Raw genomic sequence first — 56,482 nt, forward strand, 5'->3', positions numbered from 1 at the left:
GAGCCGATCGCGGAACTGGCGGCGCGGCTGGGCTTCTCGGAGGACACGGCCTTCCACCGGGCCTTCCGGCGGTGGACGGGCACGACTCCGGGGGCGTACCGGGTCAGCGGGGAGCCGCCGGGGGCGGGCGGTACGGGGGCGGGCGGCACGTAGGCGGGCCGGACGGGCCGGGGGCCGTGTGAGGCCGGGTCAGGAAAGCTGAGCTGCCCGGTCAACGACGTTCCTACCGGTCGGTCACTACGGTCTCCTCACCTGCCCCCACACCGGAACCACCGGGAGAGCCGCCCATGCGCATCCGCCGTTCCGCCCCGGCCGCCACCGCGACCGCTGCCCCCGCCACCGCGACCGCGGCCGCGGCCGCCCTCGCCGCCGCCCTGCTGCTCGCCGCGGGCGTTCCCGCCGCCGCCGCGGGCGCCGACGGGGCGCCCGTATCCGCCCCTGCCCCTGCCTCCGCCTCCGGATCCCCCGGCGAGCTGGTGTCGGCCGTCCCCTCCGCCTTCCGCCCGCTGCCGGGCCAGTGGACGAACACCCGCGCCTGGAAGATCCACTACCGCTCGACCACCGCGGACGGGGCCCCCAACACCGTCTCCGGAACCGTGATCGTCCCCCAGGACGGCCGCACCGGACCCCGCCCCCTGGTCACGTACGCCGTCGGCACGGTCGGGCTCGGCGACTCCTGCGCCCCCAGCAACAACCTGCCCCACGGCACGGCCATGGAGGCCAACCTGATCCAGCAGCTGACCCTGCGCGGCTGGGCCGTGGTCGTGACCGACTACGAGGGCCTCGGCACCCCCGGGGTGCACACCTACACCGTCGGCCCCTCGGCCGGGCACGCCGTGCTCGACGCCGCCCGCGCCGCCCAGCGGCTGCCGGAGGCCGGGCTGTCGGCCGCGGGCCCGGTGGGCATCATGGGCTACTCCCAGGGCGGCCAGGCGGCCGGCTGGGCCGCCGAACTGCACGGCTCGTACGCGCCGGAGCTGAACGTGAAGGGCACCGCGGCCGGCGGGGTCCCGGCCGACCTGCTGCGCGTCGCGGACTTCAACAACGGCTCGTACGGCTCCGGTCTGATCTTCATGGCGGCCGCCGGGCAGGACGCGGCCTTCCCCGAGCTGCGGCTCGACAGCTACCTCAACCCTGCCGGGAAGGCGCTGATCGGCTTCTTCAAGGAGAACTGCGTGGCCGTGGACGCCGTGGCGGGCTCCTTCAAGCGGATCTCCGACCTGACGACGTCCGACCCGCTCGCCCGGCCGGACTGGCAGGGCCGGCTCAACCAGTCGAAGCTCGGCCGGACGGCGCCCGCGGCGCCGGTGTACCAGTACCACGCGGTGGGGGACGAGTTGATTCCGTACGGCGTGGGGCGGCAGTTGCGCGCCGACTGGTGTGCGCGGGGGGCGCGGGTCGAGTGGGAGACGATCTGGGTGGGTGAGCACGTGAGCGGGGTCATCACGGAGTCGGTGGCCGCGGGGAACTGGCTCGCGAACCGCTTCGCCGACCGCCCGGCCCCGACCAACTGCTGACCCCGGGTCCCGCTGCGCGGGGCCTGCACCCCACCCCGCCCCTTCCCGAAACCGGGGGCAGGCCCCCGGCCCCCGTTCCGTGCGCTCCGCGCCCGGTGCGCTCAATCGCCGCGCGGGCTGGATTTTGCTGCGCAAAATCATCAGCCCTGCGCGGCGGCATCAGCCACATCCAGCCTCGCCGGCGTTTGAGGCGCGGGGTCTGGGGCGGAGCCCCAGTTCGGGAAGGGGCGGGTAGGGGAAACGGCCCCGCGCAGCGGAACCGGGTTGGGGGCGGGGCCCCGTTACTCGCCGGAGGGGCAGGAGCGGGTGCCGTGGGGGAGGTGGCCGTTCAGGAGGAAGGCGTTGACGCGGGAGCGGACGCACGCCGACGCCAGGTACGCACCGTGGCCCTCCCCCTTGTAGTCGAGGACGACCGCCGAGCCGAGCCGCTCCGCCGTCTCCTCCGTCCACCGGTACGGGGTCGCCGGGTCCCCCCGGGTCCCGACGAGCAGCATCCGCGGCGCACCGGGCCGGTCGATCTTCCGGATGAAGTCGGTCCCCGGGGGCCGCCCGTAGCAGGCCAGTACGGTCATCAGCTGGCGCGGCCCGAAGATCGGGGAGGCCTTCCTGAACTCCTCGGACAGTTCCTCGACCTCCCGTTCCACCGCCTCGGGGTCCTTGAGTTCGGAACCGCGGTCGGGGTCGTCGGCGCAGTTCACGGCCATGAGGGCGGCGTCCTGGTTGTCGGCGGGGACGAGCCCCGGGGGGACCGTGCCGGTGCCGGAGCCCTCCCCGGCGGGGGAGGATTCCGGCACCGGCTCCGGCTCCGGTACCGGCTCCCCGAAGCCGCCGCCCAGCTCCAGCAGCCCGGTCGGGTCCCCGTCCCGCTCCACGCGCGCGAGCCCGCGGGCCAGCGCCGGCCACATCGCCCGGCTGTAGAGCGCCAGCGAGACGGCGTCGGCCACGTCCTGTCCGGTGAAGGACATGCCGGCCCCGCCGCCCAGCGGGTGCTCGTCGAGGCGGGCGACCAGCGCGGCCGCCCTCTCCTTCGCCGTGCGGGTGTTGGTGCCGTACACGCAGTCGCGCTGGTGGGCGCACCAGACCAGGAAGTTGTCGAAGGCCTGCTGCTGCCCCTTCGCGGAGACCAGGGCCTGTTCGGCGAGCGGCTCGGTGAGGGTGTCGACCCCGTCGAGCACCATCCGGCCGGTCCGCCGGGGGAACTGGGCGGCGTACACCGCGCCGAGGCGCGTGCCGTACGAGAAGCCGAGGTAGTCGAGGCGGCGCTCGCCGAGGGCGGCGCGGATCACGTCCATGTCGCGCGAGACGTTGACCGTGCCGATGTGCGGCAGGACGGGGCCGGAGTTGCGGGTGCAGCGCTCCACCACCGCGCGCAGGGCGGCCAGTTGGGCGGCCGCGTCCGCGCCGGGCGGGGTGTCGGGGGCCAGGGAGCCCCCGCAGCTGACGGGTTCGCTGCCGCCGATGCCGCGCGGGTCGAAGGTGACCAGGTCGTACGACTCCCCGAGGTCCGCGAAGTCCTTGCGGCTCGCGGCGAGGGTGTCGATGCCGGGGGCGCCGGGGCCGCCGAAGTTCAGCAGGAGGGAGCCGAGTCGCTGGCGGCCGGTGGCCGGGATCCGGGCCAGGGCGAGCACGGCCGTGCCCTTCGCGGGGTGCGCGTAGTCCAGGGGGACGGTGAGGGAGGCGCACTGGAGGGGTCCGGCGGGGCGGCCCTCGCAGGGGCCCCAGCGGAGCTCCTGCCCGTGGAAGCGCGCGAGGGGGTCCGCGGCCGGCGGCTTGGGGGAGGGGGCGGAGGGGGCGGAGGGAGGGGGTGTGGGCGTGGGCGCTGCGGCCAGGGAGACGAGGGCGAGCAGGCCCGCGGTGCCGGCCAGCCAGGCGCGGAGGGCGGGGCGGGAGCCCGTACGGGCGGCGGTGCGGGCGTCCGCTGGGGGCTCCGTACCGGCGGGGGAACGGCGGCGGGCGGCGGTGCGGGGGCGAGAGCGGTGCACGGCACCCTCCTCGGGCTCGGCCTGCCCCCGGACCACCATAAGGTCCCGGTCCGGCACCCGCCCGCCGGGCCGTCACTGCCGGTACAGGTCCTCGATCTCCGCCTCGAAGTCCTGGAGGATCGCCGCGCGCCGGAGTTTCAGGGACGGGGTGAGGTGCCCGCGCGCCTCCGAGAAGTCGACGGGGAGCACGGTGAACGCGCGGATCGACTCGGCGCGCGAGACCTGCGCGTTGGCCTCGTCCACGGCCCGCTGGAGCTCGGCGCGCAGCTCCCCGTCCACGGCCAGTTCGGCGCGCCGCAGCGACTGCTTGCGGCGCATGGTGCGCCAGTGCTGGAGCCCGTCGGGGTCGAGGGTGATGAGGGCGGTGATGTACGGGCGGTTGTCCCCGAGGACGAGGCACTGGCCGACCAGGGGGTGGGCCCGCAGCCAGTCCTCCAGCGGGGCGGGGGCCACGTTCTTGCCGGCGGAGGTGATGAGGAGGTCCTTCTTGCGGCCGGTGATGGTCAGGTAGCCGTCGGCGTCGAGGGCGCCGATGTCCCCGGTCGGGAGCCACTGCGCGGCGTCGGTGGCCGGCACGATCACCCCGGCGGCGGAGTCCCAGTAGCCGCTGAAGACGTGCTGCCCGTACAGGAGGACCTCGCCGTCCTCGGCGATGCGGACGGCGGTGCCGGGCAGGGGGCGGCCGACGGTGCCGAGGCGGGGGGCGAGGGGCGGGGTGACGGTGGAGGCGCCGGTGGTCTCCGTGAGCCCGTAGCCCTCGTACACCTCGATGCCCGCGCCCGCGTAGAAGGCGGCGAGGCGCTCCCCGAGCGGGGACGCGCCGCTGATCACGTACTTGACCCTGCCGCCGAGCGCGGCCCGGATCCGGCGGTAGACGAGCAGGTCGTACAGGGCGTGCGCGGCCCGCAGGACGGGCCGGGGGCGCCGGCCGGCCACGCGCAGCACCCCGACCCGGCCGGCGATGCGGGCGGCGCGGTCGAAGGAGGAGGCGCGGCCCATGCGCTCGGCGGTGGCGCGGGCGGTGTTGTAGACCTTCTCCAGCACGTACGGGATGGCGAGCAGGAAGGTGGGGCGGAAGGAGGCGAGGTCGCGCAGCAGGTCGTCGCCCGCGATGCTGGGCGCGTGGCCGAGCCGGACCCGGGCGCGGAGGCAGCCGACGGCGACCATGCGGCCGAAGACGTGGGAGAGCGGCAGGAAGAGCAGGGTGGAGGGGGCCTCGTCGGTGGCCCCCTTGAAGGCCGGGTGCAGCAGCTCTACGGCGTTGTCGACCTCGGCGAAGAAGTTGGCGTGGGTGAGCACGCAGCCCTTGGGCACGCCGGTGGTGCCGGAGGTGTAGATGACGGTGGCGACGGACGGGGGCCCGGTCATGGCCCGCCGCTGCTCGACCTCGGCGTCGGGGACGTGCGCCCCGGCCCGCTTGAGCCGGTCGAGGGCGCCGGTGTCGAACTCCCACAGGTGGTGCAGCCCCGGCAGGTACGGGCGCTCCCCGCTGACCAGCCGGGCCTGGACGGTGTCCTCGACGGCGCAGGCCACGGCCCCGGAGTCCTGCATGATCCAGCGGACCTGGACGGCGGAGGAGGTGGGGTAGACGGGGACGGTGATCAGCCCGGCGGCCCAGGCGGCGAAGTCCAGCAGCGTCCACTCGTACGTCGTACGGGACATGATCGCGATCCGGTCCCCCCACTGGAGGCCCTCCGCGATCAGCCCCTTCGCCACGGCGAGCACCTCGGCGGCGAACTCGGCGGCGGTCAGGTCCTGCCAGCCGCCGTCGGCGGTGCGGCGGGCGATCACGGCGGCGGCGGGTTCCTCGGCGGCGTTCGTGAACGGGATGTCGCCGAGCGAGCCGTGCTCCGGCACGGAGGCGAGCGCGGGCACGGCCACCTCCCGCACGACCCCGCCTGCCCCACCTGCCACGTGCATCACCGGCTCGGACACGGATCCTCCTCACGTAGGGGGCGCGAGTTACCGTCGGTAATTAACTCACGGGTAACCCCGCCTGAGAACCCCTTGCACAGGACCGCCACACCCCGCACACGGCCGCAGCCCCCGCGGGGAGGCCCCGCGGGGGCTGCGGAGGCGGCGCGGGGCCGCCCGGCCCGGACCGTCCGGCCCGCGCAGTCCCCGCCCGCGTCAGTCCCCGCCCGCGTCAGTCCTCGCCCATGGAGAACTCGCAGGGGAACTCCCGCTCGTACTCGATCCCGCCGTGCCGGTAGGTCACCTCGCAGGTCCGGATGGCCGCGGGCGCCGCTCCGGTCAGGGTCAGGCGCGCCGCGTAGAAGACGTCGCCCTCCTGCCCCGGCGCCACCCGGACGGGCTTCCCGGAGAGGTCGGACAGCGCGTCCCCGTTCTCGGCCCGCAGGCTCAGCGGCACCCCGCCGGCCTCCTTCCGGCTGAACGCGGCGTACCGGTCGACCCTCAGCGCAGCGGACTTGCCGACCACCCGGACGCGCAGCACGTCCACGGGCCCGTCACTCACGTTCTCCAGCAGGGTCAGCACGGCCCAGTGGCTCTCCCCGGGTGCGGGCTCCGACACCCCTACGCCGCCCGAACCCAGCCCCGCCAGCGCGTTCCGGCCCTCGTACGTCACCGCCCAGGCGACCCCGCCGCCCGCGGCGAGCACCGCCGCGGCCACCGCCCCGACGGCCCGCGCCCGCCGCCCCGCACCGCTCTTCTTCTCCACCACGACTACCCCCCTGTACGTACCGTCCGGGCCGATCGCCCCCTGCGATGATCACAACCCGCCCCCACCCGGCCCCACCGATGTGAGCAGGTCCAGAGGTCCGGCGGCCCGAGCCGGGCAGGAGCCCCGGGGCGACCGGCCCCGCAGCACACCGCAGCCCCCGCCCGGACGGGGGCGGGGGCTGTGGTGGTCCCTGTGGGGGGGGTGTGCGGGGCTGCGGGGGTCAGGCCGCGGCCGGGGTGGGGGTCGCGAGGGGGTCGCGGTCGTCGATGGGGGAGGACGAGGCGGAGGCGTAGGCCTCGCGGTCGAGGATGCCCTCGCGGGCGGCGACGATGACCGGGACGAGGGCCTGGCCGGCCACGTTGGTGGCGGTGCGGATCATGTCCAGGATCGGGTCGATGGCCAGCAGCAGGCCGACGCCCTCCAGGGGGAGGCCCAGGGTGGACAGGGTGAGGGTGAGCATGACCGTGGCGCCCGTGAGGCCGGCGGTGGCGGCGGAGCCGACCACCGAGACGAAGGCGATCAGCAGGTAGTCGCCGATGCTCAGCGGGACGTCGAAGATCTGGGCGATGAAGATCGCGGCCAGCGCCGGGTAGATCGCGGCGCAGCCGTCCATCTTGGTGGTGGCGCCGAACGGGACGGCGAAGGAGGTGTACTCCTTCGGGACGCCGAGGCGCTCGGTGACCTTCTGGGTGACCGGCATGGTGCCGACCGAGGAGCGGGAGACGAAGGCCAGCTGGATGGCGGGCCAGGCGCCCTTGAAGAACTGGAGCGGGTTGACCTTGGCGACGGTGGCCAGGAGCAGCGGGTAGACGCCGAAGAGGACCAGGGCGCAGCCGATGTAGACGTCGGCGGTGAAGGTCGCGTACTTGCCGATCAGGTCCCAGCCGTAGTCGGCGATGGCGTAGCCGATGAGGCCGACGGTGCCGATCGGGGCGAGGCGGATGACCCACCACAGGGCCTTCTGGAGGAGCGCGAGGACCGACTCCGACAGGGCGAGGACCGGGGCGGCCTTCTCGCCGAGCTGGAGCGCGGCGATACCGGCGACGGCGGCCATGAAGACGATCTGGAGGACGTTCAGCTCGGTGAACGGGGTGATCACGTCCGAGGGCACGATGCCGGTCAGGAAGTCGATCCAGGAGCCGGTGTTCTCGGGGGCCTTGCCGTCCTTCGGGGTCAGGCCGGTGCCCGCGCCCGGGTCGGTGAGCAGGCCGAGCGTGATGCCGATGCCCACCGCGATCAGCGAGGTGATCATGAACCAGAGCAGGGTGCGGGAGGCCAGCCGGGCCGCGTTGTTGACCTTGCGGAGGTTGGTGATCGACACCAGGATCGCGAAGAAGACGAGCGGGGCGACGGCCAGCTTCAGCAGCTGGACGAAGATGTCGCCGACCTTCTCCAGGGTGGTGTAGAGCCAGCCGATGTCCTGGCTGCGGGCGAGCCAGCCGAGCAGGACGCCGAGCACGAGGCCGGCGACGATCTGGGCCCAGAAGGGGAAGCTGAACGAGGACTTCACGGGCGCCTTGGGCGCTGTGGTCTTCGGGTTCGCGGACACGGACACACTCCGGTAGTGGCGCACGGGGGTGGGGGGATGGTTCGGGTGGTGCGGTGCGGCAGCCGTAAGCGGGCCGGCCGGGACCGCTGCTGAGGTGCTTGCTGAATTCGTTTCAGCGGATCTGGCTGTGCGGAACGAGGACTTCAGCGACAGCAGCAGGCCGCGGACACGCGGCGGCAGAGATCGACGTGCAGGCGCGCCACGAGCAGGGTGCTCATGGCCGGGTGGGGCGCGGCTGCGGTCATCATGTTTCACACGCTAACACTTGCCCTTTGAGATTCTCAAAGTCTTACTTTGAGCCATACTTCCGCAGGAACGCCGAAACCCCGGCGCAGGAACGGAAAGTCCTGCACCGGGGCGGGCGGAGTGTGACGAACCTTACGAAAGGTCCAGACCGGTCACCCGGGGGGTAAACCGGTCACGAGGCGGCGCGGGCGGCGTCGTCGGCCTCGTCCTCCTGGCTGCGGTTGTCGGCCAGCCGGTCCTTCGCGCTCTCGACGCGGCCGCTGATCTGTACGGACATCTCGTCGCGCTGCTTGCGCAGCAGGACGAACGACAGCGGGGCGGAGAGCACCAGCGCGAGCAGGGCCACCCAGGCCAGGTTGGCGTCGCCGATGCCGGCGGGCAGCACCTTCAGCTGGACCAGGCCCGTCACCGCGAGGAAGCAGCCGGCGAAGATGCCCAGCCGCATCGCGGTGTAGCGGATCGTTGCGCTCGCCTTGGGAGCAGCCACGGCAGCCCTCTCTCATCCTCCGGAAGTTCTTCCCGCCCAGTGAAGCACGAGCGCGTTCGCTCGCGTGAAGCGCCCCGGGAACGGAGCGGGAGGGGTTCGGGAACCGCGGGAGGGAGTCTCCGTCCAGTCGAAGGCCTGCCGACCGGGCAGCCGAGGAGAGGGGTTCCCGTGGCAAAGATCGTTCTGGTGTCCGGCAGCGCGCGCCGGGAATCGGTGAACAGCGCCGTACTGGCGACCGTGGAGGGGATCCTCGCGGACCTGCCCGGGGCGCACGAGGCGGCGTGGCTCGACATCACCGCGCTCCCCCACTACGACTGGCTCCTGGAGCAGGCCGACGCCTCCGCCGGGGTCCGGGCCGCGAAGGAGCTGGTCTCCGGCGCCGACGCCCTCTTCTTCAGCACCCCGTCGTACAACGGCGAGATGCCGGGCGCCCTCAAGAACGCCCTCGACTGGCTGTCCCGGCCCGGCGGCGCCTCCCCGCTCAAGGACAAGCCCGCCGCCGTGGCCAGCGCCTCCCCGGGGGCCCGCGGGGCGGTCGACGCCCAGCCCGGCCTGACCGGGGTCCTCACCCGCTGCGGCGCCCGCGTGGTCGAGCACGGGCCGGTGGCCGTCGGCGGGGCCGGGAGCCTCCCGCGGGAGGACGGCCGCTACACCGACCCCGAGGTCGTCGCGCAGCTGACCGGCCTCACCCGGGCCCTGCTCGCCGCGGCCGACGCGGTGGACGAGCGGGTGGAGGTGCTCGTGTGATGCCGGCCGACCCGAACCGGCCCGCGGGCCCCGCCGACCCCGGCCCGGACCCCGCAGCCGCAGGGCTCACCGGCCTGATGCGCACGCTGAAGGAGGACCTGGACGTGGTCGTGGCCCGGGACCCCTCCATGCGCAACCGCCGTGAGGCCCTGCTGCACGCGGCCCTGCCGGCCCTGTGGGCCCACCGGGTCGCGCACCGGCTGCACCTGCGCGGACTGCGGCTGACCGCCCGCGCCGTCGCCTGGCTCGCCCGGCGCGGCACCGCGGTGGAGATCCACCCGGGCGCCCGGCTCGGCCGCCGCGTGTTCATCGACCACGGGGCCGCCGTCGTGATCGGCGAGACCGCGGTGGTCGGCGACGACGTGACGATCTACCACCAGGTCACCCTGGGCGCCGTCGGCTGGTGGAGCGACAACGCCCGCCCGGAGGGCGAGCGCCGCCACCCCGTGGTCGGCCACGACGTGGTCCTCGGGACGAACGCCACCGTGTTGGGGCCCGTCACCATCGGCGCGCACGCCGTCATCGGGGCGCAGGCCCTGGTGAACAAGGACGTGCCCCCGGGGGCCCGGGTGCTCGCCGCCACCGCCGTGGTCAAGGCGGTCGGCGCGCAGCCGCAGCCCATGGAGGACCTGTACGCCGTGACCGCCTCGGCCGGGTCCTGGTAGCCGCCGCCCCGGCCCGCCCCACCCCGCAGCGCCCCCTTTCCCCGCGGCCTCCCCCGCGGACGCCCCCGCGAACACTCCCTCGGCGTACGGCCCCCGTCCCGGCCCGCCGCCGCCCAGCCGTACGCCCCGACGTGTGAGGAACCGCCCCATGAGCACCGCCGACAGCACCCGTACCGCTTGCACGCCCCACACCACCCGCACCACCCGCCCCATCGCCGACAGCATCGAGGACCTCGTGGGCTCCACCCCCCTGATCCGGCTGCGCTTCGAGGACTCCGCCCCCGGCACCGAGGTGCTGGCCAAGCTGGAGTCCGCGAACCCGATGTCCAGCAGCAAGGACCGCGCCGCCCTGTACATGCTGCGCGCCGCCGAGCTGCGCGGGGAGCTCACCCCGGGCAGCGGCACCGTCATCGAGGCCACCTCCGGCAACACCGGCATCTCCCTGGCCGCGTTCTCCGCCGCCCGCGGCTACCGCTGCGTGATCGTGCTGCCCGACAGCGCCACCGCCGAGCGCGTGGCGCTGCTGAAGGCCCTCGGCGCGGAGGTGGTGCAGACCCCGCGCGAGGCCGGCTACCCGGGGGCCATCGCCAGGGCGCAGGAGCTGCACGCGGCCACCCCCGGCTCCTGGTTCCCCTGCCAGCACGAGAACCCCGCCAACGTGCAGGCCCACTACGAGACCACCGGCCCGGAGATCTGGACGGACACCGCGGGCCGCATCGACGTGCTGGTGTGCGGGGTCGGCACGGGCGGCACCCTCAGCGGGGCCGCGAAGTACCTCAAGGAGCAGGACCCGTCGATCCGCGTGGTCGCGGTCGAGCCCGAGAACTCGCCCGTCCTGTCCCGGGGCACCGGCGGCCTGCACCGCATCCCCGGGCTGAACGGCGGGTTCGTCGCGCCGACCACCGACGTGTCCCTGATCGACCGGGTCGTGACCGTCTCGGACGAGGACGCGATGTCCGCCGCCCGCACCCTCGCCCGCCGCCAGGGCATCTTCGCCGGGGTCTCCTCCGGCGCCGTGGCCCACGCCTGCGCCCGCCTGGCCGCCGAGCCCGATTTCATCGGCGCCTCGATCGTCGCCGTGCTGCCGGACACCGGCGAGCGCTACCTGAGCCTCTGGGACGAGCCCGGCGCCCCCGCCGACCGCCCCGCCACCGCGGCTGCGGCTCCCGCGCCCGCTCCCGCCTCCTGACCCCCGGCCCGCCGCCGCGGCCCCCGCTCCCCCACAGCCCACTCCCCCACAGCAAAGGAACCCGACATGCCGGTGATCACCGTCGACTGGTGGAAGGGCAACGACCGTGCCCAGCGCGCCGAGCTCGTCCACGAACTGACCCGGACCGTCGCCAGGGTCGCCCACTGCCCCGACGAGGCCGTGACCGTGATCGTGCGCGACGTGGAGCCCGGCCACTGGGGCAAGGGCGGCGTCCTCTCCGACACCCCGTGCGCCAGCGCCGCCGCCCCCGCCAGCACCGGCCCGGGCAGCGGCCCCGCGGACGACGGGGCGGCGCAGTGAACTTCCGCGAGCTGCACCCGAACATCAAGCTGCGGCTCGCCGTCGGGTTCGTCCAGCGGCTGCTCGGCATCATGCTGATGCCGCTGATGGTGATCCACCTCGCCGCCCTGTACGGGGCCGCGACCGCCGGCGTGCTGACCCTGGCCGTGGCCGCGGCGGGCATCGCCAGCAACTTCCTCGGCGGCCACCTGGCCGACGTGTACGGCCGCAAGCCCCTGATGGTCGCGGGCGAGCTCGGCGCGACGGCGACCTTCGCCCTCCTCGCGCTCGCCAACTCGCCCTGGTGGCAGTCGGGAGCGGCGACCTTCGCCCTCTTCCTGCTGAACACCTGCCTGGCCGGGGCGGCCACCCCCGCCGCCGACGCGATGATGATCGACGTCTCCACCCCGGAGAACCGGCAGCTCGTCTACACGGTCAACTACTGGTCCATCAACCTGGCCTTCACCGCGGGCGCCCTGATCGGCGGCTTCTTCTACGGGGAGCACTTCACCCTGCTCCTCGCCGCCTCCGCCGTCCTCTCGGCCCTGACCACCCTGGTCGTCTGGGCCAAGATCGCCGAGAGCGCCCCCGCGGGCTCCCGGGAGCAGGCCGCCGGCATCCCCGCCATGCTCCGCGGCTACCTCGCCGTCTCCCGCGACCGGGTCTTCCTGCGGCTGCTGGGCGCGGCGATCCTGACCCGCGCCGTCGAGGTGCAGATCGGCTACTACATCGCCGTACGCCTCTCCGAGGAGTTCCCCGCCCAGGCCCTGGCCGGGCTGGAGCGCTGGTTCCCGCAGGTGGACGGCGTGGCCATGCTGGGCATCCTGCGCGCGGTCAACACCGCGCTGGTGGTGGCCTTCGCCCTGTTCGCGGGCAGCATGTTCCGCCGGCTGTCGGACCGCGTACGGCTCTACGCGGGCACCGCCGTGTTCACCGCCGGGTACATGGTCCTCGCGGTCAGCAACAGCGGCTGGATCCTCATCGCGGCGGCCGTGCTGCTGACCGTCGGCGAGATCGCGAACGTCCCGGTCAAGCAGGCCGTCCTGGCCGACCTGATCGACCCGGCCGCCCGGACCAAGTACCTGGCCGCCTACGGGCTCAACGCCCGCATCGGGCTGCTGATCGGCTCCCTGTGCGTGACGCTGGGCGCCTTCGTGCCCCCCGTCGGCATGAGCCTGCTGTACGGGGCCTTCGGCCTCGCCGCCATCCTCGTCTACCGCTCCCTGCTGCCGCTGCGCGAAGCGCGCGCCGCCGCCCCGGAGCCGCAGGCCGCCGTCCCCCTCGAGAGCGGAGCGCCGTCGTGAACCACCCCCGCCACCCCGACCGCCTCCTGATGGTCATGCCGTACGAGCAGCTCGTCCGCAAGGCCGTGGAGGCCGGCTTCTCGGTCTGGTCGATCTGGGACCCGGCCCTGCGCTCCCCTGAGTACCTGGCCTCGGTCGCCGTGCACTCCGAGCGGCTGGAGCTCGTCGACTTCGCGGACGAGGCGGCCCTGCGCGCCCTGGTCCGGACCATGGCCGCCGAGCACGGCATCGGGCACGTCCTACACCTGGGCAGCGAGGCCAGCATGGCCCCGGTGCTCGCGGAGGCGCAGGCCCTCGGGCTGTCCCCGAACACCGCCGAGTCCGTCCGCCTCCTCAACGACAAGAACGCGATGCGCCGGCTGCTCAACCGGCACGGGGTCTCCGCGGTCCGGGCCCGGCAGGCCGGCACGGCCGGCGAAGTCGGGCCGCTGCTGGCCGGGTTCGGCTACCCGGCCGTGGTCAAGCCCGCCAACTCGGCGGGCAGCCGCGGGGTGGCCCTGGTCCGCAGCGGGGACGAGCTCGCCGAGTGGACCGCGCGGGTCGCGGCCGCCGGGCTCCAGGGACCCTTCGTGGTCGAGGAGTTCCTGGAGGGGCCCGAGTTCAGCGTGGAGACGCTCACCGTCGACGGGATGCACCGCGTGGTGGGGATCACCGCGAAGCAGACCGGAGGCCCGCCCGGGTTCGTCGAGACGGGGCACGTGCACCCGGCGCCCCTGTCCCCCGAGGACGCGGGGGCGGTCCGCTCGACCGTCACCGCCCTGCTGGACCTGGCCGGGTACGAGTTCGGGCCCGCGCACACCGAGGTGATCCTCACCCCGGCCGGACCGCGCATCGTGGAGTCCCAGGCCCGCCTCGGCGGGGACCGCATCCCGCTGCTCGTGGAGGTGGCGACGGGTTTCGACCTGGAAGCCGCCGTGTTCCGGGCGCTCGCCGGGGAGCCGGTCACCGTGCCCGACCCGGTCCGCTGGGCCTCGGTCGGCTTCTTCCAACTGCCCGCCGGACGCCTGGAGTCCGTCGCCGACCTCGCGGAACTGCGGGCGCCGGAGCACGTCCACGCCCTGCACTTCCCGTACCGGCCGGGGGACGAACTGCCCCCGACCACCGACTCCGCCACCCGCCACGGCTACGCCGTCGTGTCCGGGGCCACCCCCGGGGAGGCCGAGGCCCGCGCGGCGGCCGTCGGCGCGGGCCTGGACGCCCGTACCTCCCCGGTCCCCGCGTCTTCCCCGCCTCCCGCGGCCCCCGCTGCCCCCGCCCGGCGGACCGTGCTGCTCGTCGGCGCCACGGACCAGCACCTCGCGCGGGCGAAGGACCTCGGCGTACGCGTGGTGCTGCTCCAGCACCCCGACAAGGTCAACGCGTACCAGACCGGGCTGGCCGACGTCCTGCTGATGATCGACTACACGGACTGGGAGACCGTGCGGCCGCTGGCCGAGGCGGCCCGCCAGGCGTACGGCTTCGACACCGTGGTCTCCCTCACCGAGGGCGGGCTCGACACCGCCGCCCTCCTGAACGAGCACTTCGGCTTCCCGGGCACCCGCCCCGAGGTCAGCCGCCGGCTGCGCAACAAGCACCTGATGCGCCGGCACCTCAGCGAGCGGGGCGTGCCCACCGTCCACTGGGACCGGGTGTCCGACCGCGCCTCGCTGGAGGCCTTCGGCCGCCGGGCGGGCTACCCCTTCATCATCAAGCCGACGGACGCCACGGCGGGCTTCGGCCTGATGCGGGTGGCCGGGCCGGCGGAGCTGGACGCGGTGTGGGAGCGGATCGAGGAGCTGCGCGGGCGGCGCACCGACCGCGGCTCGACCCTGTTCACCGTCCGCGAGTTCCTGATGGAGTCGTACATCGACGGGCCCGAGTTCAGCGTGGAGGCCTTCAGCTTCGGCGGCCGGCACGTGGTGGTCGCCGTCACCGAGAAGCTGGTGGACGAGGCGCACTTCGCCGAGCTGGGGCACGCCCTGCCGGCCCGGCTGGCCCCGCGGGACCACGAGCGGATCACCGCCGCCGTCGTGCAGTTCCTCGACGCCATGGGCCTGGCCGACGGCCCCAGCCACACCGAGCTGCGGCTCGGCCCCCGCGGACCGGTGGTCATCGAGTCCCACAACCGGGTCGGCGGCGGGCACATCAACGAGCTGGTCGAGGCGGCCTACGGCATCGACCTGATCGGATACGGCATGGCCTGGCCCCTGGGCCTGGCCCCCGAACTGCCGGGGCCGCCGCCGGCCCGGGCCGGGGCCTGCACCCGCTTCGTGCTCCGCGACCCCGGCACGGTCACCGCCGTCTCGGGCGTGGCGGAGGCCGCGGCCCGCCCCGGGGTGCTGGCCGTGGAGGTCTCCGTACGGCCCGGGGACCGGGTCCGCCCGCTGCGCGACAACTGGGACCGGCTCGGCTTCGCCGCGGTCACGGCCGCGGACACGGACGCGGCGGTGGCCCTCTGCGAAGCGCTCACCCGGGAACTCCGCATCGACGTGACCCCGCCCGCACCCGCCGCACCCGTCCCTTCCCCCACTCCCTCCTCCCCCTCCCCCGACCTGGAGGTGGCGGCATGACCGCCCTCGTCCTGCACCGCTTCCCCCTCGGCCCCTTCCCCTACGACCGCTGGCTCGACGGGCTGGACGGCGGGGTGGTGATGATCGCCGCCCGCGACCGGATCGCGGCCGGGGGCGAGCAGCCGCCCGGCGGGCCCGGCGGCTACCGGCACCTGGAGCTGATCGACACCTTCGACGACGAGGCGCTCGTGGACGGGCTGGCCCTGCGCCTCGCCGACGAGTACGGCGTCACGCACGTCATCGCCCACCACGAGGCCGACCTGATCCGGGCCGCCCGGCTCCGCGAGGAGTTCGGGCTGCCCGGCCAGCTCCCGGAGGAGGTCATGCCCTTCCGCGACAAGGTCCTCATGAAGTCCCGGCTGGCCGCGGCGGGTATCGCGGTGGCCCCGCACACCGTGCCCGGTTCGGCCGCGGAGGTAAGGGAGTTCGCCGTAGCCCACGGGCTGCCGCTGGTCTTCAAGGCCCGGGACGGCTTCGGCTCGATCGGCCTGCGGATCGTACGGACCGCCGGGGAGCTGGACGCCGTACTGGCCGAGTCCTTCCCGGAGGCCTCCCCGGAGTCCGGTCCGCAGCCGGGCGCCGACCGGGATCCGGGCCCCGCGGCCGGCCTGCTGCTGGAGGCCTACGTGCCCGGGCGGATGTGCCACGTGGACGGGGTGGTGGCGGGCGGGCGCACGGTCATGGCCTGGCCCTCGCAGTACCAGTACGACCTGTCGTCCTTCCAGGCCGACGGCGAGGCCCGGGTGGACCTGACCCTGGCCCCCGGGGACCCCCTCACCCCCCGGCTGCTGGACCTCGCGGACCGGGCGCTGGCCGCGCTCGGCGGACCGGCGGACTGCGCCTTCCACGCCGAGGTGTTCCACACCCCGGACGACCGGCTCGTGGTCTGCGAGGTCGCGGCCCGGCCTGCGGGGGCGCGGATCCGGGACGTGCTGACGGCCGTGTTCGGGGTGCACCCGGTGGAGCTGGCCGCGCGGGCGGCGACGGGGCTGCCGGCGGCGGCTCTGGAGAACCGGTCCGGCGGCCGGGAGCGGCTGGAACCCGTCCGTATGGCGGGCCAGGTCCTGATGATGAAGCGGCCGGGAACGGTCCGCCGGATTCCGGCCACGCCGGAGGAGCCGTGGGTGGAGTTCTACGGGGTGTTCGCCGACCCGGGCGAGGTGCTCGGCGAGGCCGCCATCTCCTCGGACTTCCTGGCGGCCGCGGTCCTGTCGGCGCCGACCCGGGAGGAGTGCGAGCACCGGCTCCGCGCGCTGGGGGCCCGGTTCGAGTCCGAAATCGCGATCGACTGACCCGTTCCGGCCACCGCGGACGGGGTCGGCGGCCAGGTGGCGGACAGCACTGTCAACCGGCTTGTTCCCGCTGTACTGTCCGACGTCGGTAACGCGGCGGGAACCGTTGGGGAACGGCCGCCGCGAGTCTCCGTGGTGTCGCAAGCACCACGCACGACACCACGGAACCACAGGGGCGGGGAAAGAAATGCGCAGCAAGTTCGCCGGATTCGGCATCGCCGGAATGATCGCACTGGCCATCACGCTGGGGCTGGGCGCGGGCGTACCGGACCGGCAGGCGGAGGCCCACTACACGGCCGGCACGGACACCGGTCCGGGCGCCCCGGTGCCGGCCCCGCCGCGCCCCTGACCCGTCACGACGCGCACGCCGGACCCGGCACGCACCAGACGCGGAGACGGCCCGTCCCACGGGGGGACGGGCCGTCTCCGCGTTGTGCACGGCTCCCGGACCCTCAGGCGGCGGCCCGGCTCACAGGGGGCGGCGGGCGTGCGGCGGTACCCCCATCGCATCGAAGAGCCCGGCGGACCCGGCCCGGCTCTCGGCCGCCCGCGCCGCGTCGCCCAGCCCCTCCGCGGCCCGCCCGATGCCCGCCAGCGCGCGGGCCTCCTCGATGCGGTACTCGGCCGCCGCCGCACGGCGGTGCGCGCTCTCGAAGAACTCCAGGGCACGGGCGTCGTCGCCGCGCTCCAGCCACAGGCCGCCCAGCAGCCGTTCGACCACCACCTGCCGGGGCGGGGCCGTGCGCCGCTCCAGCAGCTCCAGCGCCTGCCGCTCGTAGCCGGCGGCCTCGTCGGCCCGGCCCAGGTGCTGTGCGAGGGCCGCCATCAGGGCCATCGTCACCGCGAAGCTCTCGGGATGGCGGGACTCGTCGAACAGCACGAGGGCCTGCTTGAGGCACTGCTCTGCCTCGGCGAAGCGGTCGACGTCCAGGTGCGCCGAGGCCAGGACGTTCAGCGCGGCAACCTCGCTGTCCGGATTGCCGAGCTCGCGCGCCAGTCCGGCGGCCCGCTCCCCCGCACCGACGGCATCCGGTGTGCGCCCCAGCCAGGCGTACGTGCTGCTGAGCGAACTCAGTACGTAGATCTCGGCGCGTACCGCACCCGTCTCCTGGTGGACCGCCACCGCCAGCTCCTGGTAGCGCAGGCCCTCCGCGAGCTCGCCGAGGCAGCTGTGCAGGAGGCCCAGGCTCTCCAGAGCGGCCCCCTCACCCAGGCGCTCCCCCTGTTCGCGCGCGAGCAGCAGCGCCTCCTCGGTGACCGCGATCCCCTCGCGGAACCGCCCGAGCTTCCACAGCACGGACATCTGGTTGGTCAGGCTGACCCGCAGCGCGCGCGGGTCCGCGAGCCGCCGGGCCGCCACGATCGCGACCTGGCCGACCCGCAGGTACTGCTCCAGGTACGTCCGCATGTTCAGGAAGAACACCAGGTTGCGGGCCACCCACACGGCGTGCCGTGACAGCCCCTCGGCCTCCGCCGCAGCCACGGCCGCGGCCAGCGCGTCGGCCTCCCGCTCGAACCACGCGGCGGCGAGCGAGTCGTCTCCGAGGGGCGGGAGCGCCGCCCCGCCCCCCGCCAGCCCCGTCTCGTAGCGGGTGCGGCCCGGGAAGAGGGTGGCGCACGCCGATTCTGTGGCGGCGTAGAAGTAGTCCAGGAGCCGTTCCAGGGCGGCCTCGTCGTCCGGGCGGGTCTCCTCGTTGCGCAGGCTCTGGGCGAAGCTGCGGACCAGGTCGTGGAAGGCGTAGTAGCCCAGCTCGTGCTGCTGTACGAGGTGCATGTCGAGGAGGTCCTCCAGCAGGTCCTCCGCGTCCCGCGGATCCGCGCCCAGCAGCGCCCCGGCCGAGTGCACGTCGATCTCCGCGCCCGGGTGCAGCCCCAGCAGCCGGAAGGCGGACCGGTGGTCCTCGCCCATGGCCTGGTACGACAGCCTCAGTGTGGCCGCCACGCTCCGCTCGCCCGAGCTCAGCTCGTCCAGCAGCCGGGTCTCGTCGCCGAGCCGGTCCACCAGGTGCTGGAGGGTCCAGCGGGAGCGGTTGCGCAGCCGGGCCGTCGCGATCCGCAGGGCCAGCGGCAGGTGCCCGCAGAGCGCGGCCAGCGCCGCCGCGGCCCCCGGCTCCCGCCCGGTGCGCCCGGCGCCCAGGGTCTCGGTGACCAGGGCCAGGCTGTCGGCGGGGGACATCACCCCGAGGGATATCCAGCGGGCCCCGTCCAGTTCGACGAGCCGCGCCCGGCTGGTGACCAGCACCAGGCAGCCGGGCGAGGCCGGCAGCAGCGGGCGGACCTGGGCGGCGTCGGAGGCGTTGTCGAAGAGCAGCAGCAGCCGGCGGCCGACCAGGGTGGCCCGCCACAGGGCGGCCTGCCCGCTGGGCTCCTCGGGGATCCGCTCCCCCGGCACCCCGAGGGTGCGCAGCAGGCTCGCGATCACCGAACCGGGCTGGAGCGGCTGCTCGCCGGGGGTGTAGCCGCGCAGGTCGATGTGCAGCTGCCCGTCGGGGAAGTGCTCGGCGAGGCGGTGTGCGGCGCGGACGGCGAGGGTGGTCTTGCCGGTGCCGCCCATGCCGTCGACGGCGACGATGGCGGTCCCGGTACCAGTCCCGGTCCCGTCGCCCCCGGCCTCCTGCCCGCTCCCGAATCCGGCGGCGGCCAGCAGGTCCTGGAGCTCGCGCTCGCGGCCGGTGAAGTCGGCGAGGTCGTACGGGAGGGTGCAGGGCGCGGCCCCGGAGCCCGTACCGGCAGCGGGACCGGTCCCGCTGCCGCCGGCCGGGTTCCCCTCCCCGGCCCCCGCGGCACCGGCCGGGGACGCCTCCCCGAGGCCGGACCCGGAGCCGGACCCGGCAGCCTCACCCCCGCCGGACCCCGCGGCCGCCCCCGGCGGAGCCACCGGCTCCGGTGCGGCCAGTTCGGGGCTGTCGCGCAGGATGCCCTCGTACAGCCTGGCCAGCCGCGGACCGGGGTCCACGCCCAGCTCCTCGACCAGCAGCTCCCGGACCCGGCCGAACTCCTCCAGGGCCTCCGCCTGCCGCCCCGACCGGTACAGGGCCAGCATCAGGTGGCCGCGCAGGGTCTCCCGCAGCGGGTGCGCCGCGACCAGTTCGCGCAGGTCGCCGACGAGTTCGGCGGTCTCCCCGCGGTCCAGCCGGAGCTGGAACAGCTGCTCGGCCGCGGCGAGCCGCCGCTCCTCCAGCGCCGTGGACGCGGAGGCGACGACGGGGCCGCCCGCGCCCGCGAGGACCGGGCCCCGCCACAGCTCCAGTCCGGCCCGCAGCTCCGACTCGGCCCCGGCCCGGCGGCCGGCCGCCAGCTCCTCGCGGGCCCGCCGGGCGTGCCGCAGGAACAGGCTCAGGTCGAGCTGCTCCTCCGCCAGCACCACCCGGTACCCCGGCCCGTCGGTGGCGATCACGGCGCTTCCCCCCGGAATGCGCCGGCGCAGATCGGCCACGGCCTTGCGGATCTGGTGCGAGGCGGTTGCGGGCGGTTCGTCCTCCCATGCGGCTTCCACGAGCCGCGCCACCGGCACCACGCGGCCCGGTTCCAGAAGCAAAGTCACCAGGACCCGTTCCTGGATCGGACCGCCCAGTCTCAGCCGTTCCCCCGCCGCCCAACCCTCCAGCGAGCCAAGGACGTTGAACCGCACCCCGACCTCGTTCCGCTCCGCCATGGCCCCCACCTGTCTTACGCGCAAAACCCCAGGTAGGAGCCCTGCTGTGAAAAGAGAGTAAAGGGTTCCCGGATCCGGCGGTACTGCCACGGGAGGTGATCGGGAACCCCGAAACCCAGGCTTCACGAGCCAGCAGGAGTGAGCACGGACGGAGCACCCATGAAGACTTTCGGCCACCTCGGCGACGCACGGATCATCAGCTCGCGGGAATTCGTCTTCGAATCCCACCAGGGCCCCGATGGCACCGACGGCACCGAGGTCGCGACCCCGGTGAGCCCCGCCGCGGGCGCGACCTGGGTCACGCTGCACGTCGTACGGGTCGCCCCCGGCGCGTCCTGGAGCCCCGGGAACACCTCGGGCGAGGAGAACACCGCCGTGGTCTTCGCGGGCTCCGGCACCCTCGCCGTCGGCACGGAGACCCGCCCCGCCGGGCCCGCCTCGGCCGCCTACGCCCCCACCGGCCGGGCCCTGACCCTGACCGCGGGCCCGGAGGGCATGACCGCGTACGTGTGGCGGACCCCGCTGCCCGCGGGCACCGCACCCGGCAGCGACCCGAAGCTCTTCTCGACCCTGTGGGACGACGAGACGCAGCTGCGCGGGTTCTCCGGCACCGGGCAGCTCGCCCCCGACGAGGCCCCCCGCGCCACCATGAACTTCCTGTTCTGGCCCGGCACCGGCAGCTGCCGGCTCTGCCTGCACTGCGGTATCCAGCAGCCCGGCGAGACCTTCAACGTCCACCTCCACGAGCACAGCGACGAGGCGTTCATCGCCTTCGAGGGCATCGGCCAGATGTACCTCGTCGACCGCTGGATCGACGTCGAGGCCGGAGACGTGCTCTACGCCGCCCCGGGCGTCCTCCACGGCGCCCGCAACCCCCACACGGGCCCGGCCGCCCGCCGCTTCGTGACCTGCGGCGGCCCGACCCCCTTCGACCCTGCCCTCTACGACGCCGCCGGCGTCTCCTCTCAGGTGGTCTGACCGACATGTGCCGTATCTACGGATCCTTCAATGCCGGTACGAGCGACCAGGAGCTGCGCACCGTCGCCGCCCTGCTGCGCCACGGCGGCCCCGATGCCCAGACCTTCACCGGAAGGGACGACTGGGCCCTGGGCAACAACCGGCTCTCGATCATGGACCCGGAGGGGGGCGTGCAGCCGTACCGCCTCGGGGCCGTCACCGTGGTCTTCAACGGCGAGCTGTACAACCACCGCGAGCTGGCATCCCGCCTCGAAGCCCGCGGCCACCGCATCCCGGACCGGTGCGACGGCTCCGTACTGCCCGCCCTGTACCTGGAGTACGGCGAGCGGTTCGCCGAGCAGCTCGACGGCATGTACTCCGTCGCCGTGATGGACCTGCGCGAGGAGCCCAAGCTCGTCATCGCCACCGACGAGTCCGGCATGAAGCCGCTGTACTACGCCTGGGACGAGCCCCGCGGCCGGTTCCGCTTCGCCTCCGAGATCCCCGCCCTGCTCGGCTTCGCCGACGTCGCCGCCGAGGAGGACGAGTTCGGGCTCGACGCCTACCTCGTCTCCAAGACCCCCTTCGGCGAGCGCACCATGTTCCGCGGGATCGGCGTGCTGCCCCCGGCCGCCACCGCCGTGGTCGGCCGCCGGGGCGGACTGCGGATCACCACCCGCCCGCTCGGCCACACCACCGCCGGCGCCGACGCCTCCCGCAGCCTGCACCGGGCCGGGGAGGAGCTGCGCGAGCTGCTCGGCCGCGAGGTCTCCCGCCTGCTGATCGCCGACGCGCCCGTCGCCGCGATCACCTCCGGCGGGCTCGACTCCAGCCTCGTCACCGCCCTCGCGGCCCGCAGCGCCCGCGAACTGCACACCTTCAACATCGCCTACACCGGCACCTGGCCCTCCGACGAGCGCGCCTACGCCGCCGAGGTGGCCCGCCGCGCCGGCACCGTCCACCACCAGGTCGAGATCGACCCGTCGACCTTCCCCGACCTGCTCGCCGACGTGGTCTGGCACCTGGGCCAGCCCAATGCCGACCCGATCACCCTGTCGACGTTCTCCCTCTTCCGCGCCGTCCGCGACGCCGGCTTCAAGGTCGCCCTCACCGGAGACGCCGCCGACGAACTCTTCGGCGGGTACGCCCGGATGACCCAGGCCGTGGCCGCCCCCGAGGGCTCCGGCTGGGTGCAGGACTACCTCGACCACCTGTCCGCGGTCCCCCGCAGCCTGCGCGAGGACCTCTACACCGACGCGTACGCCGAGGCCGTACGGGCCCACGGCCCGGCCCTGCCCGCCGAGTTGACGCAGACGCTGGAGAACGGCGCCGGCAGCCGGATGCGCCGGATCTGCGCGGTCGAGCAGCAGTACCGGCTGCCCTCCTACCACCTGAGGCGCGTCGACCACCTCTCGATGGCCAGCTCCGTCGAGGCCCGGCTGCCGTTCTGCCAGCCGCAGGTCGTCCGCTTCGCCACCTCCCTCACCGACGCGCAGAAGATCGACGCGTCGGCGGGCGGCGGGGTCAAGCGCGCCCTGTACGAGGCCGCCCGCGGACTCGTCCCCGACAGCGTCCTGAACCGGCCCAAGCAGCCCTTCACCCTGCCCGTCACGGCCATGCTCGCCCCCGGCCAGGCCCTGTGGGACGTGGCCCGCGACGCCCTGTCCGGGTCCGCGCTGCGCGCCGACGGCCGGATCCGGCCCGAGACCGTCGCCGCCCTCTTCGAGGAGCAGGCGGCGCGCCCCTCCGACCGCGCCTCCCTGGCCCTGTGGGCCCTGATGTCCCACCAGATGTGGCGCGGCCAGTTCTTCGGCCGCGGCGCCCTCGCGGCGACCGCCCCGGCCGCCGCGCAGGGGGTCCGGTGAGCGGCTACCTCGCCGCCGCGCACGGCGCGCCCTGCCCCACCCTGGTCCTCGACGGCCGCGGCCTGCCCGGTGAGACGGAGGAGCTGCTCGGCAGTCTCGCCGGGATCCGGGCCGACCTGGCCGCGGACGGCGCCGGGCACGTCCTGAAGAACGCGGTCGTGCAGCCCTCGGCGCATCCGCTGTTCGACCTGGACTACCGCTTCGTGCAGTCGCTGCCGCAGTCCCACGACTCCTTCGACCTGCGCGGCTCCTGCGGCCACTCCATCCTGGCGGCCGTCGAGGCGGCGGCCCGGTCCGGGATGATCGCGCCGCTGGCGGCCGGGGCCCGGGTGCGCGTGAACGTGCTCAACAACGGCGACAACGTGGTCTGCGAGGTGGAGGAGGCCGCCGAGGGCGGCACCCGCTTCACCGCGCACTTCCTCTGCACGCCGACCAAGCCCGTCGCCGAGCTCCTCATGACCGGCGAGCCCGTCACCGAGGTGCACGTGGACCGGACGGTCGTCCCCGTCTCGCTGGTCTCGATGGGCAACCCGTACGTGTTCGTGCCCGCCGCGCACCTCGGCCTGGAGACCCGAGAGCAGCTCTTCGGGGCGGGCCCGGACCTCTTCGAGCAGTTCCTGCGGATCCGCCTCGCGGTCTGCGAGCAGCAGGGCTGGGACCCCTCGGGGGCCTTCCCCAAGGTCGCGGCCGTGCTGGGGGAGCCGGGCGGCGCCCTGGCCGTCCGGGCGGTCTCGGTGCCGTCCTGGCACCCGACCCTGGCCCTGACCGGCGCCATCTGCCTGGGCACCGCCGTCGGCATCGAGGGCAGCGTGCCCTGGTCCCTCGCCCGGCAGGGCGGGCACCGCGGCGGACCGGTCCGGCTGGTCACGCCGGGCGGCGCCCTGAGCGTGTCCGCCTCGTCCGTGGTGACCGGCACCGGGCCGCGGCTGGCCTGGGTGTCCGTCGGCGGCAAGCAGGTCGACTACCAGGGCTGGGCGGGACTGCCCGCGAGCCGCTTCCGCTTCCCGCCGCGGCCCGCGGCCGGGGCCGGGCCGCGGGCAGCGGCCCCCGCCGGCCCCCCGGCACCCGCCGACGCCGTGCCCGTACCAGCCCACACCGCCACCCACGTCCACACCGCCGACCACAGCACCGCCCACCCCGCCGCCCACGCCCGCGCCGCCGCGGCCGCGGCGCCCGTCCCCTCCTCCCCGGCCCCGGCCCCGTCCCAGGAGCGCGCATGCCTGCCACTGCCCGTCTGACCACCCCGGCCCCCGCCCCCGATACCGCTCCCGGCCCCGCCGCGGACGGCCTGAGGCTCTCCCTGGCCGACCTCGACCCCGGGGTGCGCGAGGAGCTGCGCCGGTGCGCCGAGGCCGCCGACCGCAGCGGCGAACCCGACCGCGCGGCCGTGGCGGCGCTCCGTACGGGCCGCCTGCTGGGCCTGGCCGTACCGCGCGAGTTCGGCGGGGCGGGCGCGGGCCCCGTGGACCTCAACCGCTGCGTGGAGCAGGTGGCCTCGGTCAACGGCTCCGCCGCGATCATGCTGTTCCAGCACTTCGCGGTCAGCAGCCGGATCGTGGAGCAGGGCAGTCCCGCCCAGCACCGCACCCTGCTGCCGAAGCTGGCCTCCGGCGAGTGGCTGGCCGCGTCCGCGTGGAGCGAGACCGGTGCGGGCGCCAACAAGAAGAACCTGGCCACCCGCGGCACCCGCACCGGCGACAGCGGCTGGTCCCTGCACGGGGCGAAGGCCTTCACCACCAGCGCGGGCCTCGCCGACGTCTACCTGGTCCTCGCCCAGACCGGCCCGGATGCGGCCCCCGGCGCCGAGGACACCGGCTACGGCGCCGCCGGCCAGACCTTCTTCCTGGTCCGCGGGGACAATCCGGGGCTGGTCCCCGACACCTCGATGCGGCTGGCCGGGATGCGCGGCTCCGCCACCGGCTTCGTGGACCTGCACGACTGCCGGGTCACCGACGCCGACCGGCTCGGCGCCGAGGGGGTGGCCGCCTCCGTCATCGCCCGGGTCCGCGAGTCCGGGGCCACCCTCGGCGCGGTGGCCGTGGGGCTGGCGCAGGCCGCCCTGGATTCCGCGCACGAGCACGTCCGCAAGCGCGGGCTGCACGTCCACCAGTCGGTGCAGTACCGGCTCGTGGACCTGGCCACGCAGGTCGAGTCCGCCCGCGCGCTCGTCGAGCGGGCCGGCCGCCGGGAGTCCGCGGACCCCGGTACGACCACGCTGCACTCCAAGCTCTTCGCCTCCGCCGCCGCCGACCTCGTCGTCACCGAGGTCGAGCGCATCCTCAGCTCGGCCGGGTACGTCGAGGGGCACCCGGTGAACCGGTACGGCCGCGACGCCCGCGCCGTCGCCCTCATGGGCCCGACCAACGACCTCTGCAGGGAACTGGTGAGCATCTCGTGGAACCGCTGAACCCCGCCGGCCGCATCGACGGCCGCACCGCCACCGCCGACCTCGTCGTGGAGGGCGGCCGCCTGGTCACCCCCGAGGGGGTCCGCGAGGGCGCCGTAGTGATCCGCAACGGCCGCATCGACGCCCTGCCGGAGCCGGGCGAGGCCCTGCCCGACGGACCCCGGATCGACGCCGCGGGCCGGTACGTGCTGCCCGGACTCATCGACTCGCACGTCCACTTCCGCACCCCGGGCCTGGAGTACAAGGAGGACTGGGAGCACGCCAGCCGGGCGGCCATCGCGGGCGGGGTCACCACCGTCCTCGACATGCCCAACACCCGCCCGCCGTCGCTCGACGAGGAGGACCTGAGGGCCAAGGCCCGCATCATCGAGGGCCGTTCGTGGGTGGACTACCGCTTCCACATCGGCGCGGACCCCGAGCACCCCGAGGTCCTGGCCACCCTCGACCCCGAAGTCGCCACCTCCGCGAAGGTGTTCATGGCCGGGCACCACACCGCCCCCGTGGTCTTCCGGGACTGGCGGGCCCTGGAAGAGGCCTTCGCGGCCGCCGCCCGCGGCAACGTCCAGCTCGTCCTGCACGCCGAGGACCAGCACGTCTTCGACCTGCTCGACACCTGGCGCGGGGACCCCGGCTCCTACGACGAGTACGAGCCCCACCGCCCGCGCTCCGGCGCCATCGTGGCCTGCGCCAAGGTGATCCAGCTGGTCCGCACGTACGGCACCCGCGCCCACATCCTGCACGCCTCCACCGCGGAGGAGGCCGACATGCTGGTCGCCGCCGCCCAGGAGGGGCTGCCCCTGACCTTCGAGGTCACCGGCCACCACCTCTCCTTCACCGACGCCGACACCTGCCGGCGCGGCCCGCGCACCCGCCTCTCCCCCGCCATCCGCGGGCTCACGGACCAGGACCGGCTGTGGCGGGCCGCCCTGTCGGGGGAGGCCGCGAGCCTGGGCAGCGACCACGCCCCGCACACCGTCGAGGAGAAGAACAAGGTCCCCGCGGACGCCCCGCCGGGCCTGCCCGGGGTGCAGGAGCTGGCCACCGCCGCCTGGACCGGCATGATGACCCGGCGCGTCGACCCGGACGAGGCGGCCGTCCACCTGGCCCGCCTGATGGGCTCCGGGCCCGCGGACCTGTTCCGGCTGCCCGGCAAGGGCCGGCTGGTCGTCGGCGCGGACGCGGACCTGGCGGTCCTCGACCCGGCGCAGCGCTGGCAGCCCGCCCGGGAGGACATCCAGGCCAAGTGCGGCTGGTCGGCGTACGAGGGCTGGCTGTTCCGGGGCCGGTTCACCACCGTCGTCAAGGGCGGCGAGCGGGTCTGGGACGCGGCCGGGGGCTTCACCGGCACCCCCGCGGGCCGCTGGCTCGCCCCCTCCCCGGCCGTCCTGCCCGCCGCCGCCCCGCGGGACCCGGAGGCCGTCCGATGAGCCCCGCCCTGCTGGAGCGCACCGGGGTCTCGGCCCAGGAGTTCCGGGCCGCGATGGCCGCGCTCGCCGCCCCCGTGACCGTCGTGACCTGCTACGACTCCTACGGGACCGCCCGCGGGCTGACCGCGAGCGCGGTGTCCTCGCTGTCGCTGGACCCGCCGCTGTTCCTGGTCTGCCTGGACCGGGGCTCCTCGGCGCACGACGCGCTGGCCGCGGCGGACGCGTTCTGCGTGAACCTGCTCGGGCCCGGGGACGGGGCCCTGGCCCTGCAGTTCGCCGGCCGCCCCGACCGCCGCTTCGACGGGGTCCGGCTCGCGCCGGGCCCGGGGGCGGCCCCGGGGCTCGCCGACAGTGCGATGCGGCTGGTGTGCGAGCGGTACGCGGCCCTGGACGGCGGGGACCACACGATCCTGATCGGCCGGGTCACCGCGGTCGAGGGGGACGGGATCGGCCCGGAGCCGGCGGGCGGCCTGGTGTGGCACCAGCGCGGTTTCGCCCGCGTCGTCCCGGTGCCGCCCGCGGGCGGCTGACGGTGGCCCCGGCAGCCGCCGCCGCGGCCCCCGCCGCCCCCGCCGCCCCCGCGGGCCCGGCCCCGCCGCCCCCCACCGCCGCCGAGCTGTTCGCCTGCGCCGAGCGGCTGGCGCAGGCCCTGGAGGAGCGGACCCGGCCGCTGTGCCGCCGCCACGGCCTGTCCCGGACCGGGGTGCGGCTGCTGGCGGAGCTGTACGCGGCGGGCGCCCCGTACGCCCGCTCCCCGGGCGGGCTGGCCGGGGTGCTGGGCGTCACCTCGGGCGCCCTGACCGGGGCCGTGGACCGGCTGGAGGCGGCGGGCCTGGCGGTACGGCTGCCCGTACCGGAGGACCGGCGGCGGCTGACCGTACGGCTCACCGCGCCCGGGATCGAGACGGCGGCCGGGGTCGCGGCCGAGCTGGCGCAGGCCCAGCGGGCGGCCCTGGGGCGGCTGTCGGCCCCGGAGGCGGCCCGGCTGAGCGCCCTCCTGGACTCCCTCGCGGCGGGCCTGCCCCGCTGAGCACGGGCCGGGGCTCCCGGGGTCCCGGGCCCCGGGTCCCGTCCTCAGTGCAGCGGCAGCAGCATGGTGATGTCGTCGCGGTCGTCGCCGGGGGCGACCCGGACGGCGTCCGGGACCCGGCCGACCTCCTTGTAGCCGCAGGAGGCGTAGAACTGCTCCAGGCCCATCCCGCCGCGGACCCCGAGCCGGACGGCCTCGATGCCCCCGAGGGAGCGGGCGGCGTCGGCCAGCGCGGCCATCAGCTCCCGCCCGTGGCCCCGCCCCTGGAGGCGCGGGTGGACCATGACGGTGTAGGCCCAGACCCAGTGCAGCTGGAGCCGGTGGGTGTTGCGGGTCAGGAAGGCGGCGGCGGCCGCGCGGCCGTCGGGGCCGAGGCCCACGAGCAGCGTGGAGCGGCCCCGGGCGACCTCGGCGAACTGCTTGTCGAGCTGGGGGCGGATGTCGTCGGGGACCACCGGGGCGACGAAGCCGACGGCGCCGCCGGCGTTGGTGACGTCCGTCCACAGGCTCAGGACGTCCTCGTACAGCTCCGGACCGGGCGCGGGATCGAGGACAAACGTAAGGGTCATATCCGAAGCTTAACTATTACCATCTCGCATGGCCAGGGAATTCGCCCCGGACACGCACGAGGGCGGCGCCCCCGGGATCACCGGGGGCGCCGCCCTGTCCGTGCGTACGGCGGGAGGGGCCGGGAGGGCCGCAGGGCCTCAGACCCGCATCGGCTGCGGCGACTCGCGCAGCCCGGCGTCCGGGCCCGGGTACTCCCGGATGACCTCGTAGCGGGTGTTGCGCTCGACCGGCCGGAAGCCGGCCTCGCGGATCAGGTCGAGCAGGTCGTCGCGGGTCAGCTTGTTCGGCGTGCCGTAGTTGTCCGCGTCGTGCGTGATCTTGTACTCGACGACCGAGCCGTCCATGTCGTCGGCGCCGTGCTGGAGGGCCAGCTGGGCGGTCTGCACGCCGTGCATCACCCAGAAGACCTTCACGTGCGGCACGTTGTCGAAGAGCAGCCGGGAGACCGCGAAGGTCTTCAGGGCCTCGGCGCCCGTCGCCATCGTGGTGCGCGCCTGGAGCTTGTTGCGCACCTTGCCGTCCTGCATGTCCACGAAGTCGTGCTGGTAGCGCAGCGGGATGAAGACCTGGAAGCCGCCGGTCTCGTCCTGGAGCTCACGCAGCCGCAGCACGTGGTCCACGCGGTGGCGCGGCTCCTCGATGTGCCCGTACAGCATCGTGCACGGGGTCTTCAGACCCTTCTCGTGCGCGAGCCGGTGGATGCGCGACCAGTCCTCCCAGTGGGTGCGGTGGTCGACGATGTGCTGGCGGACCTCCCAGTCGAAGATCTCCGCGCCGCCGCCGGTCAGGGACTCCAGGCCGGCCTCGATCAGCTCGTCGAGGATCTCCGAGGCGGACAGCCCGGAGATGGTCTCGAAGTGGTGGATCTCGGTGGCGGTGAAGGCCTTCAGGGAGACGTTCGGCAGCGCCTTCTTCAGCTCGGAGAGGGAGCGCGGGTAGTAGCGCCACGGCAGGTTCGGGTGCAGGCCGTTGACGATGTGCAGCTCGGTGAGGTTCTCGTTCTCCATCGCCTTGGCGAGGCGGACGGCCTCCTCGATGCGCATCGTGTACGCGTCCTTCTCGCCCGGCTTGCGCTGGAACGAGCAGTACGCGCACGAGGCGGTGCACACGTTGGTCATGTTGAGGTGGCGGTTGACGTTGAAGTGCACGACGTCGCCGTTCTTGCGCGTGCGCACCTCGTGGGCGAGACCGCCCAGCCAGGCCAGGTCGTCCGACGCGTAGAGGGCGATGCCGTCCTCACGGGTCAGCCGCTCGCCGGAGCGGACCTTCTCCTCCAGCTCACGCTTGAGCCCAGCGTCCATGCGGTGGTCGCCTCCTCGATCTTCCTGCTGCTGTCCTGCTGCTGCATGGCTACCGCCCCGCAGCTCCCGCCCCACCGTACTCTCAGTGCTCTTCGGGCAGGTCCCCGACCCGGTTCTCCCACTTGGTGGAGAGCACGATGGTGGTGCGGGTGCGCGAGACGCCCTTGGTGCCGGAGAGCTTGCGGATGATCTTCTCCAGCCCGTCCACGTCGTTCGCGCGGACCTTGAGCATGTACGAGTCGTCGCCGGCGATGAACCAGCAGTCCTCGATCTCGGCGAGGTCGCGCAGCCTGCGGGCCACGTCCTCGTGGTCGGCCGCGTCGGAGAGGGAGATGCCGATGAGGGCCGTCACGCCCAGGCCGAGCGAGGCCGCGTCGACCGTGGCCCGGTAGCCGGTGATCACCCCGGCCGTCTCCAGCCGGTTGATCCGGTCCGTGACGCTCGGGCCGGAGAGGCCCACGAGCCGTCCCAGCTCGGCGTACGACGCCCGGCCGTTTTCCCTGAGTGCCTGGATGAGCTGCCTGTCCACCGCGTCCATATGCCTGGAGCCTTCCATTGTTCAGCGATCCCGCGAGTTTACGTATAGAATCTAAGGCACACAGGGTCAACGCCCTGTGAATCTTTCAGCAGATCAAAGACGATCTTTCAGGAGTGGTTCACCGTGTACACGATCGAGATGGCCTACGCTCACATGCGACAGCTGCAGGAGCTGGCCAACCGATCCCGTGCCCACCAGCCGGCTGTCGCCCAGCGCGTCGACAAGACCCGCCGCCGGACCGCCGCCCCCAAGCGCTAAGCGCCACGAGAGCCTCCCAGCTCTCCTTCCCAACGGCGGTACAGCCGGTGCGGCACCCCTGCCGCGTCCAGCACCCGCCCCGCGACGAAGTCCACCAGATCCTGGATGTGCGTCGCACCCGCGTAGAACGCCGGAGAGGCGGGCAGCACCACGGCGCCCGCCTCGTCCAGCGCCACCAGTGCCTTGAGCGTCTGACCGCTCAGCGGGGTCTCCCGCACCGCCACCACCAGCCGGCGCCGCTCCTTGAGCGTCACGCTCGCCGCCCGCTGGAGCAGGTCCTTCGACAGTCCGAGCGCCACCCCGGCCACACAGGCCGTGGACGCCGGCACGATCAGCATCCCCTTCACCGGGTACGAGCCGCTGCTCGGCCCCGCCGCCAGGTCGCCGGCCGCCCAGTGCCGCACGCCGCCCAGGTCCAGCCCCGTGAAGGTGTCCGGCTTCCCGTCGGCGCCGCGCGCCAGCCACGCCGCCAGGTCCTCGCGCCAGTGCGCGTCCCGGTAGGAGATCCCCGTCTCGTCCAGCAGGGTGAGCCGCGAGGCCCGGCTGACCACGAGGTCGACGTCCTCGCCCGCCTCGATCAGCCCCCGCAGCACCGCCGCGGCGTACGGCGTCCCGGACGCCCCGGAAACCCCGACCACCCACGGGGTGCGCTTGCCGTCAGTCATGGGTCCGAGGGTATCCGGCCACACCGGGCCCGGCGCGGCTCAGGTGCTAGACCGTCAGCCCGCGGGCCACCAGGTCGGCCAGCGCGCACACGAACAGGGCCATCCCGATGAAACCGTTCACCGTGAAGAAGGCCCGGTTCAGGCGGGACAGGTCGTGCGGGGTCACGATCGTGTGCTCGTACACGAAGGCCGCCGCCACGATCAGCAGGCCCGCCCAGAAGAAGGCCCCGGCGTCCGTCATCAGGGCGTACCAGGCGAACAGGCCCATGGTGACGGCGTGGCAGGCGCGCGCGCCCCACAGGGCCGCGGGGATCCCGAAGCGCGCCGGGACCGACATGACCCCCTCGGCCCGGTCGGCCTGCACGTCCTGGCAGGCGAAGATCAGGTCGAAGCCGCCGATCCACACGCCGACGGCCAGGCCCAGGACCACCGCCTCCCAGGACCACTCGCCGGTCACCGCCAGCCAGGCGCCCACCGGGCCCATCGCCTGGGCCAGGCCCAGGATGGCGTGCGGGAAGTTCGTGAAGCGCTTGCCGTACGGGTAGACCACCATCGGCACCACCGCGACCGGCGCCAGCGCCAGGCACAGCGGGTTCAGCAGGGCCGCCGCCCCGAGGAAGACCGCCACGGCGATCCCGGCCCCGGTCCACGCCGTCCGCACCGACACCGCGCCCGTGACCAGCTCCCGGGAGGCCGTCCGCGGATTGCGGGCGTCGATCTCCCGGTCGATGATCCGGTTGCAGGCCATCGCGAAGGTCCGCAGGCCCACCATGGCGACGGTGACCAGCAGCAGGGTCACCCACTGCACCCCGCCGCCGTCCCGGAACATCGCCGTCAGCGCGGCGATGTACGCGAACGGCAGCGCGAAGACCGAGTGCTCGATCATCACGAGCCGCAGGAAGGCCTTCACCTTCCCGTCGGCCCCCGGGGCTGCGGGACCGGGTCCGACGACCCCGTCGGCGGTGGCCATCATGCGAGGCTCTCCCGGAACTGCTCCAGACCGGCGCTCAGCTCCGCCACGGCCAGGGTGCCGAGCTCGACCTCCAGCGGACCGCCGTCGCCCGGCTCGCCGCCCTCCGCCGGCGGGACCACCCGCGCCCGTACGGACACCCGGTCGTCGCCCGCGCCCGAACCCGCCACCGACAGCGCGCCGTCGGCCAGCGACAGCTCGAAGTCCGCGCCGCCGTCGGCCACCGCGCCCAGCGCGGCCAGCAGCTCGTCCGCGAAGGCCGCCGCCTCGGCGTCGGCCAGCTCCGGCAGCTCGAAGCCGCGGCCCTCGCCGTCCGTGCGGTCCGCCAGGACCTGCCACACGCCGGAGTCCCCGGCGAACTCCTCCGGGCTCACCCCCGCCAGCTCCGCCGCCTCCCGCAGGCCCGGGTCCGCCGGGTCCAGCTCGGGGCGGAGCAGCGCCACGCAGGGGGTGTCCGTACCGAGGAACAGGGCGGGACCGCCGAGCTCCGTGCCGTCCGAGCCGCTCACAGCCCGTACTCCTTCCAGCGGCGGTCCACCAGGGCCGCCGTCGCCGGGTCCGACTCCACCATGTCGGGCCAGCCGCCGTCGCGGGTGTAGCCCTCCTCGGGAAGCTTCTTCGTCGCGTCGATGCCCGCCTTGCCGCCCCAGAACTGCTGGTAGGAGGCGTGGTCCAGATGGTCCACGGGGCCCTCGACCACGGTCAGGTCGCGCGCGTAGTCGGTGTTGCCCAGCGCCCGCCAGGACACCTCGTGCAGATCGTGGACGTCGCAGTCCTTGTCGACCACGACGATCAGCTTGGTCAGCGACATCATGTGCGCACCCCAGATGGCGTGCATCACCTTCTGGGCGTGCTTCGGGTACTTCTTGTCGATCGAGACGATCGCGCAGTTGTGGAAGCCGCCCGACTCGGGCAGGTGGTAGTCCACGATGTCCGGGACGATGATCTTCAGCAGCGGCAGGAAGAACCGCTCGGTGGCGCGGCCCAGCGGCCCGTCCTCCGTCGGCGGCCGGCCCACCACGATCGACTGGATCAGCGGCCGCTTGCGCATGGTGATGCAGTCGATCTTCAGCGCGGGGAAGGGCTCCTGCGGGGTGTAGAAGCCGGTGTGGTCCCCGAAGGGCCCCTCCGGCAGCATCTCCCCCGGCTCCAGCCAGCCCTCGACGACGACCTCGGCGTTCGCCGGGACCTGGAGCGGGACGGTCTTGCAGTCGACCATCTCGATCCGCTTGCCCGCCACGAAGCCGGCGAACAGGTACTCGTCGATGTCCCCCGGCAGCGGCGCGGTCGACGCGTACGTCACCGCGGGCGGGCAGCCGAAGGCGATGGCGACCGGCAGCCGCTCCCCGCGCTCGGCGGCGACGGCGTAGTGGTTGCGGCTGTCCTTGTGGATCTGCCAGTGCATCCCGATGGTGCGCTTGTCGTGGCGCTGGAGCCGGTACAGGCCGAGGTTGCGGACCCCGGTCTCCGGGTGCTTGGTGTGGGTCAGGCCGAGGTTGAAGAAGGAGCCGCCGTCCTTGGGCCAGGTGAACAGGGCCGGGAGCAGGTCCAGGTCCACCTGCTCGCCGGTGAGGACCACCTCCTGCACGGGCGCGGAGTCGGACTTCACCTTCTTCGGCGGCACGTGCACCATCGAGCCGAGCTTGCCGAAGGCCTCGCGGACCCCGATGAACCCCTGCGGCAGCTCCGGCTTGAGCAGTCCGCCGATCTTCTCGCTGATCTCGCCGTACGACTTCAGGCCCAGGGCCTTCAGGAGGCGGCGGTCGGTGCCGAAGACGTTCATCGCCAGGGGCATGGCGGAGCCCTTGACGTTCTCGAAGAGGAGGGCGGGGCCGCCCGCCTTGTTCACTCTGTCGACGATCTCCCCGACCTCGAGGTACGGGTCCACTTCGGCCTTGATGCGCTTGAGGTCGCCCTCCCGCTCCAGAGCCCGGAGCAGCGAGCGGAGATCGTCGTAAGCCATGCGGCCAAGTATCCGCCACGCACTACCCTGGAAGCGTCACCGGGGCCCGCCGCGGCCCCGCCGCCGTTCCAACCGTGCCCTGGGGGTCGGACCCACACCGTGCTGCGCTATCTGCCCTTCCTGCTGATCATCGCGCTGACGATCTACGCGTTCATCGACTGCCTGAACACGCCCGAGGAGGAGGTCAAGCACCTCCCGAAGGTGGTGTGGGTGATCATCATCCTGCTGTTCTCGATCGTCGGGCCGCTGGTGTGGCTGTTCGCCGGCAAGAAGAGGGTCCCGTCCGCCGGGGGCCGCGGCGGCGGCCGCACCCGCTGGGTGGCCCCGGACGACAACCCCGACTTCCTGAAGTCCCTGGACGAGGAGCGCGGCCGGGACAAGGAGAAGGACCGGGACGGGGACGCGGACGACCCGAAGAACTGACCGGCGCGCGGACTGCGCGAGAACGCCCCCGGGACGGGATCCCGGGGGCGTTCTGCGCTTCGTGCGTCCTGCGTGCTCCTGCGGCTCAGACGCCCGCGTACGAGTGCTTGCCGCTGAGCAGGATGTTCACGCCGTAGTAGTTCCAGATCCAGCAGGCGAAGGCGAAAAGGGCCAGGTAGGCGGCCTTGCGGCCCTTCCAGCCGGCGGTGGCGCGGGCGTGCAGGTAGCAGGCGTACGCGACCCAGGTGACGAAGGACCAGACCTCCTTGGGGTCCCAGCCCCAGTAGCGGCCCCACGCGTCGCCGGCCCAGATGGCGCCCGCGATGATCGTGAAGGTCCACAGCGGGAAGACCGCGGCGTTGATCCGGTACGAGAACTTGTCCAGCGAGGCGGCGGCGGGCAGCCGCTCCAGCACCGAGCTCGCGAACCGGCCCGGCTTGCCGCCGCGCTCCAGCTTGGCCTCGTACGCGTCGCGGAAGAGGTACAGGACGGTGCCGGCGGCGCCGATGTAGAAGACCGCCCCGCAGATGATCGCGGTGGAGACGTGGATCCACAGCCAGTACGAGTCGAGCGCCGGGACCAGCTGGTCGCTCTCGGTGTAGAGCCAGGTGGTGGCCACGCCGAGGTCCAGCAGCACGGTGGTGACCAGGATCAGGCCCATCCACCGGACGTTCTTCTTCGCGGCGAGCAGCACCAGGTACGCGCCGACGGCCACCGTGGAGAAGGTGATCGAGAACTCGTACATGTTGCCCCAGGGGGCGCGCTGCACCGACAGGGCGCGGGTGGCCACTCCGGCCGCCTCGACGAGGAAGCCGAGGGTGGTCAGGGAGACCGCGATCCGCCCGTACAGGTCGCCCTTCTCGGTGCCGCCCGCGGCGCCCGGGCCGTCGGGGACCTCGCGGGTGCCGGCGGCGGAGCGGGTGACGACCTTCGGCTTGTCGAGGACGGCGGTCCCGCCGGCGGAGCGCACCTGGACCGCGGGGGCGGCCGCGGCGGTCTTCGCGCCGGTGAGCGCGGCGGCCGTGCGGCCGACCCTGCTGCGGCTGCCGAAGACCCATTCGGCGATGTGGGCGAAGAAGGCGAGCGTGTAGACCGCCATCGACGAGTAGATCAGCACGTTGCTGATCTGCGCCAGGTTCTCGTTGGCGGCGACCGCGAGCGTCGTGGTGCTCATCCGCGCTCTCCTTCCTCTTCCTCTGCTGCTGCGGGTACGGGTGCTGGTGCTGCCGGGGTGTCCGACTCTGGCACGGCGGGCGCCCGCTCGTGCACGGCGGCCGCCAGCTCGCCCAGCTCCTCCGGGAGCCGGGCCGATTCGCTGCGGGCCAGGCCCGCCAGCTCGACGCGGGTGGTGCCGTCCCCGGCGGGTACGGCGCGGATCCAGACGCGGCGGCGCTGGATGAACAGGGAGCCGGCGAGGCCCAGGACGGCGGCGACGGCCCCCGCGAGGGCGAGCCCGTTGCCCGGCTGCTGGGAGATCTGGAAGGTGGCCCAGCGCTCGACGCCCTCGAACTTCACGGTGCCGGCGCCGTTCGGCAGGACCATGGTCTCGCCGGGCCGGAAGCGCTGCTTGAAGAGCTGCCCGTCCTTGTCCTTGAACTCCTGCATCTTCCGCTTGTCGAGGCGGTACACGTTCTGCGGCAGGCCCGAGTCCACGCCGAGGCTGCCGTGGTACGCGCTGAGGGCGAGCACCGGGTAGTCCAGGGCGGGGAACTGGGAGAACATCTGGCCCTTGCCGGCGCCGGCGAAGGTCGGCACGAAGAAGGCGTTGAAGCCGAGCTGCTCCTTCTTGCCGTTCTTGTCGCGGTAGCCGTCGGTGACCTTGACCGCGCCGGAGGAGGTGATGTTCGAGTCCATCGGGAGCAGCGGCACGGCCTCCTTGAAGATCACCTTGCCGCGGGGGTCGGTCACCGAGATGACGGGCGCGTAGCCGTGGCCGATGAGGTAGACCTTGGCGCCGTCGATCTCCAGCGGCTCGTTGACCTCGATCTCGGCCTTCTTCGGGGCGCCGTACGCGCCCTCGCTGTAGGTCACGTGCGCCTTGAAGGTGCGCGGGGTGCCCTTCTGCGGGCCTGTGCGCTCGTACGTCGCGTCGAAGCGGTCGAGGGTGAAGCTGAACGGCGGCAGGGAGTCGCGGTCGAAGAGGCTGCCGGAGCGGAAGTCGTCGTACTGGGTCATCGTGTTCGAGAACCCGGTGCCGCGGAGGACGAGCTTGCCGCCCTCGGACTTGAAGAGCTGGCCCCAGGCGAAGGCGACCAGCATCACGATCAGGGCGATGTGGAAGACCAGGTTCCCGGCCTCGCGCAGGTAGCCCTTCTCCCCGATGAGGGAGTCCTCACGGGCCTCGGTGCGGAAGCGGCGGCCGCCGAGCGCGCCGCGGCCGGCCGCGAGCACCTCCTCGGGGGAGGCGGCGGTGCGCCAGGTCGCGTACGCGGGCAGCCGGTCCAGGCGCCTGGGGGTGCGTACGGGGATCCCGCGGATCTCGCCGACGAACTTCCACGTGCGCGGGACGATGCAGCCGATGAGCGAGACGAACAGCAGGATGTAGATCGCGGAGAACCACACCGAGCTGTACACGTCGAAGAGCTGGAGCTTCTCGAAGAGGGGCACCCACCCCGAGTGCTTCTCCTGCCATTCGGCGACCTTGAGCTCGTCGACGTCCGTCTGCGGGACGAGCGAGCCGGGGATCGAGCCGAGGGAGAGCAGCAGGAGCAGCAGGAGCGCCACCCGCATCGAGGTGAGCTGGTGCCAGGTCCAGCGGAGCATCCCGAGCACCCCGGCGGCCGCGGGGGCGCCCGCACCCTCCTCGCGGGGGGCGGTGGACAGGGCCCCGCCGGCCTCGGCGAGCTCGTCCTCGGCCGCGGGCCCGGGGGCCGCCTCTGCGGCGGCCTTGTTGTCGGTCGTACTCATACGCGCGTACTCATTCGTTCTCAGATCCCCACCGTGAAGCCTTGGGTCCACACCTGCATCTCGCTGACGATGGTGTCCCACACACCTGTGACGAGCAGCAGACCGGTGAGGATCAGCATCCCTCCGCCGATGCGCATCACCCATGCGTAGTGCCGCTTGACCCACCCGAACGCGCCGAGCGCCTTGCGGAAGGCGATGGCGGTGACGACGAACGGCACGCCGAGGCCGAGGCAGTAGGCCACGGTCAGCACGGCGGCCCGGCCGGCGTTGGCCTGGTCGAGGGAGAGGGCGGTCACGGCGGCGAGGGTGGGGCCCATGCAGGGGGTCCAGCCGATGCCGAAGAGCACGCCCAGTATCGGTGCGCCCGCCAGGCCGGCGGCGGGCTTCCTGTGGAAGCGGAACTCCCGCATCGTCAGCCCGGGGATCAGGCCCATGAAGAAGAGGCCCATGACGATCACCACCACGCCGAGCACCCGCGAGATGATCTCCCGGTGCTCCTGGAGGGTGTCGCCGAAGTAGCCGAAGAGGGCGCCGCCGGAGACGAACACGGCGGTGAAGCCGAGGATGAACAGTCCCGCCCCGGCGGCCATCCGGCCGCGCCGGGCCTCCGCGAGGTCGGTGCCGCTCACCCCGGTGACGTAGGACAGGTAGCCCGGTACGAGCGGCAGCACGCAGGGCGAGAAGAAGGAGACGAGCCCGGCCAGGAGGGCGATGGGCAGGGCCAGCAGCAGGGCCCCGCTCAGCACGGTCTCGTTGACCTCGGCGGCGAGGGTCAGCACCGGATCACTTCTCCGCCGCGATCGGTTCGACCATCTTGCGCAGCTGCTCGCCGTTCAGGCCGGTGAGCGCGCGGGCGGCCATCTTGCCGTCCCGGTCGAGCACGAGGGTCGACGGGATGGTCTTCAGGCTCAGCGTGCCCTTGGGGAAGCGCAGCAGCAGCCGGCTGTCCGGGTCGTGCAGGCTCGGGTACGTGATCCCGAACTCCTCGTCGAAGGCCCGGGCGGCCTGCGTGGTGTTGCGGATGTTGATCCCGACGAACTCCACGCCCTTGGACTTGAGCTCCTTGGAGACCTTCGCGAAGTGCGGGGCCTCGCCGCGGCAGGGCGCACACCAGGAGCCCCAGACGTTGAGGACGACGACCTTGCCCTTGAGGTCGGCGACGTCGAGCTGTTCGCCGTCGACGGTCTTCCCGGCGAGCTCCGGGGCCGGCTTGCGCTCGGCCTTCGCGACGGTGGAGATGCCGCCCTTGCCGATCACGAAGTTGACGCCGGATCCCTTGGAGGTGTTGCCCCCGCCGTCGTCCGACCCGCCGCAGGCGGTGAGGGTGAGGGCGCCCGCGGCGGTCGCCGCGGTCAGCAGGAGGGCGCGCCGGCCGCTGGTCGAGCGACGGCGTCGGGGGGCGCGGCTAAGGCTCATGTGAAAAGTTTCGCATGGGCGTTTTGTGGATCTTCCGCGCCCCCCGCGGGCCCTGCGGAGGGGTGCGGAAGCCGAGGTCGGCGGCGGCTCGGAGGCGGGGCCGGGAACGGGCGCGGGGGCGGGTTCAGGCGGCCTTGAGGTACGCGTTCCAGCCGCCGGCCGGGGGCTGCCCGGGGGCGAGGGTGCGCAGTCTGGCGAGGACGGCGGGGTCCTGGACGTCGAGCCAGTCCACCAACTGCCGGAAGGATACGAGTCGTACGTCCCTTTTGTCCGCCATGGCCTTGAGGGCCTCCTCGACGGCGTCCATGTAGATCCCGCCGTTCCACTCCTCGAAGTGGTTGCCGATGAAGAGCGGGGCGCGGTTCGACTCGTACGCCCGGCGGAAGCCGTTCAGGTAGGCGCCGGTGGCCTGCCGGCGCCAGGCCGGGTAGTGGGCGGGGACGCCGCGGGTGGTGTTCTTCGACTGGTTGGCGAGGATGTTGTAGTCCATCGACAGCACTTCGAAGGAGTGCCCGGGGAACGGCACCGCCTGGAGCGGCAGGTCCCACACCCTCCCCTTCTTCTTCGGCCACGTCTGGAGGCCGCCCGGGGAGCTCGCGTCGTAGCGCCAGCCCAGCTTCTCGGCGGTGGGCAGCAGCCGGTCCTGGCCGAGCAGGCAGGGGGTGCGGGCGCCGACCAGCTCCTTGTCGTAGTCGAAGGGCAGCGGCTCCAGGTCCGTGAAGCCGGTGTTCGTCCGCCAGTTCTTCACGAAGGACTTCGCCTGGTCTATCTCGCTCTGCCAGTCGGCCGGGGTCCAGTTGCCCGCGGAGCCGGAGCCTCCGCAGAAGTGCCCGTTGAAGTGGGTGCCTATCTCGTGGCCGTCGAGCCAGGCCCGGCGCACGTTCTGCAGGGTCAGGCGGACATTCTCGTCCTTCAGGTACCCGATGTCGGAGGCGCCGACCGGGTTCTTCGGCGGGTCGTACAGGTTCTTCTTCGACTCCGGGAGCACGTAGATCCCGGAGAGGAAGAAGGTCATCGCCGCGCGGTGGTCCCTGGCGAGCTTCAGGAACCGCGGGAAGAGCCCGTTGCCGACCTCCCCCGCGCCGTCCCAGCTGAACACCACGAACTGCGGCGGGGTCTCCCCCGGCTGGAGCGGCACCGGCTTCGGCGGCTGGTGCGGCTGCGGGCCCGTGTCCGCCGTGGAGCCGTCGCCTATGAGCCGCACCGGGGGCCCGGAGGGCTTGCCGGGGCCGCCCCCCGACCTGCCCCCGCCCGGCCGGAGGGCGCCGGAGCCGTCCCCGGAGCTGCAGCCCGCGATCCCGATCGCGGCCGCCGCCCCGAGCCCGAGCCCCAGCGCTCCCCTGCGGCTTATCCCGCCTATGCCTTCGACCCTGCTCATGCGCACCGTCCCGTCCCCGTCGCCACGAATCCCCACACCGCCCATATAAACGGACAATTGGTAGGAGTCATCGGCCCGGCGCGCCGGTTCCCGCGGGACCCGCCCTTATGACGACGAAACGGTAACGATCGGATCCGGCGCTCAGGCCCCGAAGGCCTTCGACTTCCCCTTCACCGGCTTGGCGCCCGCCAGCAGGTGCGCCGGGACCAGGTCCCGCGCCGGCTCGCTGTAGCCCACCGACACCAGCCGGTCGCCCTGGTACGTGAACGAGGTCAGCGAGGCCAGCGTGCACTGCCGGCGCCGCGGGTCGTGCCACAGCCGCCGCTTCTCCGCGAAGCTGCGCACGATCCAGATCGGCAGCTGGTGGCTGACCGCCACCGCCTCGTGCCCGCGCGCCGCGTCCCGCGCCGCCTCCAGCGCGCCGTTCATCCGCACGACCTGCTCGATGTACGGCTCGCCCCAGGAGGGCTTGAACGGGTTCGTCAGGTGCTTCCAGTTGCCCGGCTTCTTCAGCGCGCCGTCGCCCACGCCGAAGGTCTTGCCCTCGAAGACGTTCTCCGCCTCCAGCAGCCGGCGGTCCGTCGCCAGCTCCAGGCCGTGGCTCTTGGCGATCGGCGAGGCCGTCTCCTGCGCCCGCTCCAGCGGGGAGGCCACGACGTACGCGATGTCCCGGCCCTCCAGGTGCTCGGCCACCCGGTCCGCCATCTGCCGGCCCAGCGCGGACAGGTGGTAGCCGGCCCGGCGCCCGTACAGGACCCCGTCCGGGTTCTCCACCTCGCCGTGGCGCACCAGGTGCACGACGGTGATCTCCTCGCCGCCCGCGGCGGCCTTCGGCTCAGCGCTCACCGGTGGCCTCCGCGGCGGCACGGGCGGCGGCGGGCAGGGCCGCGGCGATCCGCTCGACGGCCCGCTCGTCGTGGGCGGTCGACACGAACCAGGACTCGAAGGCCGACGGCGGCAGGTACACGCCCTGCGACAGCATCGAGTGGAAGAACGCGTTGAAGCGGAAGCTCTCCTGCTGCTTCGCCTCGTCGTAGTTGCGCACGGCGTCCGCGGTGAAGAACACCGAGAACATGTTGGACGCGGTCTGCAGCCGGTGCGCCACGCCCTCCTTCGCCAGCGCGCCCGTCACCAGGCCCTGGACCTCCGCCGAGACCGCGTCGACCTTCTCGTACGCCGCCGCGTCCAGCAGCCTCAGCTGCGCCAGGCCCGCGGCCGTCGCCACCGGGTTCCCGGAGAGCGTGCCCGCCTGGTAGACCGGGCCGGCCGGCGCCAGGTGGCCCATGACGTCCGCACGGCCGCCGAAGGCCGCCGCCGGGAAGCCGCCGCCCATGACCTTGCCGAAGGTCATCAGGTCCGGCTTGACCCCGTCCACGCCGTACCAGCCGGCGCGGCTGGTGCGGAATCCGGTCATCACCTCGTCGGAGATGTACAGCGCGCCGTTCTCCCGGCACAGGTCCGCCAGGCCCTGGTTGAAGCCCTCGGCCGGCGTGACCACGCCCATGTTGCCCGGGGCCGCCTCGGTGATCACACAGGCGATCTCGCCCGGGTGCGCCGCGAAGGCCGCCCGGACCGCCTCGAGGTCGTTGTACGGCAGCACGATGGTGTCCCCGGCCTGCGCGCCCGTGACACCCGGGGTGTCCGGCAGCGCGAAGGTGGCCAGGCCCGAACCCGCCGCGGCCAGCAGCGCGTCCACGTGCCCGTGGTAGCAGCCCGCGAACTTCACCACCTTCGCCCGGCCCGTGAAACCGCGCGCCAGCCGGATCGCCGACATCGTCGCCTCGGTACCGGAGGACACCAGGCGGACCTGCTCCACCGGCTCGATCCGCGCCACGATCTCCTCGGCGAGCGCGACCTCGCCCTCGCCCGGCGTACCGAAGGAGGTGCCGCGGGCGACCGCCTCCTGCACCGCCGCCAGCACCTCGGGGTGCGCGTGGCCGAGGATCATCGGTCCCCAGGAGCACACGAGGTCGACGTACTCGCGACCGTCGGCATCCGTGAGGTACGGACCGGTACCGGACACCATGAACCGGGGCGTACCGCCCACGGCGCGGAACGCGCGTACGGGAGAGTTCACGCCGCCGGGGGTCACGACTGCCGCCCGGTCGAAAAGAGTCTGCGAAACTGGGGCCTGGTATGGGTAGCTCACACCAGCCATGGTGTCAGAGCCCCGGACCGTCTTGCGGGCAGGTGTTTCGCGGCCGTGTTTCAGCGTCGTGTTCCAGCGGCGCGGCTCCGTCGTGTTTCACCCTCGTACCGCGGGGGAGGTCACTGCCATGATGATCAGGCTGCGCGGTGGGGTCCGGGCAGCCGGTAGAGCGGTCGGGTGGAGATATGCAACGCGGTGGTGGACCGGGCGAGGGCACCGACGGCCTGGACGGCCTGGGTCCTGAGCGCGCCCGCGGCCGCCGCGGCAGACACCGCCGCAAGACGACCGATGCGGCCCCGGTCCCCGACACCTCGGGCACGGCGGGCGTACCGGGCATTCAGGGCGCGCCGGGGGTACCGGCGGCAGGCAGGGGTGGTGGCCGCGGCATGGGGGTGACGTACAAGTACTTCGGCGCCCCCGACGGCGCCACGGCCGCGCGGGTCCCCATCTCCATGCGCCCCGAGGAGCTCGGCGGCGACGAGCTCGGCATGGGCGGCATGTTCTCGAAGATCAAGCCGGAGACCGTGGCCGCCATGGTCCTCACCGGCATCGAGGGCATACCTCTGCACAAGGTCCCCCCGCTGGAACTGGTCGTCCTGCACCCCGACTACGCCGTGGTCAAACTCCCCATGACGGTCGTCGACCCCCTCCGGGGCATCGGCGAGGAGTCCGTCGGCGCCGCCGCCTTCATCTGGTCCACGGTCCCCGACCGCGGCGGCCCCCGCGACGCCTTCAACGTCTACCAGCTGCTCCACGAGTGGCAGGACTTCTCCCACCGCCTCCACGAGGCCGGCCACCAGCCGTACTGCCTGGTGTGGCCGTGACCGGCAGCGCGCCCCCGGTGCGGCTGCGGCGCGGACACCCAGGAGCACCTCCTCACCCTGCCGGCAGCACCTGACCCGCCCACCCCGGCCAATCCAGCCCCGCCGGCGCTTGAGGCGCGGGGTCTGGGGCAGAGCCCCAGTTTCGGGAAGGGGCGGGGAGGGGAACAGCCCCGCGCAGCGGCCCACCCGCACCCGCCCTCCCGCACGGCACCGCCCCACCCCCTCAGCCCGAGCACGTCGGGACCGGGAATCCGTCAGATCCGGTGCACCGTGTGCAGCGACTTCGCGTACGTCCCCGCCCCGTCCAGCGTGGACGCCCCCGCCAGGTCCGCCATCGTCGGCCCGTTCCCCGTCTTCCGGCTGGAGAGGAACCGCCGCTGCCCGCCCGCGTCCAGCCCCAGGTAGATCCCCACGTGATCGACCGTCACGGTCGGCTTGTCGTCGCCGGAGTCCGCGTTGAACAGCACGAGGTCACCGGGCTGGAGCAGCGGTACGGGCAGCGGCTGCGTCCCCGTGCCCGTCCGCTGCGCGATCCGCACGCCCGGGGCGTGGTCCACCATGTCGCGGGACTTGCGCGGCAGCCGCGTCCCCGAGGTGTCGGCGCCCGCCGCCAACGGCACCCCGTGGTGGTAGCCGAAGACCATCCGCGTGTACCCGGAGCAGTCCAGGTTCCCGCCCTGCTTGCTGGACGGCCCGGTGTACGCCCCGTCGGGGAAGGTCCAGCCGGTCTCCATGTACTCGTGGAAGTCGGCCCCCTCGTACCGGTTGCCCTGCGGGTCCAGGTACCCGTACCCGGAACGCCCCAGCACCTGCTGGCCGGCCGCCTTCCCGGCCCCTGCGGTCACCGCCGCCGCACCCGGCAGGAACATCGCCGCGTACGCCAGCACGTCCGGGGCCGTGGAACCGGCCCAGGCCCGGATCTGCTGCTCCAGCGCCGGGGTCCACGTCCCGTCGAACGGCTGCTCCAGGACCCGCACCCAGTCGCCGTGGGTCACCGTCGGCGGGGTCTCCCAGGTGCACTCGGTGACCTCGAAGCGGCTGACGGCCAGTTTCAGCGGCAGGTTGGTGCAGCCGTCGTTCGCGAGGGCCCGCAGGCCCACCCGCCCCTTGGTGAGGCGGCGCGACGCGGTGGTGTCCGTGGTGTCGAAGGACCAGGCCGCCGGCTCCGCCGAGGCCGAGCGCCAGGCCTTGGCCCGGATCCGGGCGCCCTCGCGGCGCACCCGGATCGTCCACTGCGTGCCCGCCGGGACCCCGGAGGCGGCCAGGTCCAGCGCCGGGGCGAGCTGCGTGACGGCGTCCTCGAACTCCTTCTCCACGCGGAACTCGACCCCGCCGGAGGTGGTGAAGGACAGCCGCGCCCGGTAGTTGGTGTGCGTGTTCTCGTAGCCGAAGGACAGCGCGTACGAACAGGCCTGCCCGGTCGGCACCTTGTCGAACGCGGCCACGGCCCGCACGTCCACGTCCGTGATCTCGTCGTCGCGGACGGTCGCGTGGCGGCTGGCGTGGTCCGAGGTCAGGTTGATGATCCCGGTGCCGGGCAGCACGGAGTAGTCCGAAACGGCCCCCGTCTCCGGGTCGGGCCCGCCCAGGGTGCTCCAGCTGCCGCCGCCCGCCGCGTCGCGGGTGTCGGTCGTGGCGGTGCCCCAGTACTGGCGGTCCGCGACCGGCAGCGACAGCAGCGGCAGCGTCCGCTTGAACTCGTCGACGAACGGCTGCTTGTTCTCGGCGAAGGTCCGCTCCGGCCCCGCCAGCACCACCGTCCGCGCGCCGCGCGTCAGCAGCGCCACCCGCTTCCCGCCCGAGGTCACCTCGGTACGGGCCGGGGTGCCGGCCAGCACGGCGGCCACCAGCGGGCCGAGGGCGACCGGGGAGAACCAGTCGGCACCGAGGTCGGCGACGGTGACGGCGGAACGGGGGGTGGTGAGCCCGTGCGTGCCGACGGCGGCGGGCACGGCGGAGGGCGCAGCGGCGGCCGGAGCGGCGGTCGCGGCCCCCGCCGGGGAAGCTGCGGCCAGCGAGACGAACGGGGCGCCGGCCGCGGTAGCGGTCAGGGCGGCGAGCAGGGAGCGCCGGGAGGTGCCGGCGGAGCGGTGTTCCTTGGACATGCCCGCCATCATCCGGACCACCCCCGGCGCCCCCGCCACCGGGTCGGGAAAATCCCCTGCTCACGGCCCGCCCCAGGCCGTACCGTCCCCACATGCCCCGATTCCTGCGCCTCATCGCCTGGCAAGAAGACGACTTCTGGCTCTTGGAGCGCAAGAACGCCCCGGTCATGACGGCCCACCTGGGCGGCCCCGAATCCCCCGCGAAACTCGCGGACCGCCACCGGCGCTACCTCGCGATGACCGCGTCCGCCCCGCCCGCCGGCCGCATGTTCAAGATCGCCCTGTCGGCGGCAGCCGCCCCCGGTGCCCTGCCCGGACCGGCAGAGGTGATCGTCGGAACCATCGGCTACTGGCGCCGCCTCTGGCAGGACGAGGAGGTCTACGAGACCGGCTGGGGCATCCTCCCCGAGCACCAGGGCCACGGCCTCGCGGCCGCCGCCGCCCGCGCCCTCCTCGCCCACGTGTCGGCCCTGCCCGAACCCCGCCCGGTGCACGCCTTCCCCGCCGCCGACCACCCCGCCTCGAACGCGGTCTGCCGCAGGGCGGGCTTCACCCTCCGGGGCCCGGTCCCCTTCGAGTACCCCCCGGGCCAGTGGCACACCAGCAACCACTGGACCCACCCCTGACCGTTCCGGCCCCGTTCCACGGCGAACCGGAAAATCCCTCCTCCGCCCCCGCACCCCCCTGGCATGCTGGGCCGGTGAACGGACCCGAGATCCATCTGACCCTCGCCCCCGGGCTGCGGCTCTTCGCGGCGCCCGACCGGCGCGGCGACCGCGTCCGCACCGTCACCGACGGTTCCTCCAGCCTCGGGCACGTCGTCGAGTCCGCGGGGGTCCCGCTCACCGAGGTCGGGCGGCTGCTGGTCGACGGCCGCGAGGTGCCCGTCTCGTACGTGCCGCGGGCCGGCGAATCCGTCGAGGTGTGCGGCGTGCAGCGCCCGCAGGAGGTGCCGGGCGCCCCGCTGCGCTTCCTGCTCGACGTACACCTCGGCACCCTCGCCCGCCGCCTGCGGCTGCTCGGCGTCGACGCCGCGTACGAGAGCGAGGACATCGGGGACCCGGCGCTCGCGAAGCGTTCGGCCGCCGAGCAGCGGGTGCTGCTGTCGCGCGACCGCGGGCTGCTGCGCCGCCGCGAGATCTGGGCGGGCGCGTACGTCTACAGCGACCGGCCCGACGACCAGCTCCGCGACGTCCTGGGCCGGTTCGCGCCCGCCCTCGTCCCGTGGACCCGCTGCACGGCCTGCAACGGGCAGCTCCGGCGCGCGGACAAGGAGTCGGTCGGCGACCTCGTCGAGTCGGGCACGCACCGCTCGTACGACGTGTTCGCGCAGTGCACGGCCTGCGAGCGCGTGTACTGGCGCGGGGCGCACCACGCGCGGCTGGAGCGGATCGTCAGCGAGGCGGTGGAGGAGTTCGGCGCACTGCCGAGCCGGCGCACGACGGGCTGAGCGGGCGGATACGGGCACGGATACAGGCACGGGTACGGGTACGGGCCGGGGCCCGCACCCGCTCAGAACGCGTACATGTCGCCCGTGTCCAGTGCCAGCACCACGTGCTGGTTGTTGCGGACGTTGCGGTCGGACGCCCCGCCGTTCCAGAGGGTGTCGATGCGGACGGCCACCTCGGACACCGGCACCCGCAGCGGCAGCACCACCGCGATGTGCCGGCCGGGCCCGCGGGCGGGCAGCGCGCCCGTCTCGCAGACCACCGTCCGCGGGCCGGTCCGCGCGCAGCCGCCCTCCAGCGGCTCCGCGGTCGCCAGGTCCGCGGACAGGCGCAGCCGTACGGTCGCATTGGCCAGCGGGGTCGGGCCGTGGTTCTCCGGCACCAGCCAGACGCCCAGCCGGCCCCCCGAGAGGGCGACCCGCCCGTGGTAGGCGAGATCCGCCTCCGCGGCGGGACCCGCCGCATACGCCGTACCGCCGAGCCCGGGCAGCAGCGCACCGAAGCCCGCCCCCGCTCCCGTCCCTGCCCCCGTCACCACTGCCGTGACCGCCACGAGCGCGGCCACCGCCGCCATCAGCCTGTTGCGCATGGGCGCACCGTAGGTCCGGCCGGGGTCGGCTCATCGGATCATCACCCGAACGGGGGCGAGCCGCTCACCCGTACGCACGTGCGGGCCCTCCCTCGGCGCCGCGCCTATCCTGGCCGTGGCCCCGACACCACCGGCCCCACCGATCCGCGCGAGGAGCACCCCATGAGCAGCGCCGCCACCCCTGCCCGTACCGCCGTCGTCACCGGGGCGAGCAGCGGGATCGGCGCCGCCACCGCCCGGCAGCTCGCCGCGGCCGGTTTCCACGTGGTCCTCACCGCCCGCCGCAAGGACCGCATCGAGGCCCTCGCCGAGGAGCTGACCGCGGCCGGGCACAGGGCGACGGCCCACGCGCTGGACGTCACCGACCGGTCCGCGGTGGACGCCTTCGCCGCCTCCCTGGCGGCCCTCCCGACCCTCGCGGTGCTGGTCAACAACGCGGGCGGCGCGCTCGGCGCCGACCCGGTGGCCACCGGCGACCCGGCGGACTGGCGCACGATGTACGAGGTCAACGTGATCGGCACCCTGCACGTGACCCAGGCCCTGCTGCCCGCCCTGGAGGCGAGCGGCGACGGCACGGTCGTCGTGCTCTCCTCCACCGCCGGCCACGCCACGTACGAGGGCGGGGCGGGCTACGTCGCGGCCAAGAACGGCGCCCGCGTCCTCGCCGAGACCCTCCGCCTGGAGATCGTCGGGCGGCCGGTGCGCGTGATCGAGATCGCGCCCGGCATGGTGAAGACGGAGGAGTTCGCCGCCACGCGCTTCCGCGGGGACACGGAGAAGGCGGAGAAGGTGTACGCGGGGGTCGCGCAGCCGCTCAGCGCCGACGACGTGGCCGACACGATCACCTGGGCCGTGACCCGGCCCTCCCACGTGAACATCGACCTGCTCGTGGTCCGCCCCCGCGCCCAGGCCTCGAACACGAAGGTCCACCGCGTGCTGTAGTAGCCCGCCCCCGCCCGCCCCCCGCTAGACCAGCCCGGCCGCCTTCAGGTGCGGCAGCAGCGGCGCCGGCTTGAGCCCCGCGGCCTTCGCCGCGTCCAGCGCCCGCTTGAGGTCGGCCGCCAGGGTGGGCGTGAAGTGCAGGAGGACCACCTCGCCGGGCTTCAGGGCGGGGGTGGGCGGCGGGGTGTCGCCCCAGGTGGTGAAGTCGTGCGTCCACGTGACCACGGCCTTCATCCCGCAGGCCTTCGCGGCCAGCCGCACGTCGTCGTTGACGGTCCCGTACGGCGGCCGGAGCAGCTTCGGCGCCTTGCCAAACGCCGCCTGCACCTGCTCCGCGGCCCCGCACACCTCGGCGTCCTTGCCGGCCGCGTCGAGGGCGGTGAGGTCGGGGTGGTTGACCGTGTGGTTCTCCACGGTCGCGCGGCCCTCGGTGGTCAGCCGGGTGAAGTACGGGGCGTCGTACGAGAACGCCCCCGGCAGCAGGAACAGCGAGGCCGGTACGCGCTTGTCGACCAGGGTCTGCGCGACCGCCGGATCGTGGTACCAGCCGTCGTCGATGGTGAGGAACACGACCTTCTCCTGCGTCGGCACCCTGGTCACCACGGGCGGCAGCCCGACGGCCCCCCTGGGCGCCGCCACCGCACCCGCCTCCACCGCACCCGCCTCCGCGAGAGCGACCCCGGAAGCCCCGGCCTGCGCCGACCCGGACACACCAACAGCCATCGAACACGCGGCAAGGCCGGCGAGAACTACGCGAGATCTCCACATGGCGCACACCTTGGTCTAGACCAACGAACGCGGTCAACCCCCTTGCAGCACAACCCACTTGAAGCCCCGCACCCCCTGAGCCCGTATGGGTGAACACGCGCGGAATGTCGGCCGGGGCGGATACGCTCGCGACAGCGTGAGCCTCGAAAAGGAGGAAGCTGATGGCCGTGATACAGCACGAGACCACGATCGCGGAGGCCGCGGATCGTCTCTCCAAGGAGCTTCCCAGGCACCGAGTGGAGATTCTCCAGGGGAGGCTCACCGTGACACCCCCAGCCGACGGGGCGCACGCCCTCGCACTGACCTGGCTCATCGAGCAGTTCTACGAAGCCGGTGCCCGAAAAGCCGGCCTCCGGTACGTCCAGGGCATCGGCCTGTGGCTGACGACCGGCCCCGACGACTACGCCATCCCCGACTTCGCCCTCGTGGAGGCGGACTTCCTCGAAGCAAAGGTCCAGCAGAACTGCTACGCGCCGGAAGTCTTCCGCCTCGTCGTCGAAGTCACCTCGTCGAACTGGTCCGACGACATCGGGATCAAGACCGAGAGCTACGCGCGGGCGGGCGTCCCCGTCTACGTCATCGCGGACCGCCACCACGACGAGGTCGTCGTCTGCTCCGAGCCGCGCAACGGCAAGTACCACCGCCGCCAGGCGTACAAGCGGGGGAGCTCGGCTCCCGTTCCGGATCACATCGGGGTCGCCCTGGAGCTGTCCGTGGACGCCCTGCTCGACGGGGACGGCGGCTGAAAGACGCAGGGGGTCCCGGCCCCGGTCCACAGACCGGGGCCGGGACCCCCCCCGACCGGTAGCCGGTCAGCCCTTCACGCAGACGACCTGCTTCAGCTTCGCGACGACCTCCACCAGGTCCGTCTGCTGGTCGATGACCTGGTCGATCGACTTGTACGCGCCCGGGATCTCGTCCACGACGCCCGTGTCCTTCCGGCACTCCACGCCCTGGGTCTGGAGCTCCAGGTCCCGCTTGGAGAAGCGCTTGCGGGCCGCCGTCCGGCTCATCTTCCGGCCGGCCCCGTGCGAGGCGGAGTTGAAGGACTTCTCGTTGCCGAGGCCCTTCACGATGTACGAGCCCGTGCCCATCGAGCCGGGGATGATCCCGAACTCGCCGCTGCCCGCCCGGATCGCGCCCTTGCGGGTGACCAGCAGGTCCATGCCCTCGTACCGCTCCTCCGCCACGTAGTTGTGGTGGCAGCTGATCTCCTGCTCGAAGGAGACCTTCGCCTTCCGGAACTCCTTCCGGACGACCTCCTTGAACAGGCTCATCATCACCCTGCGGTTGAACATGGCGTACTCCTGCGCCCAGAACAGGTCGTTCCGGTACGCCGCCATCTGCGGGGTCGCCGCGAGGAAGACCGCGAGGTCCCGGTCGACCAGCCCCTGGTTGTGGGAGAGGCCGCGCGCGATCCCGATGTGGTGCGCCGCGAGCTCGTTGCCGATGCCGCGGGAGCCGGAGTGCAGCATGAGCCACACCGATCCGGACAAATCAATACACACTTCCACGAAATGATTTCCGCCACCCAGGGTCCCGACCTGCCTCAGCGCCCGGTCCCGCCGGTACTTGACCTCGTCCGCGACGTAGTCGAAGCGCTCCCACAGGTCCCCGAAGCCCTCGGCCCCGAAGCCGTACAGCCGCGCCGGGTCCACCGGCTCCTTGTGCATCCCCGTCCCCACCGGGATCGCCTGCTCGATCTTCGAGCGCAGCCGGGACAGGTCGCCGGGCAGGTCCTCCGCGCGCAGCGAGGTCTTGACGGCGGACATGCCGCAGCCGATGTCCACGCCGACCGCCGCCGGGCAGACCGCGTCCTTCATGGCGATGACCGAGCCGACCGTCGCACCCTTGCCGAAGTGCACGTCCGGCATGACCGCCAGGCCCTTGATCCACGGTAGCGTCGCGGTGTTGCGCAGCTGCTGCATGGCCACGTCCTCGACGCCGGCCGGATCCGTCCACATCCGGATCGGAACCTGCGCCCCGGGTACCTCTACGTACGTCATATCGATCCCATTCCCCCGCAATCAGATCAAAAGTCTTGAAACGCAAAAGCCTCGCTCTCGGGGCCGAAAGAGACATCGGACCGGCGTCAGCAGCAGTGCGTGCGATACACATTGTGTCCATCCGCCGCCCGACGGCGGCAAACGGTTTTCGGGCCTCAGAGGCCGGCACAGGGGTCGAGGGAGCGTTCAAGTGGGAGCGTGGAGCGGACAGCGCAAGGCAGCCGTCCTGCCGGGCATCGCGATCGTCCTCGCGGCGCTCGTCACGGGCTGCACCGCCGATCCCGGCACCGGCGGAACCCCCACCGACGACAAGGCCGGCGGCAGCGCCCCCGCGGCCCCGCCCGGCAAGTACCGCAGCCTGCCCGAGCCCTGCCGCTCCGCCGACGGCCGCCGCCTGAAGGCCATGCTCCCCGGCTCCCCCGCGCTGACCGCCGAGCAGCTGGACCAGGTGCACGCGGGCCGGGCCGACCCCTCGTACGACCCGGACCGGCGGGTCGGCTGCCGCTGGCGGGCGGAGTCCCCGGACGCGACCCGGCTGATCTACGTCGGGTACGAGCGCGTGGTGTCCTACGACCCGGCCGTCAGCGACGACGACCGCGCGGAGCAGGTCTACGAGCGCCACCTGACGGCCGCGCACATCCCGGAGACCCCCGGCCCCCCGCCCGGCGCCAAGCCGTCCACCACAACGGCCTCCGCCGGCACCGGCTCCCCGTCCGCGGGCACCCGGGCCGCCTCGGGCACCCCGTCCGGCTCCCCGACGGGCACCCCCGCGGAGTCCGCCGGCACGGACCCCGGCAACGAGGGCGAGACCGAGGGCGGCGAGGCCGGCGAGGGCGGGGACGGCACCGACGCCCCGCCCCTCGGCTCCCGCCTCCTCGAGGGCCTCGGCGACTCCGCCTTCCTCGACGACCGCCTCGGCGCGGCCGGCCCGACCGCCCAGGCCCGCACCGTCCGTATCGTGTTCCGCACATCCAACGTGGTCGTGACCGTCGAGTACACGGTGCAGCCCGGACAGTCCGCGACCGTGCCCGACAGCGGGGAAACGCAGACCAGGGCAAGGGAGTTGGCCGCCGTACTGGCTGGGCGCTTCACCGAGTGACCGGCCGCCGAGCGGCCGCGCCCAGCACCCCTGCGTGACCTCTCGCACAGCAGCCCGCCACCCGGTCGGGCTACCGTTGCACGGTCCCGCAGACGATCGACAGAAGGAACCATGCACCGTACAGCCTCGCGCCTCACCCGCGTTCTCGCCTGCGCAGCCGTCCCGGTGATCCTCGTCGCCACGGGCTGCTCCTCGGATTCCGGCAAGGACTCCGCTTCCGGCAGCGGCAGCGGCGACTCGAAGAAGTCGGGCTCCTCCGCCGCCGCCGGGCAGACGCCCACCCCCGAACCCACCCCGACCCTGGAGAAGGCGGCGTACTCGAAGCTGCCCGAGCCCTGCAAGGTCGTGGCGCAGAAGACGATCGACTCGCTGGTGCCGGAGGCCAAGGACGAGGACGGTACGGCCGCCAAGTCCAACGACCTGTCCAGCCGCGCCACCTGCTCCTGGAACGGCCTCGACGAGAACGGCCTGAAGGGTTCCGAGTACCGCTGGCTCGCCGTGTCCCTGGTCCGCTACGACTCCCACGAGTCCCTCGGCACGGGCGACGAGCGCGCCGCCGAGCAGTTCGACAAGCAGGTCGCGGCGGCCAAGGCGGCCGAGGGCGCCAAGGGCATGAAGTCCGCGCCGGTCAGCGGTCTGGGCGACCAGGCCACCACCCTGTCGTACGGGGTGAAGAAGGACGTGGAGTTCTTCAACCAGACCGTGGTCGCGCGGACGCACAACGTGGTCATCACGCTCGACTACAACGGCGCCTCCTACGAGGGCGCCCAGGCTCCCGACACGAAGGAGCTGCTGGAGGACGCCATCGCGGCGGCCAAGGAGTCGGTGGCCGCGGTCGCGGCGGCCAACAAGGGCGGCGGGGCCGGCGAGTCCGGCGCGCCCGGCGGCGACCCGTCCGCCGCACCGTCCAACAGCGCCTCCTAGCCGTGAAGTAGTCCCCGCCCGGTGCACCTCTGGCGGGCTGTGCCAGGCTGTGCCCGCCAGAGGTCGATAAGTGGGAGGGGTCGCGGGTGGCCGCGATGCAGCTGACGCGCACGCACCGGATACTCATCGGTGTCGTGGTGGCCGGTGCCGTGATCATCGCCGGTATCGGCTTCGCCGGTTCGTACTCCGCGGTGCGCGAGCTGGCGCTCAAGAAGGGGTTCGGGGACTTCTCCCTGGTCTTCCCCATCGGCATCGACGCGGGCATCTGCGTGCTGCTCGCGCTCGACCTGCTGCTGACGTGGATCAGGATCCCGTTCCCGCTGCTGCGCCAGACGGCGTGGCTGCTGACGGCGGCGACGATCGCGTTCAACGGCGCGGCGGCCTGGCCCGACCCGCTGGGCGTGGGCATGCACGCGGTGATCCCGATCCTGTTCGTGGTCACCGTCGAGGCGGCGCGGCACGCGGTGGGCCGGATCGCGGACATCACCGCGGACCGGCACATGGAGGGCGTGCGCATGACGCGCTGGCTCCTCTCCCCCGTGCCCACCTTCAAGCTGTGGCGGCGGATGAAGCTGTGGGAGCTGCGGTCGTACGAGCAGGCCGTCGTCATGGAGCAGGACCGGCTGATCTACCAGGCCCGGCTCCAGGCCCGGTACGGCCGGTCCTGGCGCCGCAAGGCGCCGGTGGAGGCCCTGATGCCGCTGCGGCTGGCCCGGATCGGCGTGCCCCTCTCCCAGACGGCCCCGGAGGGGCTGGCGGCGGCCGGCATCGACCCGGTCCTGCTGCCCCCGGCGGCCCCGGCCCCCGCGGCGGTCGCCCCGGCGCCCGTACCGGCCCCGGCCCTCCCGGCCGCCGGCACCCCGGCCGCCCAGCCCGGTCCGGCCACGGCACCGCCTGCGACCGCGACCACGACGGCGACCACGGACGCGCCCACGCCCGCGCCCGACGAGCAGCAGCCGCAGCCCGGACAGCAGACCGCCCCCCAGGCCCAGCAGCCCCAGACTGAGCAGCCCCAGGACCCGTCCCAGGGCCGGCCGCAGCCCGGCGCCCGGCCCGCCCCGCACCCCCAGCACCACCCCCACGCCCCGGCCCCCTTCGCGGTCGACCCGACCGCGATGCCCGCCGCGCACGACAGCGCGTGGTTCGCGGCCCCGCTGGCCCCGCAGTCCTCGTACGAGGGCGGGTACAACCCGCAGTACGTCGAGGGCCTGGAGCCGATGCCGGTGGCGCCCCCCGCGGGCCCGGACGAGGACCGCGGCCCCGAGCCCGTGCAGCAGGAGCTCCCCGTCGAGCTCCCGGCACAGCCGGGGGACGCGGACGGCGACGCGGATGACGAAGCGGACGCCGCCGTGGACGAGGCCAAGTTCGCCGAGGTCACGTACGAGGTCTTCCGCACCTACTGCGACCAGAACGGCGGCTGGCCGACCCCCGAGCAGATCGACATCCACCTCTCGGACCGGTACGGCATAACGCACCCGCGCAGCCTCTCGATGATCCGCGCGGTCATGCCCCAGATGAAGCAGCGCTACCAGACCTCCCTGGAGGAGGAGCACATCGCGTAGCCCGCGCACCCGCACACGGCGGAGGGCCGCCGCCCCGGGAATCACCCGGGGCGGCGGCCCTCCGGCCGTACCGGTCCGTCCGCCCGGCCCCCGCTCAGGCGGCCAGCAGCTTGCGGACCCGGTCCGCGCCGACCGCCAGCAGCAGCGTGGGCAGGCGGGGGCCGGTCTCGCGGGTCACGAGCAGCCGGTAGAGCAGCGCGAAGAACGTGCGCTGCGCGACCTTCAGCTCGGGGGTCGGCTTGGCCTCCGGGTCCAGTCCGGCCATGACCTTCGGCACGCCGTACACCAGCGTGGTCAGGCCCTCCAGCGACCAGTGCGAGTCGAGGCCCTCCAGCAGCAGCTCCAGGGAGCGGCGGCCGTCCGCGTCGAGGGAGGCGAGCAGCTCGGTGTCCGCCTCCTCGCGCACGAGGGTCCGCTGGTCGGCCGGGACCTGGCTGGTGATCCAGCTCTCGGCGCGGTCCAGGCGCGGGCGGACCTCGTCCAGGGAGGTCAGCGGATGCGCGGGGTCGAGGTCGCTGAGGATGCGCAGGGTCTGCTCGTCGTGCCCGGCGGTGATGTCCGCGACGGACGCGAGGGTCCGGTAGGGCATCGGGCGCGGGGTGCGCGGCAGTTCGTGCGAGGCGACCTTGACGGCGCGGGAGTGCGCGGCGGCGTCGGCGGGCAGGACGGTGCCGTCGGCGACCTTGGCCTCCAGCTTGTCCCACTCGTCGTACAGCCGCTGGATCTCCTGGTCGAAGGCGATCTTGAAGGACTGGTTCGGGCGGCGGCGGGCGTACAGCCAGCGCAGCAGCTGCGGCTCCATGATCTTCAGCGCGTCGGCGGGCGTGGGCACGCCGCCCTTGCTGGAGGACATCTTCGCCATGCCGGAGATGCCGACGAAGGCGTACATGGGGCCGATGGGCTGCTTGCCGCCGAAGAGGTGGACGATCTGGCCGCCGACCTGGAAGGAGGAGCCGGGCGAGGAGTGGTCGACGCCGGAGGGCTCGAAGACCACGCCCTCGTACGCCCAGCGCATGGGCCAGTCGACCTTCCAGACCAGCTTGCCGCGGTTGAACTCGCTGAGCTTGACCGTCTCGGTGAACCCGTCCTCGGTGCAGACGTAGGTCATCTCCGTGGTCTCCTCGTCGTACGAGGTGACCTTGGTGAAGTCCTTGTTGCAGGAGGCGCAGTACGGCTTGTACGGGAAGTACTCGGCGCCCTCGGCGCTGCCGTCGTCCTCGTTCGCCGCGCCCGAGCCCTCGGCCGCCTCCAGCTCCGCCTCGTCGACGGGCTTCTGCGACTTCTTCGCCCCCGGCTTCTGCTTGGTGCGGTACTGGGCGAGGACGTCGTCGATGTCCTTGCGGTGCTTCATCGCGAACAGGACCTGCTCGCGGTAGGCGCCGGAGGTGTACTGCTCGGTCTGGCTGATGGGGTCGTACTCGACGCCCAGCTCGGCCAGGGACTCGACCATGGCGGCCTTGAAGTGCTCGGCCCAGTTCGGGTACGCCGAGCCCTCGGGCGCCGGTACGGCGGTCAGCGGGCGGCCGATGTGCTGCGCGTGCGACTCCTCGCTGACGCCGGGGATGCCCTTGGGCACCTTGCGGTAGCGGTCGTAGTCGTCCCACGAGATCACGTGCCGGACCTCGTAGCCGCGGCGGCGGATCTCGTCCGCGACGAGGTGCGGGGTCATGACCTCGCGCAGGTTGCCGAGGTGGATGGGGCCGGACGGGGAGAGCCCGGACGCGACGACGACGGTTTTCGCGCCCGGCGCACGGTTCTCCGCCTCGGCGATGACCTCGTCCGCGAAACGGGAGACCCAGTCGGTCTCGGTGCTGGTCTGGGCGCTC

51 protein-coding genes (2 of these 51 only partly in view) are annotated in these 56,482 nt (G+C 73.6%); 26 read left to right on the forward strand and 25 right to left on the reverse strand.

All coding sequences use genetic code 11. From position 1 onward, the window contains the following. Together ACZ7JZ_RS02350 and ACZ7JZ_RS02355 are read left to right on the forward strand one after the other, a co-directional pair. Positions 1–153, forward strand: partial view of an AraC family transcriptional regulator gene (locus ACZ7JZ_RS02350; RefSeq protein ID WP_470932250.1) — the 3' portion only. 894 nt of this gene lie to the left of the window's left edge; 153 of the gene's 1,047 nt are visible here — the last part of the coding sequence; its start codon lies beyond the left edge, outside the window; it ends in the stop codon at positions 151–153. A gap of 134 nt (positions 154–287) precedes the next feature. Then, positions 288–1,517 carry a lipase family protein gene (locus tag ACZ7JZ_RS02355; protein ID WP_470932252.1) on the forward strand — a complete coding sequence of 410 codons (1,230 nt, stop codon included), beginning with the start codon at positions 288–290 and terminating at the stop codon, positions 1,515–1,517. 281 nt (positions 1,518–1,798) lie between these two features. On the opposite strand, the gene ACZ7JZ_RS02360 is transcribed toward ACZ7JZ_RS02355, so the two are convergent. From ACZ7JZ_RS02360 to ACZ7JZ_RS02380, 5 genes are all read right to left on the reverse strand, one after another. Continuing rightward, the gene (locus ACZ7JZ_RS02360) at positions 1,799–3,499 is read right to left on the reverse strand and encodes an alpha/beta hydrolase (protein ID WP_470932254.1); all 1,701 of its coding nucleotides are present in this window, start codon (positions 3,497–3,499) and stop codon (positions 1,799–1,801) included. Positions 3,500–3,571: 72 nt separating this feature from the next. Then, positions 3,572–5,419: an AMP-dependent synthetase/ligase gene (locus tag ACZ7JZ_RS02365; protein ID WP_470932459.1), complete on the reverse strand. Its 1,848-nt coding sequence runs from the start codon at positions 5,417–5,419 to the stop codon at positions 3,572–3,574. Between the two features lie 226 nt (positions 5,420–5,645). Next, a complete protein-coding gene (locus ACZ7JZ_RS02370) occupies positions 5,646–6,182 on the reverse strand; it encodes a hypothetical protein (protein ID WP_470932256.1) in 537 nt (178 codons plus the stop codon). A gap of 220 nt (positions 6,183–6,402) precedes the next feature. After that, positions 6,403–7,731 carry a dicarboxylate/amino acid:cation symporter gene (locus ACZ7JZ_RS02375; protein WP_470932258.1) on the reverse strand — a complete coding sequence of 443 codons (1,329 nt, stop codon included), beginning with the start codon at positions 7,729–7,731 and terminating at the stop codon, positions 6,403–6,405. A gap of 418 nt (positions 7,732–8,149) precedes the next feature. Beyond that, the gene (locus ACZ7JZ_RS02380) at positions 8,150–8,422 is read right to left on the reverse strand and encodes a DUF4229 domain-containing protein (RefSeq protein WP_470932461.1); all 273 of its coding nucleotides are present in this window, start codon (positions 8,420–8,422) and stop codon (positions 8,150–8,152) included. A 210-nt stretch (positions 8,423–8,632) separates the two neighbouring features. Between ACZ7JZ_RS02380 and ACZ7JZ_RS02385 the strand changes: the two genes are divergently transcribed. The 8 genes from ACZ7JZ_RS02385 (at position 8,633) to ACZ7JZ_RS02420 (ending at position 16,859) form a co-directional block, all read left to right on the forward strand. Then, entirely contained in the window at positions 8,633–9,211 is a 579-nt protein-coding gene (locus tag ACZ7JZ_RS02385) for an NADPH-dependent FMN reductase (RefSeq protein ID WP_470932260.1), read from the forward strand. 77 nt (positions 9,212–9,288) lie between these two features. Beyond that, positions 9,289–9,876 carry a serine O-acetyltransferase EpsC gene (epsC, locus tag ACZ7JZ_RS02390; protein ID WP_470932462.1) on the forward strand — a complete coding sequence of 196 codons (588 nt, stop codon included), beginning with the start codon at positions 9,289–9,291 and terminating at the stop codon, positions 9,874–9,876. Positions 9,877–10,024: 148 nt separating this feature from the next. Beyond that, positions 10,025–11,065, forward strand: coding sequence for a PLP-dependent cysteine synthase family protein (locus ACZ7JZ_RS02395; RefSeq protein WP_470932262.1), 1,041 nt, complete (start codon positions 10,025–10,027; stop codon positions 11,063–11,065). A 66-nt stretch (positions 11,066–11,131) separates the two neighbouring features. After that, positions 11,132–11,386, forward strand: coding sequence for a tautomerase family protein (locus ACZ7JZ_RS02400; protein ID WP_470932264.1), 255 nt, complete (start codon positions 11,132–11,134; stop codon positions 11,384–11,386). Next, the gene (locus ACZ7JZ_RS02405; RefSeq protein ID WP_470932266.1) at positions 11,383–12,669 is read left to right on the forward strand and encodes an MFS transporter; all 1,287 of its coding nucleotides are present in this window, start codon (positions 11,383–11,385) and stop codon (positions 12,667–12,669) included. Before ACZ7JZ_RS02400 ends, ACZ7JZ_RS02405 begins: the two co-directional genes overlap by 4 nt. Continuing rightward, a complete protein-coding gene (locus tag ACZ7JZ_RS02410; protein ID WP_470932268.1) occupies positions 12,666–15,218 on the forward strand; it encodes an ATP-grasp domain-containing protein in 2,553 nt (850 codons plus the stop codon). Before ACZ7JZ_RS02405 ends, ACZ7JZ_RS02410 begins: the two co-directional genes overlap by 4 nt. Beyond that, entirely contained in the window at positions 15,215–16,510 is a 1,296-nt protein-coding gene (locus ACZ7JZ_RS02415; RefSeq protein ID WP_470932270.1) for an ATP-grasp domain-containing protein, read from the forward strand. Before ACZ7JZ_RS02410 ends, ACZ7JZ_RS02415 begins: the two co-directional genes overlap by 4 nt. Positions 16,511–16,697: 187 nt before the next feature. Further along, the gene (locus ACZ7JZ_RS02420) at positions 16,698–16,859 is read left to right on the forward strand and encodes a hypothetical protein (RefSeq protein ID WP_470932272.1); all 162 of its coding nucleotides are present in this window, start codon (positions 16,698–16,700) and stop codon (positions 16,857–16,859) included. A 120-nt stretch (positions 16,860–16,979) separates the two neighbouring features. On the opposite strand, the gene ACZ7JZ_RS02425 is transcribed toward ACZ7JZ_RS02420, so the two are convergent. After that, complete coding sequence (locus ACZ7JZ_RS02425; protein ID WP_470932274.1) at positions 16,980–20,165, reverse strand: AfsR/SARP family transcriptional regulator; 3,186 nt, start codon at positions 20,163–20,165, stop codon at positions 16,980–16,982. Positions 20,166–20,324: 159 nt separating this feature from the next. On the opposite strand from ACZ7JZ_RS02425, the gene ACZ7JZ_RS02430 reads away from it, so the two are divergent. Genes ACZ7JZ_RS02430 through ACZ7JZ_RS02460 form a run of 7 tightly spaced genes read left to right on the forward strand, consistent with a single transcriptional unit; the run spans position 20,325 to position 27,851 of the window. Continuing rightward, a complete protein-coding gene (locus ACZ7JZ_RS02430) occupies positions 20,325–21,143 on the forward strand; it encodes a cupin domain-containing protein (RefSeq protein WP_470932276.1) in 819 nt (272 codons plus the stop codon). A gap of 5 nt (positions 21,144–21,148) precedes the next feature. Then, a complete protein-coding gene (gene asnB, locus ACZ7JZ_RS02435) occupies positions 21,149–22,987 on the forward strand; it encodes an asparagine synthase (glutamine-hydrolyzing) (RefSeq protein WP_470932277.1) in 1,839 nt (612 codons plus the stop codon). After that, positions 22,984–24,225, forward strand: coding sequence for a PrpF domain-containing protein (locus tag ACZ7JZ_RS02440; protein WP_470932279.1), 1,242 nt, complete (start codon positions 22,984–22,986; stop codon positions 24,223–24,225). The genes asnB and ACZ7JZ_RS02440 overlap by 4 nt, the downstream gene beginning before the upstream one ends. Continuing rightward, entirely contained in the window at positions 24,204–25,394 is a 1,191-nt protein-coding gene (locus ACZ7JZ_RS02445; protein WP_470932281.1) for an acyl-CoA dehydrogenase family protein, read from the forward strand. Before ACZ7JZ_RS02440 ends, ACZ7JZ_RS02445 begins: the two co-directional genes overlap by 22 nt. Then, complete coding sequence (locus ACZ7JZ_RS02450; protein WP_470932283.1) at positions 25,382–26,821, forward strand: dihydroorotase; 1,440 nt, start codon at positions 25,382–25,384, stop codon at positions 26,819–26,821. The genes ACZ7JZ_RS02445 and ACZ7JZ_RS02450 overlap by 13 nt, the downstream gene beginning before the upstream one ends. After that, positions 26,818–27,351: a flavin reductase family protein gene (locus ACZ7JZ_RS02455; RefSeq protein ID WP_470932285.1), complete on the forward strand. Its 534-nt coding sequence runs from the start codon at positions 26,818–26,820 to the stop codon at positions 27,349–27,351. Before ACZ7JZ_RS02450 ends, ACZ7JZ_RS02455 begins: the two co-directional genes overlap by 4 nt. Positions 27,352–27,353: 2 nt before the next feature. After that, positions 27,354–27,851 (forward strand): MarR family winged helix-turn-helix transcriptional regulator, encoded by a 498-nt coding sequence (locus tag ACZ7JZ_RS02460; protein WP_470932287.1) that lies wholly within the window; start codon positions 27,354–27,356, stop codon positions 27,849–27,851. A gap of 44 nt (positions 27,852–27,895) precedes the next feature. Here the strand turns inward: ACZ7JZ_RS02460 and ACZ7JZ_RS02465 are convergent, their stop codons facing one another. The 7 genes from ACZ7JZ_RS02465 to ACZ7JZ_RS02495 form a co-directional block, all read right to left on the reverse strand. Beyond that, positions 27,896–28,420 carry a GNAT family N-acetyltransferase gene (locus ACZ7JZ_RS02465; protein WP_470932289.1) on the reverse strand — a complete coding sequence of 175 codons (525 nt, stop codon included), beginning with the start codon at positions 28,418–28,420 and terminating at the stop codon, positions 27,896–27,898. 138 nt (positions 28,421–28,558) lie between these two features. Next, on the reverse strand, positions 28,559–29,722 hold the full coding sequence (gene mqnE, locus ACZ7JZ_RS02470; protein WP_470932291.1) for an aminofutalosine synthase MqnE: 1,164 nt from the start codon (positions 29,720–29,722) through the stop codon (positions 28,559–28,561). 82 nt (positions 29,723–29,804) lie between these two features. Next, the gene (locus ACZ7JZ_RS02475; protein WP_470932293.1) at positions 29,805–30,260 is read right to left on the reverse strand and encodes an Lrp/AsnC family transcriptional regulator; all 456 of its coding nucleotides are present in this window, start codon (positions 30,258–30,260) and stop codon (positions 29,805–29,807) included. A gap of 254 nt (positions 30,261–30,514) precedes the next feature. Continuing rightward, positions 30,515–31,183 (reverse strand): UbiX family flavin prenyltransferase, encoded by a 669-nt coding sequence (locus ACZ7JZ_RS02480; protein ID WP_470932295.1) that lies wholly within the window; start codon positions 31,181–31,183, stop codon positions 30,515–30,517. 46 nt (positions 31,184–31,229) lie between these two features. Next, the gene (gene mqnP, locus ACZ7JZ_RS02485) at positions 31,230–32,153 is read right to left on the reverse strand and encodes a menaquinone biosynthesis prenyltransferase MqnP (RefSeq protein WP_470932464.1); all 924 of its coding nucleotides are present in this window, start codon (positions 32,151–32,153) and stop codon (positions 31,230–31,232) included. Continuing rightward, complete coding sequence (locus ACZ7JZ_RS02490; protein WP_470932297.1) at positions 32,153–32,662, reverse strand: hypothetical protein; 510 nt, start codon at positions 32,660–32,662, stop codon at positions 32,153–32,155. Before ACZ7JZ_RS02490 ends, mqnP begins: the two co-directional genes overlap by 1 nt. Then, positions 32,659–34,116, reverse strand: a complete 1,458-nt coding sequence (locus ACZ7JZ_RS02495; protein ID WP_470932299.1) for a menaquinone biosynthesis decarboxylase — start codon at positions 34,114–34,116, stop codon at positions 32,659–32,661. The genes ACZ7JZ_RS02490 and ACZ7JZ_RS02495 overlap by 4 nt, the downstream gene beginning before the upstream one ends. A 99-nt stretch (positions 34,117–34,215) precedes the next feature. On the opposite strand from ACZ7JZ_RS02495, the gene ACZ7JZ_RS02500 reads away from it, so the two are divergent. Further along, entirely contained in the window at positions 34,216–34,539 is a 324-nt protein-coding gene (locus ACZ7JZ_RS02500; protein WP_470932301.1) for a PLD nuclease N-terminal domain-containing protein, read from the forward strand. A gap of 85 nt (positions 34,540–34,624) precedes the next feature. Here ACZ7JZ_RS02500 and ccsB read toward each other — a convergent pair whose 3' ends face one another. From ccsB to hemL, 7 genes are all read right to left on the reverse strand, one after another. After that, on the reverse strand, positions 34,625–35,713 hold the full coding sequence (gene ccsB / locus ACZ7JZ_RS02505; RefSeq protein ID WP_470932303.1) for a c-type cytochrome biogenesis protein CcsB: 1,089 nt from the start codon (positions 35,711–35,713) through the stop codon (positions 34,625–34,627). Beyond that, a complete protein-coding gene (gene resB / locus ACZ7JZ_RS02510; RefSeq protein ID WP_470932305.1) occupies positions 35,710–37,446 on the reverse strand; it encodes a cytochrome c biogenesis protein ResB in 1,737 nt (578 codons plus the stop codon). Before resB ends, ccsB begins: the two co-directional genes overlap by 4 nt. 20 nt (positions 37,447–37,466) lie before the next feature. Continuing rightward, positions 37,467–38,225: a cytochrome c biogenesis CcdA family protein gene (locus tag ACZ7JZ_RS02515; protein ID WP_470932307.1), complete on the reverse strand. Its 759-nt coding sequence runs from the start codon at positions 38,223–38,225 to the stop codon at positions 37,467–37,469. 4 nt (positions 38,226–38,229) lie between these two features. Further along, entirely contained in the window at positions 38,230–38,862 is a 633-nt protein-coding gene (locus ACZ7JZ_RS02520) for a TlpA family protein disulfide reductase (RefSeq protein ID WP_470932309.1), read from the reverse strand. A 124-nt stretch (positions 38,863–38,986) separates the two neighbouring features. Continuing rightward, positions 38,987–40,222, reverse strand: a complete 1,236-nt coding sequence (locus tag ACZ7JZ_RS02525; RefSeq protein ID WP_470932466.1) for a polysaccharide deacetylase family protein — start codon at positions 40,220–40,222, stop codon at positions 38,987–38,989. A gap of 159 nt (positions 40,223–40,381) precedes the next feature. Next, a complete protein-coding gene (locus ACZ7JZ_RS02530; RefSeq protein WP_470932311.1) occupies positions 40,382–41,086 on the reverse strand; it encodes a histidine phosphatase family protein in 705 nt (234 codons plus the stop codon). Continuing rightward, positions 41,076–42,398, reverse strand: a complete 1,323-nt coding sequence (hemL, locus tag ACZ7JZ_RS02535; protein ID WP_470932312.1) for a glutamate-1-semialdehyde 2,1-aminomutase — start codon at positions 42,396–42,398, stop codon at positions 41,076–41,078. The genes ACZ7JZ_RS02530 and hemL overlap by 11 nt, the downstream gene beginning before the upstream one ends. A gap of 176 nt (positions 42,399–42,574) precedes the next feature. Here hemL and ACZ7JZ_RS02540 point away from each other — a divergent pair, with 176 nt between their 5' ends. Beyond that, positions 42,575–43,213 carry a hypothetical protein gene (locus ACZ7JZ_RS02540; RefSeq protein ID WP_470932314.1) on the forward strand — a complete coding sequence of 213 codons (639 nt, stop codon included), beginning with the start codon at positions 42,575–42,577 and terminating at the stop codon, positions 43,211–43,213. 254 nt (positions 43,214–43,467) lie between these two features. Here the strand turns inward: ACZ7JZ_RS02540 and ACZ7JZ_RS02545 are convergent, their stop codons facing one another. Next, on the reverse strand, positions 43,468–45,318 hold the full coding sequence (locus ACZ7JZ_RS02545) for an NlpC/P60 family protein (RefSeq protein WP_470932316.1): 1,851 nt from the start codon (positions 45,316–45,318) through the stop codon (positions 43,468–43,470). Positions 45,319–45,410: 92 nt separating this feature from the next. Between ACZ7JZ_RS02545 and ACZ7JZ_RS02550 the strand changes: the two genes are divergently transcribed. After that, positions 45,411–45,944, forward strand: coding sequence for a GNAT family N-acetyltransferase (locus ACZ7JZ_RS02550; RefSeq protein ID WP_470932318.1), 534 nt, complete (start codon positions 45,411–45,413; stop codon positions 45,942–45,944). Between the two features lie 74 nt (positions 45,945–46,018). Then, positions 46,019–46,768: a Mut7-C RNAse domain-containing protein gene (locus ACZ7JZ_RS02555; protein ID WP_470932320.1), complete on the forward strand. Its 750-nt coding sequence runs from the start codon at positions 46,019–46,021 to the stop codon at positions 46,766–46,768. 62 nt (positions 46,769–46,830) lie between these two features. Here the strand turns inward: ACZ7JZ_RS02555 and ACZ7JZ_RS02560 are convergent, their stop codons facing one another. Beyond that, positions 46,831–47,355, reverse strand: coding sequence for a hypothetical protein (locus ACZ7JZ_RS02560; protein ID WP_470932322.1), 525 nt, complete (start codon positions 47,353–47,355; stop codon positions 46,831–46,833). 162 nt (positions 47,356–47,517) lie between these two features. Here ACZ7JZ_RS02560 and ACZ7JZ_RS02565 point away from each other — a divergent pair, with 162 nt between their 5' ends. Then, positions 47,518–48,297: an SDR family NAD(P)-dependent oxidoreductase gene (locus ACZ7JZ_RS02565; RefSeq protein WP_470932324.1), complete on the forward strand. Its 780-nt coding sequence runs from the start codon at positions 47,518–47,520 to the stop codon at positions 48,295–48,297. Positions 48,298–48,321: 24 nt separating this feature from the next. Here ACZ7JZ_RS02565 and ACZ7JZ_RS02570 read toward each other — a convergent pair whose 3' ends face one another. After that, entirely contained in the window at positions 48,322–48,936 is a 615-nt protein-coding gene (locus tag ACZ7JZ_RS02570; RefSeq protein ID WP_470932326.1) for a polysaccharide deacetylase family protein, read from the reverse strand. A 290-nt stretch (positions 48,937–49,226) separates the two neighbouring features. Here ACZ7JZ_RS02570 and ACZ7JZ_RS02575 point away from each other — a divergent pair, with 290 nt between their 5' ends. Further along, complete coding sequence (locus ACZ7JZ_RS02575; protein WP_470932328.1) at positions 49,227–49,811, forward strand: Uma2 family endonuclease; 585 nt, start codon at positions 49,227–49,229, stop codon at positions 49,809–49,811. 66 nt (positions 49,812–49,877) lie between these two features. Here ACZ7JZ_RS02575 and ACZ7JZ_RS02580 read toward each other — a convergent pair whose 3' ends face one another. Beyond that, a complete protein-coding gene (locus ACZ7JZ_RS02580; protein WP_470932330.1) occupies positions 49,878–51,071 on the reverse strand; it encodes an RtcB family protein in 1,194 nt (397 codons plus the stop codon). A 190-nt stretch (positions 51,072–51,261) separates the two neighbouring features. Here ACZ7JZ_RS02580 and ACZ7JZ_RS02585 point away from each other — a divergent pair, with 190 nt between their 5' ends. The 3 genes from ACZ7JZ_RS02585 to ACZ7JZ_RS02595 all read left to right on the forward strand — a co-directional run bounded on the left by ACZ7JZ_RS02585 (position 51,262) and on the right by ACZ7JZ_RS02595 (position 54,656). After that, a complete protein-coding gene (locus ACZ7JZ_RS02585; protein WP_470932332.1) occupies positions 51,262–52,170 on the forward strand; it encodes a DUF3558 domain-containing protein in 909 nt (302 codons plus the stop codon). Between the two features lie 111 nt (positions 52,171–52,281). Beyond that, positions 52,282–53,094, forward strand: a complete 813-nt coding sequence (locus ACZ7JZ_RS02590; protein ID WP_470932334.1) for a DUF3558 domain-containing protein — start codon at positions 52,282–52,284, stop codon at positions 53,092–53,094. A gap of 86 nt (positions 53,095–53,180) precedes the next feature. Next, positions 53,181–54,656, forward strand: coding sequence for a DUF2637 domain-containing protein (locus ACZ7JZ_RS02595; protein WP_470932336.1), 1,476 nt, complete (start codon positions 53,181–53,183; stop codon positions 54,654–54,656). A gap of 94 nt (positions 54,657–54,750) precedes the next feature. Here ACZ7JZ_RS02595 and lysS read toward each other — a convergent pair whose 3' ends face one another. Beyond that, positions 54,751–56,482, reverse strand: the 3' portion of a protein-coding gene (gene lysS, locus ACZ7JZ_RS02600; protein ID WP_470932338.1) for a lysine--tRNA ligase. The gene runs 8 nt beyond the window's last position; 1,732 of the gene's 1,740 nt are visible here — the last part of the coding sequence; the start codon falls outside the window, past its right edge; its stop codon occupies positions 54,751–54,753.

The organism is Streptomyces sp. NPDC038213 (assembly GCF_055600495.1).

Coding starts and splice junctions, on each gene's coding strand:
- ACZ7JZ_RS02590 (WP_470932334.1), top strand. CDS start 52,282: ATGCACCGTACAGCCTCGCGCCTCACCCGCGTTCTCGCCTGCGCAGCC.
- ACZ7JZ_RS02400 (WP_470932264.1), top strand. CDS start 11,132: ATGCCGGTGATCACCGTCGACTGGTGGAAGGGCAACGACCGTGCCCAG.
- ACZ7JZ_RS02560 (WP_470932322.1), bottom strand. CDS start 47,355: ATGCGCAACAGGCTGATGGCGGCGGTGGCCGCGCTCGTGGCGGTCACG.
- ACZ7JZ_RS02355 (WP_470932252.1), top strand. CDS start 288: ATGCGCATCCGCCGTTCCGCCCCGGCCGCCACCGCGACCGCTGCCCCC.
- ACZ7JZ_RS02540 (WP_470932314.1), top strand. CDS start 42,575: ATGCAACGCGGTGGTGGACCGGGCGAGGGCACCGACGGCCTGGACGGC.
- ACZ7JZ_RS02495 (WP_470932299.1), bottom strand. CDS start 34,116: ATGGCTTACGACGATCTCCGCTCGCTGCTCCGGGCTCTGGAGCGGGAG.
- ACZ7JZ_RS02445 (WP_470932281.1), top strand. CDS start 24,204: ATGCCTGCCACTGCCCGTCTGACCACCCCGGCCCCCGCCCCCGATACC.
- ACZ7JZ_RS02455 (WP_470932285.1), top strand. CDS start 26,818: ATGAGCCCCGCCCTGCTGGAGCGCACCGGGGTCTCGGCCCAGGAGTTC.
- mqnP (WP_470932464.1), bottom strand. CDS start 32,153: ATGGCCACCGCCGACGGGGTCGTCGGACCCGGTCCCGCAGCCCCGGGG.
- ACZ7JZ_RS02520 (WP_470932309.1), bottom strand. CDS start 38,862: ATGAGCCTTAGCCGCGCCCCCCGACGCCGTCGCTCGACCAGCGGCCGG.
- ccsB (WP_470932303.1), bottom strand. CDS start 35,713: ATGAGCACCACGACGCTCGCGGTCGCCGCCAACGAGAACCTGGCGCAG.
- ACZ7JZ_RS02545 (WP_470932316.1), bottom strand. CDS start 45,318: ATGTCCAAGGAACACCGCTCCGCCGGCACCTCCCGGCGCTCCCTGCTC.
- ACZ7JZ_RS02415 (WP_470932270.1), top strand. CDS start 15,215: ATGACCGCCCTCGTCCTGCACCGCTTCCCCCTCGGCCCCTTCCCCTAC.
- ACZ7JZ_RS02475 (WP_470932293.1), bottom strand. CDS start 30,260: ATGGACGCGGTGGACAGGCAGCTCATCCAGGCACTCAGGGAAAACGGC.
- ACZ7JZ_RS02465 (WP_470932289.1), bottom strand. CDS start 28,420: ATGACCCTTACGTTTGTCCTCGATCCCGCGCCCGGTCCGGAGCTGTAC.
- hemL (WP_470932312.1), bottom strand. CDS start 42,398: ATGGCTGGTGTGAGCTACCCATACCAGGCCCCAGTTTCGCAGACTCTT.
- ACZ7JZ_RS02365 (WP_470932459.1), bottom strand. CDS start 5,419: ATGCACGTGGCAGGTGGGGCAGGCGGGGTCGTGCGGGAGGTGGCCGTG.
- ACZ7JZ_RS02580 (WP_470932330.1), bottom strand. CDS start 51,071: ATGACGTACGTAGAGGTACCCGGGGCGCAGGTTCCGATCCGGATGTGG.
- ACZ7JZ_RS02430 (WP_470932276.1), top strand. CDS start 20,325: ATGAAGACTTTCGGCCACCTCGGCGACGCACGGATCATCAGCTCGCGG.
- ACZ7JZ_RS02565 (WP_470932324.1), top strand. CDS start 47,518: ATGAGCAGCGCCGCCACCCCTGCCCGTACCGCCGTCGTCACCGGGGCG.
- ACZ7JZ_RS02380 (WP_470932461.1), bottom strand. CDS start 8,422: ATGCGGCTGGGCATCTTCGCCGGCTGCTTCCTCGCGGTGACGGGCCTG.
- ACZ7JZ_RS02550 (WP_470932318.1), top strand. CDS start 45,411: ATGCCCCGATTCCTGCGCCTCATCGCCTGGCAAGAAGACGACTTCTGG.
- ACZ7JZ_RS02575 (WP_470932328.1), top strand. CDS start 49,227: ATGGCCGTGATACAGCACGAGACCACGATCGCGGAGGCCGCGGATCGT.
- ACZ7JZ_RS02480 (WP_470932295.1), bottom strand. CDS start 31,183: ATGACTGACGGCAAGCGCACCCCGTGGGTGGTCGGGGTTTCCGGGGCG.
- resB (WP_470932305.1), bottom strand. CDS start 37,446: ATGAGTACGACCGACAACAAGGCCGCCGCAGAGGCGGCCCCCGGGCCC.
- asnB (WP_470932277.1), top strand. CDS start 21,149: ATGTGCCGTATCTACGGATCCTTCAATGCCGGTACGAGCGACCAGGAG.
- ACZ7JZ_RS02420 (WP_470932272.1), top strand. CDS start 16,698: ATGCGCAGCAAGTTCGCCGGATTCGGCATCGCCGGAATGATCGCACTG.
- ACZ7JZ_RS02425 (WP_470932274.1), bottom strand. CDS start 20,165: ATGGCGGAGCGGAACGAGGTCGGGGTGCGGTTCAACGTCCTTGGCTCG.
- epsC (WP_470932462.1), top strand. CDS start 9,289: ATGCGCACGCTGAAGGAGGACCTGGACGTGGTCGTGGCCCGGGACCCC.
- ACZ7JZ_RS02395 (WP_470932262.1), top strand. CDS start 10,025: ATGAGCACCGCCGACAGCACCCGTACCGCTTGCACGCCCCACACCACC.
- mqnE (WP_470932291.1), bottom strand. CDS start 29,722: ATGGACGCTGGGCTCAAGCGTGAGCTGGAGGAGAAGGTCCGCTCCGGC.